Origin of the sequence: Streptomyces broussonetiae (assembly GCF_009796285.1) — a bacterium.
In the GTDB taxonomy this organism is placed as follows: domain Bacteria; phylum Actinomycetota; class Actinomycetes; order Streptomycetales; family Streptomycetaceae; genus Streptomyces; species Streptomyces broussonetiae.
This window is the reverse complement of sequence record NZ_CP047020.1, coordinates 2616616-2672026: the sequence shown is the minus strand read 5'-3', so window position 1 is coordinate 2672026 and position 55411 is coordinate 2616616. Positions and strand designations below refer to the sequence as shown.

The window sequence follows — 55411 nt, the reverse complement described above, 5'->3', positions numbered from 1 at the left end:
CCCGGGAGCAGATCGCCCGCATCGCCCGCAAGACCGGCCGACTCATCGGCGTGCGGCAGGAGTTGACCGAGGCGGACATCGAGCTGGACGAGCGCTACCACGCGGGGACCTACGGCATTCCGGACGAGTCCACCCTGGAGGCGATGCGGCTGGCCGCGCGGACGGAGGGCATGGTCACCGACCCCGTGTACGAGGGGAAGTCGATGGCCGGGATGATCGACCTCGTCCGGCGCGGCGAGATCGGCCGGGACTCCACGGTGCTCTACGCACATCTCGGCGGCCAGCCGGCCCTGAACGCCTACAGTGCGCTGTTCTAGGCGGGCTTGCGCCGACGGCATGCCCGGGGGCAGCGCCATGATGGAGGTGTGCCCAGTCCTCCGTCTCCGAGCCCCCCGTCTCCGAGCCCCCCGACTCCGAGCCCCTCGGTACCCCGGCCGGCCGAGGCTCCGTGCCCGGCCGCGGCCCCCGGGCGCCTCGAGTCGGCCTCCACGCCCCGGACCGCAGTGGCGTGGCTGCCCCCGGCCGGACTGTGGCCCGCCATCCAGCGCATCCGCGTCGAGCACGACCCGCAGATCCGCCGCTGGCCGCCTCATGTGAACCTCGTCTTCGGCTTCGTACCGGAGGAGGACTTCCCGGCGGCGCTCCCCCTGCTGGCCGCAGCGGCCGCCGGCTGCGAGCCCTTCGACATCCGGCTCGGCGGGGTCCGCGCCTTCCGCCACCGGGCCTGCTCCACCGTGTGGCTCGACCCCGCGGCGGCCGGAGCCGCGCCGTGGACTCAGCTCCGTTGTGCGCTGGCGGAACCCTTCCCGTCCTGCACGGACCGCTTCCCGCGCTTCATCCCGCACCTCTCGCTCGGCCGCACGCGTGCCCCGCGCATCCTCGCCGCCCAATGTGCCGCCCGGCTCGGTGTGCTGCATGCGCGCGTGGCCGAGGTCGCGCTGCTGTCCCGCCGCGGTGACGGCCCCATGCAGACGCGCGCCACGATCGGCCTGGGCACCGGCGCGATCCGCCTCGCACCGGAGCCCACGACGGGTGGATACGGGCCACCGGAGGAGGACTGACCGGGCCGGTTCCGTCTCGATAGGATGTGGAGATAATCCCCGGTTTGCGAGGAGTCTCTGGATGTCGCAGGTCAGGCCCATGCGCGCGGATGCTCGGCGGAACTACGAGCGATTGCTGCAGGTGGCGGCCGAGGCCTTCGCCGAGCACGGGGAGAACGCGTCGCTCGACGACATCGCCAAGCGGGCAGGCGTCGGCTCGGGCACGCTGTACCGCCACTTCCCGACGCGGCAGGCACTGCTGGAGGCCGCCTACGTGGACCGTGTCGAGGCGCTGGGGGCGCGGGCCGACGAGCTGGCCGGCCAGCTGCCGCCGGGCGAGGCGCTGATGGCGTGGCTGCAGGAGCTGTGCGTCGGCACGATCCAGGTGCGCGGAATGAAGGCGCTGCTGGGTTCGGCGGTCACGGACGGCAGTACGGCGGCAGGGGCGGCGTGCGGTACGACCGTGCGGGGGGCGGCGGGCCGGTTGATTGAGGCGGCCCAGGCCGAGGGCACCCTGCGGGCCGACCTGGAGCCGATGGAACTGCTGCGGCTGGCCCACGGGGTGGCGACGGCGTCGGAGCTGGCGGACGCGCAGGGCACCCAGATCCGCCGTTATCTGGCCTTGCTGACGGAGGGGCTGCGGCCGCAGCAGCCGTAGTCACCCCGCCGGCGCCCGAGGGGCGCGGGGCCGCATCGACATGCGACCTCGCCGCTGCGGGCGCGGGCAGCCCCCACGCGACCGCAACGGCGGGAGCCCTGCGCCGGCCCGCGTCGGCCTACAGCGCCTTCGCGCCCGGTGCCACCATGTTCCTGACCGTACGGGCCTTGACGAAGTCGCCCATCGCCGTCATGTCCCACTCGCCGGAGAACTGGCGGATGAGCTTGGCCATCATGACGCCCGTCTGGGGCTCGGCGTGGGTCAGGTCGAAGCGGACCAGTTCCTCGTCCGTGGCCGCGTCCACCAGGCGGCAGTACGCCTTGGCGACCTCCGTGAACTTCTGCCCGGAGAAGGAGTTCACCGTGAAGACCAGGCCGGTGACCTCCTGCGGCAGCCGGCCGAGGTCGACCACGATCACCTCGTCGTCGCCTCCGCCCTCACCGGTGAGATTGTCCCCCGAGTGCTTGATCGCGCCGTTCAGGATCGTCAGCTTGCCGAAGTAGCAGCTGTCGATGTGGTTGCGCTGCGGGCCGTAGGCGATGACCGAGGCGTCCAGGTCGATGTCCGCGCCGCGGAACGCCGGCTCCCAGCCGAGGCCCATCTTGACCTGGGAGAGCAGCGGGCGGCCCGCCTTGACCAGGGACACGGTCTGGTTCTTCTGCAGGCTGACCCGGCCCTTGTCCAGGTTGACCTTGCCGGCGCCGGGCACCGGGGCCGGCGGCGCGGGCGGAGCGGCAGGAGCCGGCGGGGCCACGGGGGCGGACACCGGTGGGGCCGGCGCAGGCACGGGCTGCCGGGACGGGGCCGTGGCCGCCGGGGCCGGCTCCTCCACCGTCACGCCGAAGTCCTTCGCGATGCCGGCCAGCCCGTCGGCGTACCCCTGGCCGACCGCGCGGGCCTTCCAGGCGCCGCCGCGGCGGTAGATCTCGACGACGACCAGCGCCGTCTCCGTGCCGAGCTGGGGCGGGGTGAAGGTGGCCAGCACGGCGCCGGCGTCCGCGTCGCGGATCGTGGCCGTCGGCTCGATGCCCTGGAAGGTCTGGCCGGCCGCGTCCGGGCTGGCCGTGACCACGATCTTCTCGATGTCCGGCGGGACGGCGGCGGTGTCGACCGTGACCGAGTCGGGGGCCGAGCCCCCGCCGGACGTGTAGGCCACGCCCGGGCCCGTCGGCTGGTTGTAGAAGATGAAGTCGTCGTCCGAGCGCACCTTGCCGTCGCCCGTGAGCAGCAGGCCCGACACGTCGAGCCGCACGGGCGCGGCCACGTCCACCGTGACGCGGGCGGCCGACAGAGGGATGTTCGAGCCAGGGGTCATAGCTGTCATGCCCGGATGAACGAACGAGACCCCTTTACCGTTCCCTTACCCAACCCCCAATCGGCTCAGGGCCTGACCCCGAGCCGGTTCAGGGCAACACGACGATCTTGCGTCCCACCCCCGCCGCGAACTGCTCCAGCGCCTGCGGGTAGCGCGCCAGCGGGATCCGGTCGCTGATGAAGACCTGCGGATCCAGCACCCCGCCCGCGAACAGCTCGGCCGCCCGCTCGAAACTGTGCAGCACCGCCATGGAGCCGGTGATCGTGATCTCCTGGTTGTAGATGCGGTACGGATCGATGGTCACCCGGGTCGCGTAGTCGGCCACCCCGAACTGCAGGAACGTTCCCGCCTTCGCCACCCGGCCCAGGCCGTCCTGGATCGCGGCCGCGTTGCCCGTCGCGTCCACGACCACGTCCCAGCCCTGCGGGCGGTCCAGCTCGTCGGCGCTCGCCGCCGAGGCGGACACTCCCAGCCGCCGCGCCGTCTCCAGCCGTGCCGGGTTCAGGTCGACGACGTCCACGCTCGCCGCGCCCGTCCGCTTGGCCAGCTCCAGCATCATCAGCCCCATGGTCCCGGAGCCGTAGACCAGCACGTGCGCGCCCAGGCGGGACTGCAGGACGTCGTAACCGCGCACCGCGCACGACAGCGGCTCCACCAGGGCCGCGTCCTCGGTGCGCACGTGCTCGGGCAGCTTCACACAGTTGGCCACGGGGGCGAGGGCGTACTGGGCCGCCCCGCCCGCGGTGGTGACGCCGATCGCGGCCCACCGCTCGCACAGGTTGTTGTGACCGGTACGGCAGTAACGGCATTCGTAGCAGTACAGGGAGGGGTCCACGGCCACCCGGTCGCCGACCGTGACCTCCGTGACCTGGCTGCCGACGCCCACCACCTCGCCCGCGAACTCGTGCCCGGGGACGATCGGCAGCTTGGGCGCGAACTCGCCCTGGAGGATGTGCAGATCGGTGCCGCACAGTCCGCAGGCGGCCACCTCCACGACGACCTCGCGCGGGCCCGGTGTCGGGTCCGGCACCTCGGTGACGACGGCGCGGCCCACGGCCTCGATGACGGCGGCCTTCATTTCACGGCTCCCAACGACAGGCCCTGGACCAGCTTGTCCTGGGCGGCGAACCCCGCGGCGAGCACCGGCAGGGAGATGACGAGCGACGCGGCGCACACCTTGGCCAGGAACAGGCCCTGGCTGGTGATGAAGCCGGTCAGGAAGACCGGGGCGGTCTCGGCGACCACGCCCGTCAGGACCCTGGCGAACAGCAGCTCGTTCCAGCTGAAGATGAAGCAGATCAGGGAGGTCGCGGCGATGCCGGGCAGGGCGATGGGGGCGACCACGCGCGCGAGGATCGTCGGCAGCCGGGCGCCGTCCACCCGCGCCGCCTCGATGATGGCGACCGGGACCTCGGCGAGGAAGGACTGCATCATCCACACCGCGATCGGCAGGTTCATGGCGGTGTAGAGGATGACCAGGAGCCAGATGTTGTCGAGCATCCCGGCGTTCTTGGCGAACAGGTAGATCGGCAGCAGGCCCGCCACGACCGGCAGCATCTTGGTGGACAGGAAGAAGAACAGCACGTCCGTCCACTTCTTCACCGGCCGGATCGACAGCGCGTACGCCGCCGGGAGGGCCAGCAGCAGGACGCACAGGGTGGAGACCACCGACGCCACCGTGGAGTTGATCAGCGCGGGCCACGGGCTCGCCCCGCCGCCGCTGCCGAAGAACTCGCGGTAGCCGTCGAGCGTCAACGACGCCCCGAAGGACGGCGGGTTGGTCGCCGCGTCCGCCTCCGAGTGGAACGACGTCAGGGCCATCCAGGCGATCGGCAGGAAGAACACGATCCCGGCCAGCCAGGCCACGAGGCCCAGTCCGTTCCGGCGCAGTACGGCGGTCATGCGCGGGACACCTCCTCGCGGAACAGGGACGACACCACGCGCAGCGCGAAGGTCGCGATGATGATCGAGCCGATGACGACCAGGACGCCGGCGGCCGAGGCGAGGCCGTTGTCATGGGCCTGGTAGAAGCTCTGGTAGACGGTGTAGGGAAGGTTCGCCGTGCCCAGCCCACCGGACGTGATCGTGAAGACCGCGTCGAAGTTCTGCACGATGTAGATCGAGCCGAGCAGGGCGCCCAGTTCGAGGTAGCGGCGCAGGTGCGGCAGGGTCAGATGCCGGAAGATCTGCCAGTCGTTCGCGCCGTCGACGCGCGCGGCCTCGATCTGCTGCTGGTCCCGGCTCTGCAGCCCGGCGAGCAGGATCAGCATCATGAACGGCGTCCACTGCCACACCAGGGAGGCCTCGACCGCGAGCAGCGGGGTGTTGGAGATCCAGTCCGGCTGTGGGCCGCCCACATAGTGCAACAACCCATTCAGCAGGCCGTATTCAGGGTTGTAGAGCACATGCTTCCAGAGCAGGGCCGCAGCCACCGGAACCACCAGGAAGGGCGCGATGAGCAGGGTGCGGACGATGCCCCGGCCGCGGAACCTCCGGTCCAGCAGCAGGGCGAGCGCCAGTCCGAGGACCAGGCTGGCCAGCACCACCGCCACCGTGAGCAGCACGGTCGTCCACACCGAGTGGCGCAGAGCGGCGTCGGTCAGCACCTGGTGGTAGTTGTCCAGGCCGGTGAAGTGGCGGGCCTTGGGGTAGAGGGCGTTCCAGTCGAAGAAGGAGATCACCAGCGTGGCCACGAACGGCAGCTGGGTCACCGCGATCATGAACACCAGGGCCGGCAGCAGCGGCGCTCGGGTGGCCCAGGCGCGCAGCCGGGCCGAGGGTTGCTTCGTCATATGTGCGGGGGTGGCCGCGAGGGGGGCCGTGGTCGTCGCTGTCATCGTCCCTCGTACTCCTTGGAGATCTTCTCGGCGAGAGCCTGCGACTTCTTGAGGGCCGAGCCGACGGACTGGCGTCCGGCGATGGCCGCGCTGATCTCCTGGGAGACCTTGGTGCCGAGGTCGGTGAACTCGGGGATGTCGACGAACTGGATGCCGGGCGCGGGCCGCGGCTGCACGCCGGGATCGTTCGGACGGGCGCTCTCGATGGCCTCCTTGGTCATCTCCTGGAAGGCGGCGGCCGACTTGCGGTAGTCGGCGTTCGTGTACGTCGAGGCCCGCTTGCCCGCCGGGACGTCCGGCCAGCCGCTGGTCTCGCCGACCAACTGCTCATAGCCCTTGCCGGACGCCCAGGAGACGAACTTCCAGGCCTTGTCGGGGTTGCGGGACGCCTTCTGGATGCCCCAGGCCCAGGTGTAGAGCCAGCCGGAGGACGGCGTCCTGACGACGGGGGCCGGTACGTAGCCGAGCTTGCCCTTGACCGGTGAGTCCTGCGCCTCCAGCAGGCCGGCCGCGCTCGTGGCGTCGTACCACATGGCGACCTTGCTCTGGGTCATGTCGTTGAGGCACTCGGCGAATCCCGACTGGGCAGCGCCGGACTCGCCGTGCGCGCGGACCAGGTCGACATAGAACTTTGTCGCCTTCTCGAACTCCGGTGAGTCCAGACGGGCCTTCCATTTCTTGTCGAACCAGGTGCCGCCGAAGGTGTTCACGACCGTCGTCAGCGGCGCCATCAGCTCGCCCCAGCCGGGCAGCCCGCGCAGGCAGATGCCCTTCATCCCGGGCTTCGCGCCGTCCGCCTGCGCGGCGAGGTCCGCGACCTGCTGCCAGGTGGGGTGGGCGGGCATGGTCAGGCCCTTTGCCGCGAACACGTCCTTGCGGTACATCAGGAACGACGACTCGCCGTAGAAGGGCTGCCCGTAGAGCTTGCCGTCGGCGGCGGTCAGGGACTGGCGCATGGGGGCGAGCACGTCCTGCTCGTCGTACGACGGGTCCTTCGCGGCGTACGAGTTCATCTCGTGCAGCCAGCCGTTGCGGGCGTAGATCGGGATCTCGTAGTTGGACAGGGTGGCCACGTCGTACTGTCCGGCCTGGTTGGCGAAGTCCTGGCTGATCTTGTCGCGGACGTCGTTCTCGGGCAGGACCGTGAAGTTGACCTTGATGCCGGTCTCCTTGGTGAAGTGCGCGGCGGTCAGCTTCTGCAACTCGGTCATCTGCGGGTTGTTCACCATCAGGACGTTGATGGAGTCGCCGCCGGAACCGGACCCGCCCGCACCGACCCAGCAGCCGGAGAGCAGCGGGGCGAGCAGCGTCCCTGCGGCGGCCATGGCGAGCGTGGCTCGCGGCCTCCGTCGGCTCTGGGTTCGCATGGATCGCTCCTGGAGATATCGGGATATTCGGCAGATAAAGGGCGGTTGGAGGTGTGGAACACCCCCTGAGGGTGTGGGTTGGATTTTCAGACCCGGATGACCTGAGGGCCGAGCAGGGAGTAGCGGTTGGCCTCGGCGGCCGGGAGCAGGCTGCTCGTCACGATCGCCTCCAGTGCGCCGACCTCGGCGAACCGGCAGAAGCTGACCGCGCCGAACTTGGTGTGCACGCCCGCGAACACGGTCCGCCGGGCGGCCCGCATCGCCTGCGCCTTGACCTCGCTGACCGCGGGGTCGGGCGTGGTCAGACCCTGTTCCCGGGAGATGCCGTTGGCGCCGATGTAGGCGAGGTCGATGACGAATCCGGCGAGCATCTTCGTCGTCCAGTGGTCGACGGTGGCCAGCGTGCCGGCCCGGACCCGGCCGCCGAGCAGCAGCACCGAGACCTGCTCGGCCTCCGCCAGGGCGCCGGCGACCGGCAGTGAGGCGGTGACGACGGTCAGCGGCCGGTCGGTGGGCAGGGCCTCGGCGATCAGCTGCGGCGTGAAGCCCTCGTCCACGAAGACCGTCTCGGCGTCCCCGAGCAGCGTGGCCGCGGCGGCCGCGATCCTGCGCTTCTCGGGCACATGGCTGGTGGCGCGGAACTCGAGCGTCGTCTCGAAGCCGGCGCTCTCCACCGGATAGGCGCCACCGTGCGTACGGCGGACCAGGCCGTGGTCCTCCAGGGCACGCAGATCGCGCCGGATGGTCTCCCTGGCCACGCCCAGCTCGTCGGCGAGTGTGGAGACGTCGACCGAGCCGGTGGCGCGCGCGGCCCGCACGATCTCACGCTGGCGCTCTTCGGCCGTCCTCGTGCTCATGTCGGCACCCGCTTTCCCGTGCTGCTGCCCGTTCGGGCCCTTGGGGGAAGTTCTACAGCGGGGCATGCGGCACTGACCAGGCCTGTTGCGGGCCCGATACTGCCCGTGTGTGCCCGTTCGTGCAGTGCGGTGTCCGGCGCGGACCTGCGAGGCCGTGCCCGGCAGGGTGGGAGCGGGCGGCCCGGATGCCCGAATGTGGCAGCGGGCGGGCCCGTTCGGTGCCCGCCCGCGCGCGTGAGCGACTGTTTTCCGCCGCCGGGGTCGTCGGGGCGTACCGGTGGAGCGTTCAGTACGGCCAGATCGGCGGGTCGTTCACGAAGTGCCCGCCCAGGTGGCTGTGGGCCGGGTTCCGCGGGTCCAGCTCGCCCTGCTCGGCGATCAGCTTCGCCGCGTACGACTCGGAGTCGTCCTGCGGCTCGTAGCCGAGCGCCCGCGCGGTGGTCAGGTCCCACCACAGCCGGGTGTTGGCGGAGGAGCCGTAGACGACCGTGTGGCCGACCTGCTCGGCGGTCAGGGCCGCGTGGAACAGCCGGGCACCGTCGGCCGGGCTCATCCACACCGAGAGCATGCGCACGCCGGTCGGCTCCGGGAAGCAGGAGCCGATGCGTACGGACACGGTCTCCAGGCCGTGCTTGTCCCAGTACAGCTGGGCGAGGTCCTCGCCGAAGGACTTGGACAGGCCGTAGAAGGTGTCCGGGCGGCGCGGGGTGTCGATCGGGATCAACGCCTCGCCCGCGCGCGGGGCCGGGGTGAAGCCGACGGCGTGGTTGGAGGAGGCGAAGACGATCCGGGGCACGCCCTCCTCGCGGGCGGCCTCGTACAGGTTGTAGGTGCCCTCGATGTTCGCCTTGAGGATCTTCTCGAAGGGGGCTTCCAGGGAGATGCCCGCGAGGTGGAGGACCGCGTCCACGCCGTGCACCGCCTCGCGCAGCGCCGCGGTGTCGGCGAGGTCGGCGGTGATCGCGTCCGGCTCGCCCTCGACGGGGCGCGCGTCGAACAGGCGGAGCGTGTAGCCGTACTCCGGCAGCAGGGACCGCATCAGGGTGCCGAGCCCGCCGGCGGCGCCGGTGAGCAGGACGGTGCGGGGAGCGGGCATCCGCGGTCCTCCTTGTGGCCGATATTCACATACATGGACAAGCTAGAGAGCTTCACCGCGTGCCGTCAAGTGTCGCGTGATCTCTGTCGATCCGCTCTGGAGATGCGTGTTTGCCTGCTTGACCTGCTGTGAGGGAGCCCCTTAGCGTGGTCGTGTTCAGAGATATAGACATTAATCAGAAACGTGCACCGGTGTCTCAAGGGAGAGCTAGTGACGCCTGCCCCTCTCGCCGCCCGGCTCCGTGACTCGAACGGGCCGCTCTTCTTCCCTGTCACCGCCTACGGCCGGGGCGGCGCACCCGACCTCGACGTCTACCGCACCCATGTGCGCCGGGGCGTCGAGGCCGGTGCCGCCGCCGTGTTCGCCTGCTGCGGCACCGGAGAGTTCCACGCGCTGCTGCCGGAGGAGTTCCAGGACTGCGTCCGGGCGGCCGTCCGGGCGACCGAGGGGCGCGTCCCGGTGGTCGCGGGCGCCGGGTACGGCACCGCGCTCGCCGTCCGCTACGCGCGTCTGGCCGAGGAGGCGGGCGCCGACGGCCTGCTCGCCATGCCGCCGTACCTCGTTCAGGCCGGGCAGGAGGGCCTGCTGCGGCACTACCAGGAGGTCGCCGCGGCCACCGCGCTGCCGGTGATCGTCTACCAGCGCGACAACGCCGTCTTCACCCCGCCGACCGTGGTCGAACTCGCCCGCACCGACGGGATCGTCGGCCTCAAGGACGGCCTCGGCGACCTCGACCTCGTGCAGCGGATCGTCAGCGCCGTGCGCACCGAGGTCCCGGGCGACTTCCTGTACTTCAACGGCCTGCCCACCGCCGAGCAGACCCAGCTCGCCTACCAGGCCCTCGGCATCACCCTGTACTCCTCGGCCGTCTTCTGCTTCGCCCCGAAGATCGCCCTCGCCTTCCACGGCGCCCTGACGGCGGGCGACACGGCGACCGTACGGCGCCTCCTGGACGGCTTCTACCGCCCGTTCGTGGAACTGCGGGCCCAGGGCCGCGGCTACGCCGTCTCACTCGTCAAGGCGGGCGTACGGCTGCGCGGTCTGGACGTCGGCGAGGTCCGGCCCCCGCTCCACGAGCCGCCGGAGGACCACGTCAAACAACTCGCCCAGCTGATCGAACGGGGCTACGCGCTGCTGGAGGGGGACGCGTGAAGGCGTCGGCGTTCGTCTACCCCTGGGACGTCAACGGGGATCCCCGGGCGCCCGCGCGTCTGGCCGGGCTCGGGGTCGGGCAGGTGACCCTCGCCTCCGCCTACCACTCCACCCGCACCCTGACCCCCCGCCATCCCCGCCACCGCATCGTCACCGCCGAGTACGCGGCCGTGCTCTACCCGCCGGGCGAGCGCTGGGCGGGCCGTGGTCTCAGGCCGTACCCCGCCGGCCGCTGGGCCCCGGGCGACGCCCACGGCGAGGCCGCGCGGGCCCTTGCGGCGGCGGGTCTCCAGGTGCACACCTGGGTCGTCCTCGCGCACAACTCCCGCCTGGGCGCCGAACATCCGGACACCTCGGTCGTCAACGCCCACGGCGACCGCTACCCCTGGGCGCCCTGCATCGCGCAGCCCGCCACGCGCGCGTACCTCGTCGATCTGGCCGCCGAGGCCGCCGTACGCCCCGGTGCGCGCGGCACCGAGCTGGAGTCCCTCGGCTGGTACGGGCTCCAGCATCTGCACGCCCATGACAAGATCGCCGGCGTCGGCCTCGGGGAGGCCGGGCAGTATCTGATGTCCCTGTGCTTCTGCCCGTCCTGCCGGGCCGGATACCGCGAACAGGGCCTGGATCCGGACGAGTTGGCGGTGTCCGTGCGGGACGCGCTGGAGCCGCTGTGGCGCGGCGCGGCGGACGACGAGGGCTGGCCGACGGTCGGCAAGCTGCTCGGCGAGGAGACGGCGGCCCGCACGCGCGCGTGGCGCGAGGCAACCGCCGGCACCCTCCAGGAGGAGGCCGTCGCCGCCGTACGCGCCGCCGCGCCTGCCGGCTTCCAGGTGCTGGTACACGCCGACCCGGTCTCCTACCGCTGCGGAGCCAACGTCGGCGTCGACCCCGCCCGCGTCCTCGCCGCCGCCGACGGCGTGGTCGTGCCCTGCACCGGCGGCACGGCCCTGCTGGCGCCCTTCGCCGAACACGCCCGTGAGCGGACGGTGCTGGCCGCCAACTTCACCGTCGTCTCCGGGATGGGCGGCAGCCCCGGCACACTCGCGGCGGACGCGGCACGCGCGCGTGCGCAGGGTGCGACGGAACTGCGTCTGTATCACGCCGGGTTGGCGTCCGACCCGGACCTCGCGGCGGTGCGCGCCGCGCTGTCCGCGCTGTCCGCGCACTGAGCCAGCGCACCCGCCGTCAGGAGCAGCGCAAGGCCGTAGAGCGGCAACAACAGTGCGGGGGAGGCCAGTTCGACGAGGCCCGCCCCGATGCCCAGTCCGATGACGTTGGGCGCGAAGACCAGTGTGTTGGCGGTGGCCGTCGCCCGGCCGAGCAGGGGGCCGGGCGTCTCGTGCTGGACGGCGGTGAACGTCGCGACGAGCACGCACGGCAGACCCAGCCCGATCGCAGCGGCGGACGCGAGGGCCACCGCGTCCGAGGGCACCGCCCGCGCGGCGACCGCGAGCGCCGTCAGCGCGATCCCCGCCGCTGCGAACCGGCGCCCGCCGAGCCTTCGCAGCGCGGCCCCCGAGACGAGCCCGGCCGTCACCGAACCGGTGCCCTGGACGGCGTACAGCACCCCCGTGTAGGCGGGGGCGTGGCCGAGGCGGTCCACGACCGCGTACACCGTCGTGCTGCTCAGCGAGGCGAGCAGCATCGTCGTACCGCTCGCCAGGACCAGGGGGCGCAGCCCGGGGTGGCCCCACAGACTCCGCACGCCCTCCACCGTCTGCGTCCGCCAGCCCCTGCCGGACGGCACGGGCCGCTCCTCGTGCACCCGCAGCAGGGCGTACGTCCCGGCGGCGACCACGAACGTGCCCGCGTCCAGACAGGCGACGGCCGGACCGCCGAAGGCCGTGTACAGGCCCGCCCCGGTCAGTGGGGCGACGAGCTTCATGCCCTCCGTGACCGTCATCCGCAGCCCGTTGAAGTCGCCGAGGAGGTCCCCGTCGACGGCAGCGGTGACCAGGGCCGACTCGGCGGCCTCGCCGACCACGCCGACGGTTCCGTACAGGAGCAGGACGGTGAACAGCAGCCACAGCCCGTCGGCCGAGTGGACGGTGAAGAGCGTCAGGAGGGCGGCGGCGAGAGCGAGGTTCATGACGACGAGCAGGGGGCCCCGGCGCACGCGGTCGGCGATCGTGCCCAGCACCGGCCCGGCGAGGGTCGGGGCCCACGCGGCGAGCATGCACAGGGCGGGCAGGCCGTCGGAGCCGGTGAGGTCCCGGACCCACACACCCGACGCCAGGGACAGCGAGGAGGTGCCGAAGGCGGACACCACCAGGCCCGTGAAATACAGCCCCGCGTTGCGGTCGCGCAGCACACGCAGCAGGGTCCAGGAGGTCGTCATGCCTGGTCATCGTGGGGCTAAGGGGGGTGGCCGGGGATCGGTAAGGTGCCGTATTCCGGGGCGGCGGTCCGCTGGCGACAATCCGTCGGAACGTGTCGGTCGTGCCCCTGGGGCGCGGGCGGGCGCACACCTACGGTCGAGCGCATGCGCTACGTCGCCCCGATCGTCATCGGGCTCCTCTACGTCCTGCTCATGTCCCTCGTCCGCGAACCCCACCGGCGCCGCGTCAACGCGCTCATGGTGGCCGGCGCGGGCGCCGCCTATCTGAGCGGCGGCGGCCTCGGCGGCTGGGAGTTCGCCTTCACCGCCCTGTCCACCTACGTCGCCTACAAGGGCCTGGAGTCCTGGGCCTGGATCGGCGTGGGCTGGCTGCTGCACACGGCCTGGGACGTCGTGCACCACCTCAAGGGCCATCCGATCGTCCCGTTCGCCCACGACTCCTCGTTCGGCTGCGCGCTGTGCGATCCGGTGATCGCGGTGTGGTGCCTCGGCGGAGGCCGCTCGCCCTGGAAGCGGATCCGCACACTCACGCACCGGGCCGATGAGTTTCCGGGAGCCGCCCGGTCAGCAGTTCGTACGGGTACCGCACCCCTGAAGGAGTGAATCAGACATGACCATGGTGGACCTCGGACCGCAGGCCAGGATCGTGGCCCGGCTCGCCGAGTCCGTGACCGACGAGCAGCTGACGGGCCCGACCCCCTGTCCGGACCTGGCGCTGCGCAACCTGCTGGGCCACCTGCTCGGGCTGTCCGTGGCCTTCCGCGACGCGGCCCACAAGGACCTCGGCGCCACGACCGACACCAACCCGAACGCCGCCGTCCCGGACATCGGCCCCGGCTGGCGCGAGGAACTGCCCAAGACGCTGGACGAGCTGGCCGACGCCTGGCGCGACCCGGCCGCGTGGACCGGGCACACCAGGGCCGGCGGCGTGGACCTGCCGGCCGCGGTCGCGGGTGCGGTCGTCGCCGACGAACTGGTCATCCACGGGTGGGACGTGGCGCGCGCCACGGGGCAGGAGTACACCCCCGATCCGGCCGTGCTGGGGTCGGCGCTGACGTTCCTGCGTGCCGCCGCGGACGATCCCGACCGGGGGAGCGGCCTGTTCGGGCCCGTGGTTGCGGTGCCGGAGACCGCGACCCTGCTGGACCGGGCGGTGGGGTTGAGCGGGCGGGACCCGGGGTGGCGGCCGGTACCGGGCCGGGCCGTACGGCCTCCGAGGGCCTGATCGTCCGGCCCGCCCGCACACCACGCTGAACGGTGTCGGTGCTCCGGTCCTCGGCTCCTGCGCGAGGGCCGGATCCGTCGCGGGCGATGGCTCGCCCACCGGCCCCGACTTCCTTTGTCAGAAGCATTGACGAAACAGCGGCCCCCTCCTATCTTCAACGCGTCGTACGTCATACGTCATATATGAGACGCGATATGTGAGATCCGAGAGGGCCGTATGACCCCTGCGCCCATCCCGATCCCGTCCCGCACGCAGTTCGTGCTGGACGCCATCAAACACCGCATCCTGACGGGACAGTTGACGCCCGGGCAGGCGCTGGTCGAGACGGAGCTGGCCGCGCAGTTCGGGGTGTCCAAGACCCCGGTGCGCGAGGCGCTCAAGACCCTCGCCGGGACCGGTCTCGTCGTGATGAGCCAGTACAAGGGCGTCACGGTGCGCATGGTCGACGCGGACATGGCGCGTGAGGTCTACGACGTGCGGCTGCTGCTGGAACCGGAGGCGCTGAGAAGGGCCGTGCGCACAGGAGCCCCGCTCGATGCCGCACGCGACGCGCTGACCCGTGCCGACGCCGCCCCCGACGCCGCCGAACGCTCCCTTGCCAACCGGGAGTTCCACCGGGCCCTGTACCTGCCCTGCGGCAACCCGCTGCTCGGCCGGATGCTGGACGAGGTCCGCGACCAGGCCGCCCTCGTCTCCGCCGTCGCCTGGGCCACCGACCCCTCCTGGGACCGGGAGGCCGCCGAGCACCGGGAGATCCTGCGGCTCGCGCTCGACGGTGACGCCGACGGCGCCGCGCACGCCCTGCACGCCCACATCGCCTCCTTCGTCCAGCGTGCTTTCCCCTCGGACCCCGACTCGCATCCAGAGGAAGGTCATCCATGAGCAGCGTGACGTTCGAGACCCAACGAGCCGCCCTGGCCGGCGTGGTGGCCATCCCCGTGACGCCCTTCACCGAGGACGGCTCCGTCGACACCGGCACCCACCGGGCCCTGCTGCGCCGCCTGCTCGACGCCGGGATCAGGACCCTCACCCCGAACGGCAACACCGGTGAGTTCTACGCCCTCACCTGCGAGGAGCGCCGCCTCGTCACCGAGTCGACCCTCGAGGAGGTGGGCGAGCGCGGGGCCGTCCTCGTCGGCGTCGGCCACGATCTGCCCACCGCCGTCGCCGCCGCCCGGCACGCCCGGGACCTCGGCGCCGGGATGGTCATGATCCACCAGCCCGCCCACCCCTACGTCTCGGCGGCCGGCTGGGTCGACTACCACCGCGCCATCGCCGAGTCCGTGCCCGAGCTGGGCGTGGTGCCGTATCTGCGCGACGCCCAGCTGCCCGGCGCCCGGCTGGCCGAACTCGCCGACCACTGCCCGAACGTCATCGGGGTCAAGTACGCCGTCCCGGACGCCACCCGCTTCGCCGCCTTCGCGCGCGACGCCGGCCTCGACCGCTTCGTCTGGGTCGCCGGACTCGCCGAACCGTACGCCCCCTCCTACTTCTCCGCGGGCGCCACCGGCTTCACCTCCGGGCTCGTGAACGTCGCTCCGGCCGTCCCGCTGAACATGATCGAAGCGCTCAGGTCCGGTGACTACCCGGCCGCCATGAAGGTCTGGGAGCAGATCCGCCGCTTCGAGGAACTGCGTGCCGCCCACGGCTCCGCCAACAACGTCACCGTCGTCAAGGAGGCCCTCGCCGCGCTCGGCCTGTGCCGCAGGGACGTCCGCCCGCCGAGCAGGACCCTGCCCGCGGACGAGCGCGCCGAGGTCGCCGCCATCGCCGCCGCATGGTCCATATGAACGCGCCCCGCAGGAGCCCCGAAGAACTCCGCAGCCACCAGTGGTACGGCACCGACGGCCTGCGCTCCTTCAGCCACCGCGCCCGCACCCGCCAGCTCGGCTACCTGCCCGAGGAGCACCTCGGCAAGCCGGTCATCGCCATCCTCAACACCTGGTCCGACATCAACCCCTGCCATGTGCATCTGCGCGACCGCGCCCAGGCCGTCAAGCGCGGGGTGTGGCAGGCGGGCGGCTTCCCGCTGGAGTTCCCGGTCTCCACGCTCAGCGAGACCTTCCAGAAGCCCACCCCCATGCTCTACCGCAACCTCCTCGCCATGGAGACCGAGGAACTGCTGCGCTCCTACCCCGTCGACGGCGCGGTGCTCATGGGCGGCTGCGACAAGTCGACCCCGGCCCTGCTCATGGGCGCCGCCTCCGCCGACCTGCCCGCCGTCTTCGTCCCGGCCGGGCCCATGCTCCCGGGCCACTGGCGCGGCGAGGTCCTCGGTTCCGGCACCGACATGTGGAAGTACTGGGACGACAAGCGGGCCGGCCTCATCGGCGACTGCGAGCTGGCCGAGCTGGAGAGCGGCCTGGCCCGCTCGCCCGGCCACTGCATGACCATGGGCACGGCGTCCACGCTGACGGCCGCCGCCGAAGCACTCGGCGTGACCGTGCCCGGCGCGTCCAGCATCCCCGCGGTGGACTCGGGACACGACCGGATGGCCGCCAGGGCGGGTCTGACCGCCGTCGAACTCGTCCACCGGGACCGGAGGTTGAGCCACCTCCTCACCGCAGAGGCCTTCGAGGACGCCGTCACGACCGTCCTCGGCCTCGGCGGCTCCACCAACGCCGTGATCCATCTGATCGCCATGGCGGGCCGGGTGGGCGTACGGCTCACCCTGGACGACTTCGACCGGATCGCCCGCACCGTGCCCGTCCTCGCCAACGTCCGCCCCGGCGGCCGGACGTACCTCATGGAGGACTTCCACTTCGCCGGCGGCCTGCCCGGCTTCCTCTCCCGGATCCCGGACCTGCTCCACCTGGACCGGCCGACGGTCTCGTACGACACCCTGCGCGAGCAGCTCGACGGTGCCCGGGTGCACCACGACGACGTCATCCGGACCCGCGACAACCCTCTCGCGCGCGAGGGCGGGGTCGCCGTGCTGCGGGGCAACCTCTGCCCGGACGGTGCGGTCATCAAGCACATCGCCGCCGAGCCCCGTCTGCTCAGGCACACCGGCCCGGCCGTCGTCTTCGACGACTACCGCACCATGCAGCGCACCATCAACGACCCCTCGCTGGGCATCACCGCCGACAGCGTGCTGGTGCTGCGGGGCGCCGGTCCCAAGGGTGGCCCGGGCATGCCCGAGTACGGCATGCTCCCGATCCCCGACCACCTGCTCAAGCAAGGCGTACGGGACATGGTGCGGATCTCCGACGCCCGGATGAGCGGCACGAGTTACGGCGCCTGCGTGCTGCACGTGGCCCCGGAGTCGTACGTCGGCGGGCCACTGGCGCTGGTGCGCACCGGCGACCTCATCACGCTGGACGTCGCGGCCCGCAGCCTGCGACTCGAGGTGCCGGACGGGGAGTTGGCGCGTCGCCGTGCGCAGTGGACACCGCCGCCCGTGCGCTACGAGCGCGGATACGGCGCGCTCTACACCGAGCAGATCACCCAGGCGGACACCGGCTGCGACTTCGCGTTCCTCGCGCGGCCGGGCACGGTGCAGGAACCGTACGCGGGCTGAGCCCCGCCGCGTCCACAGCTCCGCATGCCCGAGATCTGGAACACCGGCCGAAAAGCGCTTGCTCAGAACCGAGAACAGTCATGGCCCAAGCCGCAGCCGTGGCGAAACCGCCCGCGCCACCCCGGCGGCGCCGTGCCTCCGCGACCCCGCCCGGGCTGCCGTACCCGCTGATCGCCCCGGTCCTCTCCCCGTGGGCCGTCTCCGGCGTACTGGCCTCCGTGGCCTGGGTGCTGCTCTACAACTCCCGGACGGGCACCACCCGTTACCTCACGCCGCCCTGGGCATCGGCTTCCACGGCACCAGCGGTCAAAGTGCGTATCGATCGGATAACAGCGCTCGCAGAGTGGGGTGTTATGCGCGTAGACAGTCTCTGACCTGGTACATCACTCTCATCCACCAGATCCGGAGAATTCATGCGGAAGTCCCACAGAGTCGTAGCCGTCGGTGCCGCCTGTGCCCTCGCCGGTGCCGCGCTGTACGGCGCGGGCGCGGCCGGTGCCCGGCAGTCGACCGCCAACTCCACCCACGAGCCCTACAACATCGGGCAGTTGGTGAAGGACATCGACACCTACTACGGCACCACCGCCGACAGCAACGGTGTCTACCAGGCGTCCCCGGACAGCCCGTACGCCAAGGACCTGGCCCGGATCGACGCGGATGCCAGGGCCTACATCGACAAGGCCGCGCGCAAGGCGCACCGGCACGGTGCGAAGCCGGCCGTGATGTTCGACATCGACGACACGCTGCTGCTCAGCCTGGACTACGAGAAGCGGTACAACTACACGTACAACTCCACCACGTGGAACGACTACGTGAACCGTGCCGACCGGCCGGCCGTCTTCGGCAGCCCCGAGCTGGTCCGCTACGCCGAGTCCAAGGGCGTCGAGGTCTTCTACAACTCCGGTCTCACCGAGGCCCAGCGCACCGCCGCCGTCGCCAACCTGAAGAAGGTCGGCGCCGATGTGAACCTCGACGCCGACCACATGTTCCTCAAGGACAAGGCCAACCCTCCTGCCTACCTGGGCGGCTGTGCCACGCCGGGCACCTGGACCTGCACGACCGTGCAGTACAAGTCCGGCACCCGCAGGCACATCGAGGACGACCTCGGCTACGAGATCGTCGCCAACTTCGGCGACCAGTACTCGGACCTGGACGGCGGCTACGCGGACCGCACGTACAAGCTGCCGAACCCGACGTACTTCGTGTCGTAACCAGGATCGACGGCAACCCTTTCCGGCCACGGCGGCGACGGGGAGACGGAAACGGGCCGGAGCGGCTCCTCGGCCCGTTTCGCTCCCATCGTCGGGGAAAGGAGCGGCCCGGCGGTTCTGGCGACGGGCTCCGACGCCGTGGGGGCGACCATGAACCGAGGCCGCGGGGCGTCTCGGGTTGCTCGCGCAGCTGACCGCACTCCATCGGGGTGCGGTCAATCGTGCTTCGCGAAGCCGCCCTTCACCGCGTATTCGCCACTGTTCGCGGTGCCCGTGATGGTGTAGCTGTCGCCCTTCGCGTCCCGGCCGCCACGCTCGTGGTTGTACTGCCCCGCGAACACCCACTGGCCCACCGGGACCGTACGCCCCTCCTTGAGGGTCCAGGTGTAGACGAGGAAGCCGTCCCGCTCCTGGACCGTCTGGGTGAAGTCCGTCTCCGGCAGGGAGCGCCAGGCACCCGCCGAGGAGACACCGCCGGTCAGGGCCACCTTCAACTCGACGGTGAGGGAGGTCAGTTGCCTCGAGGTCTTCAGGGTCAGATTGCTCTGTGCCCAGAACTCGTTGCTGTGGGGGTCGACCGAGCCGTCCGACCACAGTGGTCCCTCCTGCTCGCTGTGGGCCAGGGGCGGCCGCACGGAGGCCTCCGGTGTGCGGGACGGGGAGGAACTCGCCGCGCGCGTCGAGTGGGTGGCGCCCGCGCCGGGCGCCGGGTTCGTGGTGTTCGCCGACGGGTGAGCCGTCGTCGCGTTTGGCGACGGGGTGGGTGCCGGGGACACGGCGACCGTCTGCGGCACGGCAGGCTTGTCCTTCACGGCGGAGGCCACCGCGTACCCGCCGACGGCCAGCACCCCGGCGACCGCGGCCGTTGCGGCGACCACCCGCACCCAGCCGAGCGCCGGGGCACGCGTGGCCCTGCGCTCGGGGCCGGACGGCGCGGTCATGCCGCGTTCGACGCGGGCCAGGATGCGCGCGCGGTCGGGTTCGTGGGCCGCGGCCGCCTCGTGCAGCCGGGCGCGCAGCTCGTCGTGCACGTCCTGCCGCCTCATCGGTTCCTTCCTCCGCTCTCGCCGCCCCGGGCCGCCATCGCCGCCCGCATCCGCCGCGGATCGCCCTGGGGGCCGAGCAGTCGCTGCAGCTCGGCCATGCCCTTGGACGTCTGGCTCTTCACCGTACCCACCGACACCCCGAGCGCGAGCGCGGTGTCCTTCTCCGAGAGGTCGAAAGCGTGCCGCAGCACCACACATGCCCGTTTGCGGAACGGCAGTCGGCCCAGCGCCTCCTGTACGTCCACCACGCCGGCCACGTCCGGGTTCTCGGTCCTCTCCTCGCGGTGCGACCAGAACAGCGCGATCCGGCGCCGTTCGCGCACCGCGCTGCGGATCCGGGTGCGGGCGAGGTTGGCGACCACGCCCCGCGCGTACGCCACCGGGTGGTCGGCGGCGCGCACCCGGCCCCAGCGGTGCCACAGGGCCAGCAGCGCGTCCGCCGCGAGGTCGTCGGCGGCGTCCGGCTCGCCGGTCAACAGACGGGCCAGTCGGGCGAGTTCGGCGTAGTGCCGTTCGAAGAAGGCGTGGAACTCCGCGGCGGCGGCGTCGTCGACGACTGTGCCCACGGGTGACCTCTTCTCGGTACGGCGACGGCGAGCGCGTCTGTGAGTGTCATGTAAATGACATGCGAGGGTCCGGGGGAGGCCCGGACGGAGATCGGGAGCGTAGCAGTGGTCAATTGGCGTGCGATGTACGGGGGGTCGGACAACGTATGGTCCACCGAACCCGATTCCGTAACACGCAGAAAACCTGAATCAGGTGGAACGAGGGAACAATCCAGCCAGCGTCCGCACGGCGCCCATCAGGCAAAGAGGAGTGGGACCATGTCCGCACCGCTCGGCGGCATCGACCGGTACTTCAGCATCTCCGCACGTGGATCCACGGTCGGCCGCGAGATACGCGGCGGCTTCGCCACGTTCTTCACCATGGCCTACATCCTTGTCCTGAATCCGATCATCCTGGGCAGCGCCAAGGACAAGTACCAGCACACCCTCGACACCGGCCAACTCGCCACCGCCACCGCGCTGGTGGCCTGTGTGATGACGATCGTCATGGGCGTCGGCGGCAACCTCCCGCTCGCCATCGCCGCCGGCCTGGGCCTGAACGCCGTGGTCGCCTTCCAGCTGGCGCCGCTGATGAGCTGGGCCGACGCAATGGGGCTGGTGGTCCTGGAGGGCCTGGTCATCTGCCTGTTGGTGCTCACCGGGCTCCGGGAGGCGATCATGAACGCGATCCCGCAGCAGCTGAAGCAGGCCATCGGCGTCGGCATCGGTCTGTTCATCGCCTTCATCGGCTTCGTGGACGCCGGTTTCGTCAGCCGTGTTCCGGACGCCGCGAGCACCACCGTACCCGTGCAACTCGGCGCCGTCGGGCGGCTCACCGGCTGGCCCGTGCTGGTCTTCTGTCTCGGTGTGCTGCTGACCATCGGCCTGCTCGCCCGGAAGGTGAAGGGCGCGATCCTGATCAGCATCGTGACGATGACCGTCGTCGCGATCGTCATCAACGCCGTCGCCGACATCAGGAGCTGGGGCCTGACCACCCCCAAGGTCCCGGACAAGATCGTCGCCGCGCCGGACTTCGGACTGATCGGTCACTTCAGCCTGTTCGGCGGCTTCGCCAAGGCCGGCGTGCTCACCGCCGTCCTGCTCGTCTTCACCCTGATCCTGTCGGACTTCTTCGACGCCATGGGCACGATCGTCGGCATCAGCGCGGAGGCCGGGCTGCTGGACGACAGGGGGCAGGTGCCCGGCATCGGCCGCGTGCTGTTCATCGACGGTGCCGCCGCCGTCGCCGGCGGTCTCGGCTCCGCCTCCTCCAACACCGCCTACATCGAGTCGGCGGCCGGCGTGGGCGAGGGCGCCCGCACCGGCTTCGCCAACCTGGTCACCGGAGGCCTGTTCGGCCTCGCGCTCTTCCTCACCCCGCTGCTCACCATCGTCCCGCTCCAGGCGGCGGCGCCCGCGCTGATCGCGGTGGGCTTCCTGATGATGACCCACGTCAAGCACATCGACTGGGACCGGTACGAGATCGGCGTCCCGGCGTTCCTCACCATCGCGACGATGCCGTTCACCTACTCGATCACCGATGGCATCGGGGCCGGCTTCCTGTCCTACGTACTCCTCAAGGCGGTGCTGGGCAGGGCGCGGGAGGTCAACTGGCTGCTGTGGGGGGTCTCGGCGCTCTTCCTCGTGTACTTCGCCATCGATCCGGTCGAGCAGGTTCTCGGGGTGAAGTAGCGCCTCAGCCCTTGAGCGCCGCCTGCATCATCGCCTTGGCGACCGGTGCCGCCAGGCCGTTGCCGCTGACCTCCGACCTCGCCGCGTCCGACTGCTCCACCATCACCGCCACGGCGACCTCCCTGCCCGTGCTGTCGGACTTGCCGAAGGAGGTGAACCAGGCGTACGGCGTCTTGCTGTTGTTCTCGCCGTGCTGGGCGGTACCGGTCTTGCCGCCGACGGTGGCGCCGTCGATCAGGGCGTTCGTGCCCGTGCCGTCCTTGACGACCGTCTCCATGGCCGACTGGAGCTGCTCGGCGGTGGAGGAGCTGACGATCTGCCGGGTGCCGGCGTCGGAGTCGTAGTTCTTCAGCACGTCACCGCTGCTGTCGGTGATCTGCGACACCATATGGGGCGAGACCAGCTTGCCGTTGTTGGCGATGGCCGCCGAGACCATGGCCATCTGCAGCGGGGTCGCGGTCACGTCGAACTGGCCGATGCCGGACAGGGCGGTCTGCGCCTTGTCCATGCCGGAGGGGTACACGCTGGCGTAGGCCCGCACCGGCACGTCCTGCGTGTCGTCGTTGAAGCCGAACTTCTCGGCCATGGCCTTCACCTTGTCCTGGCCGAGCTGGACAGCCATATGGCCGAAGACGTTGTTGCAGGAGTACCGCAGGGCCGCGCGGATCGGGGCGTCCTTGCAGGGCGCCGACTTGTTCTCGTTCTCCAGCGGGCGCGTCGTGCCCGGCATGATGTACGGGTCGGGGCTGTCGGTGGGCTCGTCCACGTTCTTGTACAGCCCGCTCTCCAGCGCGGCCGCCGCCACGACCAGCTTGAACGTCGACCCCGGCGGCAGCGGCTGGCGCAGCGCGCGGTTGGTCAGCGGCTTGTCCTTGTCCGCGCCCAACTGCTTCCAGGCGGTGCCGGCCGTGTTGGCGTCCGTGAGCGAGGAGGGGTCGTACGACGGCGTCGAGGCCACCCCGAGGATCTTGCCGGTCCTGGGGTCGATCGCGACGGCCGCCCCCTTGTTGCCGCCGAGGGCCTTGTAGGCGGCCTTCTGTACGGCCGGGTCGATCGTGGTGATCACGTTGCCCGGGTCGGCGCGCTTGCCGGTGAGGGTGTCCATGACGTTCTTGAGCCGGGTGTCCGTGCCGTTGAGCAGGTCCTGGTAGATGCCCTCGAGCTGGGTGGGGGCGTAGGCCTGCGAGGCGTAGCCCGTCACCGCGGCGTAGAGCCTGCCGTCCGTGTACGTCCGCTTGTACGCGAGGTCGCTTCCCTTCGTCCGGGCCGAACCGGTGATCGCGTTTCCGGCCACGATGATGTTCCCGAGCGGCTGCGAGTACGTCTCGATCGCGCCCCGCCGGTTGTCGTTGTCGTCCGCGAGGGCCTTGCCGTCGTAGAACTGCACCCATGTCGCCCTGACCAGCAGAGCGAGCACGAGCAGCAGCGCGAAGACGGACGCCCGCCTGATCGTCTTGTTCATCCCGACCAGGTAGACGACCGGGAAGGGGCTGATCGTTCCCGTACGCCCGATTTCTCATCGGACGCTCAGGAGGACCAGCCCCATGGGCGTTCCCGCGCAGCTCTCCCGCGCGGGTCTTTCGCGCTGGGTCCCGTGCAGGTCAGAGCCTGCGTGTCGCCAGCGTCAGCCGGTCGCGCGCGTCGAACAGCGCATCCTTGATCATCTGCTCGTGGGCGGGGGTCAGCCGGGCCACCGGCACCGAGCAGCTGATCGCGTCGCGGGCCGGGGTGCGGTACGGGATCGCCACGCCGAAACACCGCAGGCCCAGGGTGTTCTCCTCGCGGTCGACCGCGAAGCCCTGCTCCCGGACCTGGTGCAGCTCCTCGATGAGCCTCTCGCGGTCGGTGATGGTGTGCTCGGTCAGGGCCGGGAGGGTCTCCGGGAGCAGCTTGCGGACTTGCTCGTCGGAGTACGTGGCGAGGATCGCCTTGCCGAGGGACGTGGAGTGCGCGGGCAGCCGGCGCCCGACCCGCGTGAAGGGGCGCAGATAGTGCTGGGACTGGCGGGTGGCCAGGTAGACGACGTTCGTGCCGTCGAGGCGCGCCAGGTGGATCGTCTCCGTGGTGTCGTCCGACAGCCGGTCCAGCGTGGGGCGGGCCGCCGCGACCACCTCGTCGCCGTCGATGTACGACGTGCCGACCAGCAGCGCCCGCACCCCGATGCCGTACCGCGTGCCGGTCGCGTCCGTCTCCACCCAGCCCAGCTCCACGAGCGTGCGCAGCAGCATGTACAGGCTGGACTTGGGGTACCCGACGGCCTCCTGCACGGCCGCGAGGGAGTGCATACCGGGCCGGCCGGCGAAGTACTCGAGCAGCTCAACGGTCCGTACCGCGGACTTGACCTGCGCGCCGCCCGCTGTGTCGCCTGCCGTCATCGCCGTTGACCCCTTCGTTCGACGAGGGCCTGGATATTCAGGACCCGGGATATGTAGTCTCCGAGCAGCGAATTCATCACCAGAGACAGCGTTCAGTATATCGAACGCGGCTGATGGGTGACCCAGTTGAGCACGGTCTTGTTTTGGAAGGGGCCCGCGGTGGCAGCAGCACCAGTCTGGAGTGTCGACCCGCGCACCGGGAAGCAGCGTGAACAGGTTGCGGTCGAGGCCACAGCCCAGGAGGTGGACACGGCGGTCCGGGCCGCCCACGCCGTGCGCGGCGCGCTCGCGAACCGCGCGGTGCGCTCCGCGTTCCTGCGCTCGGCCGCCGCGGGCCTGGACGCGGCCAGGGACGCCCTGGTCGAGACCGCCGACGCCGAGACCGCGCTCGGCCCGGTCCGGCTGACCGGGGAACTCGCCCGCACCAGCTACCAGCTGCGGGCGTTTGCGGACATCGTCGACGAGGGCGCCTTCCTCGACGTCGTCATCGACCACCCCGACGACACCGCCACCCCGCCCGTCCCGGACCTGCGGCGCTACAAGGTGCCGCTCGGTGTCGTGGCCGTCTACTCCGCCTCCAACTTCCCCTTCGCCTTCTCCGTCGCCGGCGGCGACACCGCGAGCGCGCTCGCCGCGGGCTGCCCGGTCGTCGTCAAGGCCCACCCCGACCACCCGGCGCTGTCCGAGCTGGTAGCCAAGGTGCTGCGCCGGGCCGCCGCCGAGCACGGCATCCCCGAGGGCGTCGTCGGCCTCGTGCACGGTTTCGAGGCGGGCGTCGAGCTGATCAAGCACCCTGAGGTCGCCGCCGCGGGCTTCACCGGGTCCGTCCGGGGCGGTCGCGCGCTCTTCGACGCCGCCGCCGCGCGCACGGTGCCCATCCCGTTCCACGGTGAACTCGGCTCGCTGAACCCGGTCCTCGTGACCGAGGCGGCCGTCGCCGAGCGGGCCGAGGCGATCGGCTCCGGGCTGGCCGGGTCCATGACGCTCGGGGTCGGACAGTTCTGTGTGAAGCCCGGCCTGGTGCTCGTGCCGTCCGGAGCCGGCGGCGACCGACTGGTGAAGTCCCTCACCGACGCCGTCAGCGACACCGACGCGGGAGTCCTGCTCGACCACCGGATGCGCGACAACTTCGTCGCCGGGGTCCGGGAGCGGGCCCGTCTGGCGGACGTCGACTCGCCGGTCACACCGGGTGCGGGCGGTGAGCACACGGTCAGCGCCGGGTTCCTCACGGTCCCGGCGCAGCGGCTGACCGAGCAGGGGGCCTACGACCTGCTGCTCGAGGAGTGCTTCGGGCCGGTCACCGTCGTGGCCCGCTACGTCGACGAGGCGGAGGCGGCGGCGGTGCTGTCGCGGCTGCCGGGGAATCTCACCGCGACCGTTCAGCTGTCCGCCGAGGAGGAGGCCGGGCAGGGGCGCGGTGCGGAGCTTCTCGCCGAGCTGACCCCGCTGGCCGGTCGGGTGGTCGTGAACGCGTGGCCGACCGGGGTCGCGGTGGCGCCCGCGCAGCACCACGGGGGGCCGTACCCCGCGACGACCTCCACGTCCACGTCCGTGGGCGGTACGGCCATCGAGCGCTGGCTGCGGCCGGTGGTGTACCAGAACGCGCCCACCGCCCTGCTGCCGGCCGAGCTGAGGGACGACAACCCCCTGGGGCTTCCCCGGCGGTTCGACGGGGTCCTGGAGCGGTAGCCGTACCACCGGAGCCGGCTCGAAAACACCCTGACACAATCGGGCGATGGACTTGGAACTCCCCGAACTGCCCTTCCCGCTGCGCACGTACGGACCCGAAGGGCACTGGTCCTACGAGGACGGCGTGCTGACCGGATGGGCCGGGCCCCGGCAGGACCGGTTCGTCACGCCCACCGGCGAGGCGCTCGATCCCGCCTCCGACGCGCCTCGGCTGCTGGGCGCGCCCGAGGGGGACTTCCAGCTGATCGCCCGGGTGACCGTGGGGTTCCGGGCGGCCTTCGACGCCGGCGTGCTGTACGTGCACGTCGGCGAGCGGGCCTGGGCCAAGCTGTGCCTGGAGTACTCCCCGGACGTGCCCACCGTCTGCACGGTGGTCACCCGGGGACACTCCGACGACGCCAACTCCTTCACCGTGGACGGCAGTTCGGTGTGGCTGCGGGTCAGCAGGACCGGGCGGTCCGTCGCCTTCCACGCCTCCCGGGACGGCGAGCGGTGGACCTTCGTCCGGCTGTTCACCCTGGGCGACGCGAAGGAGACGGCAGCGGCGCTGGTCGGCTTCATGACCCAGTCGCCCATGGGTGAGGGGTGCGTGGTGACGTACGACCGGCTCACCTTCCGGCCCGGCTGGCCCGACGACCTGCGAGACGGAAGCTGAGCCAGAAGGTCGGCACGAACAGGACGGCACTCAGTGCGAGGCTCGCCCGCATCCCGGCGGTGAAGCCGCCGTTCACCAGCGCGCCGAACACCGCGATCCCGAGCCCGCCGGCCACCTGCCGAGCCGCGTTGAGCACCCCGGCCGCCAGGCCCGCCCGTTCCGCCGGTACGGCGTCCATCATCACGGCCGTCAGCGGCGGCACGGTCAGCGCGCAGCCGATGGCCAGCGGGACGAGCAGCACGGCCACCACGGCGGCCGGTGTGCCGGAGCCGACGGACAGCAGGCCCAGCAGGCCGGCGACGGCCACCGCCTGGCCGGCCAGCATCGGCAGGCGCGGGCCGTAGCGGCCGGCGAGCTTGCCGGACACCACGTTGGTCACGGCGATCAGTCCGGTCATCGGCAGGAACAGCAGCCCGGCGTAGAGGGCCGAACGGCCCTGCACCCGCTGGAAGAAGAGCGAGAAGAGGAAGATCACGCCGTAGAAGGCCACGCTGCACGCGGCCCCGGCCGAGACGGCGACCCGCACCGCCCGGTCCCTGAACAGTCCGAGCGGGACCACCGGATGCGCCTGGCGTCCCTCGATCCGGCCGAACAGGACGGCGGCGAGTACCGCCACGGCGAAGGCCGCGACGCCCGTCGTGCCGCCCTCGATCACGGCGAAGGTGAGCGCGGTCAGCGTGATCACGGCGGTGAGCTGGCCCGGGAGGTCCAGGGGCGCCGGCCGGCGCGCCGAGCGCGGGGCGCGCACCAGCAGGAGCAGGGCGGCCACGCCGAGCGGCAGATTGATGAAGAAGATGCCCCGCCAGTCCCAGACGGTGGTCAGCGCGCCGCCCGCCACCGGGCCCAGCGCCACCGCGATCGAGCCGCCGGCGGCCCACAGCGCCACCGCCTTCGCGCGGTGCGCCGGATCGGGGTAGGCCTGCCGTACCAGGGACAGCGACGCGGGCAGCACGACGGCCGCCGCGACACCCTGCACCACGCGCGCGCCGATCAGCACCGGGAGCGTCGGCGCCAGACCGCAGGCCGCCGAGGCGAGCGTGAACACGGCGATGCCAAGGGCGTACGCCCGGCTCGCCCCGGCCCGGTCCGCGAAGGCGCCCGTGGAGAGCATCAGGGCGGCGAAGGCCAGCGTGTAGGCGTCGACCACCCACTGCAGGCCGGACATGCCGCCGCCGAGCGCGGAGCCGATCGCCGGGAGGGCCACGGTGACCACGGACGCGTCGAGGGTGATCAACGCAAAGCCCAGCACGGCTGCGGTCAGGGTGAGGGCGGGGGCGGGGTTGTTCGGCAACCGGCTTGTGGCGGAGCCGGGTTGGGATGTGTCGAGGGTCTGCTTGGTTGGCATGCCTTCATGGTGCGGATCTTCGTCCGCGTACAGTAGTGGCCTGAATGCCATGCATCCGGAGGTTCTGGCCATGCTGCGTGTCGCGGTCGTCGCGTCCCCGCCCGTCTCGATGTTCAACCTCGCCATCCCCGAGCTGCTGTTCAACAAGGTCGAGATCGACGGACGGCCCGGCTACGAGGTGGTGATCTGCGCGCCCGACCCCGGGTCCGTGCCCACCACCGGCACCCTCGGCCTGCACATTCCGCACGGCCTCGAGGCGATGCGGCAGGCGGACACCGTGATCGTCGCGGGCACCGGCGAGCCCTACGCGCCCGATCCGCGGGTGCTTCAGGTGCTGCGCGAGGTCGCCGACGACGGCGTGCGCATCGCCTCCCTGTGCACCGGTGCGTTCTCGCTCGCCGAGGCCGGACTGCTCAGCGGGCGCAGGGTCACCACCTACTGGGCGCACGCCGACGAGCTGCGTCGCCGGCACCCCGACATCGAGGTCCAGGGCGACGTCCTCTACGCCCAGGACGGCCAGTTCCTCACCTCCTCCGGCTACGCGGCCGGCATCGACCTGTGCCTGCACCTCATCCGCACCGACTACGGCGCCGCCGTCGCCAACACCGTCGCCCGCCTCGCCCTGGTCGCCCCGGTCCGCCCCGGCGGCCAGACCCAGTTCACCCAGACCCCGCTGCCGCCCGAGCGCGGCACCGTCTGTGCCGACACCCGCGGCTGGGCCATGCGCAACCTCGACAAGCCGCTCACCCTCGCCGACCTCGCCCGCCACGCGGGCGTCTCGGTGCGCACCCTCACCCGGCGCTTCCACGCCGAGAACGGCGTCAGCCCGCTGCAGTGGCTGCTGCACCAGCGCATCGAGCGCGCCAAGGAACTGCTGGAGACCACCACCCTGCCCATGGACCAGCTGGCCACCGCCTGCGGCCTCGGCACCGCCGACTCGCTCCGCGCCCACCTGGTGCGCCGCACCGGCCTCACCCCGAGCGCCTACCGGGCCCAGTTCAGCCGCCTTGGAACCGGGCGGCAGGCGGTCACGTCCTCCGTTGCATGATCCATGAACGTGCCGGCGGCGCCCTGGTGATCCGCACCGCCCTGCCCGCCGAGGCCGAGGTCATCGCCGATCTGCACTTCCGGGCCCGCTCGACGTATTACCCGGACGGTGTCCCGCGGGCCGACGTCGACTGGGCCGAGGCCTGGCGCGGCTCCGTCGAGCGCCCCGACGGCCATGTGCTGTGCGCGGTCGAGCAGGGCCGGATCGCCGGCATCGCCTCCTTCCGTACCCCGGACGGCGCACCGGCCGACACGGTCAAGCTGTTCCAGTTCCACGTCGACCCCGGCCGCTGGCGCTCCGGCATCGGTACGTCCCTGCACGCGGCCTGCGTGGAGCAGTGGCGCGCCGACAGGCGACGCACGGCCGTGCTGGACGTGCACGTGGACAATGCGCGCGCCCAGGGTTTCTACGCCCGCCAGGGCTGGATCCCGGACCCGGAGAATCCGCCCGCCGACGGTGACCATCACCTGTTCCTCCGCTTTCGGGTGCCCGGGGAATGAACAGAGCTGCTTGAACGTTCACGTACCGGCGCGGGGAGAGCCTTCGCGCCGGTACGACCCGGAGAAGAGCCGAGAGCATGCGCGTCGAGATCTGGACGGACATCGCCTGTCCCTGGTGCTACGTGGGAAAGGCGCGGTTCGACAAGGCGCTCGCCGCCTTCCCGCACCGCGACGAGGTCGAGGTGGTGCACCGCTCCTTCGAACTGGACCCGGGCCGCGCCAAGGGCGATGCCCAGCCGGTGATCACCATGCTCACCAGGAAGTACGGCATGAGCGAGGCCCAGGCCGAGGCCGGCGAGGACAACCTGGGCGCCCAGGCCGCCGCCGAGGGCCTGGACTACCGCACCCGGGGCCGTGACCACGGCAACACCTTCGACATGCACCGCCTGCTGCACTTCGCCAAGGAGCAGGGCAGGCAGGACGAGCTGATCCAGATCCTGTACCGGGCGAACTTCGCCGAGGAGCGGTCCGTCTTCACCGAGGGCGACGAGCGGCTGGTCGAGCTGGCCGTGCAGGCCGGCCTCGACGCCGAGGCCGCCCGCGCGGTGCTCGCCGACCCGTCCCGCTACGCCGCCGACGTCCGCGCCGACGAGCGCGAGGCCGCCCAGCTCGGTGCGAACGGTGTGCCGTTCTTCGTCCTCGACCGCACGTACGGCGTCTCCGGCGCCCAGCCCGCCGAGGTCTTCACCCAGGCGCTGACCCAGGCCTGGGGCGGGCGCTCCCCGCTCAAGCTCGTCCAGCAGGGGGACCAGGGGGACGGGGCGGCCTGCGGACCGGAGGGGTGCGCGGTGCCGCAGCGGGGCTGAAACCGCAGGTCGGCGCGGACGTATAAGCCCTGCTGAGAGGATCCATGTCTTTTTGCGCAATGGACGGGTGACTTCACCGGGCCGCACAGTGGACCCATGGAGACCATGGAGACGTTCGAGAGCCTCGTCCGCGCCGAGTTCGCCCCCAGGAGCATCTTTCTGAACACCGCGAGCAGCGGCCTGCTCCCGGCCCGCACGGTCACCGCGCTGCACGAGGCGGTGGCCCTGCGGGCCGAGGGCAGGCCGCTGCTTCCGCTCTACGAGGACGTCGAGACCTGCCGGGCTGCCTACGCCCGGCTCGTCGGTGTTCCGGTCACCAGGGTCGCGGCGGGCGCCTCGGTCGCCGCCCACACCGGTGTGATCGCCGCCTCGCTGCCCCCGGGTGCCGAAGTCCTCACCGCCGAGGACGACTTCACCTCCGTACTGAACCCGTTCCATGTGCGCGGCGACCTCAAGGTGCGGGCGGTCCCGCTGGAGCGGATCGCCGAGTCCGTGCGCCACGGCACGGCGCTGGTCGCGGTCAGCGCGGCCCAGTCCGCCGACGGGCGGATCGCCGACCTCGCCGCCCTGCGCGAGGCCGCCCGCGCGCACGGCGCCCGTACCTACGTCGACTTCTCCCAGGCCGTGGGCTGGTTGCCGGTGGACGCGGACGACCACGACTTCACCGCCACCGTCTCCTTCAAGTGGCTGCTCGGCCCGCACGGCGCCGCCTTCCTCACCGTGCCCGAGGACTTCGGCGGCCTCACCCCCCTGCTGTCGGGCTGGGTCGCCGGCGAGGACCCCTGGGACAGCTGTTACGGCCCCGTCGCCGAACTCGCCCACTCCGCCCGGCGGTTCGACCTCACCCACGCCCTGTTCACCTACGCCGGGCTGCGCCGCTCCCTCGAACTGCTCGAGGAGCTGGGCCCGGACGCCGTACGCGCCCACGACCTGGCGCTCGCCGACCGGTTCCGGGCCGGACTCGCGGACCTCGGCCATGCGCCGGTGCCCGCCCCCGGCTCGGCGATCGTCTCCGTTGCCGGACTCGGCGGCCGGCAGCCGGAGCTGAGCCGCGCCGGCATCGAGGTCTCCGACCGCGCGGGCCTTCTCCGCGCGGCCTTCCACCTCTACAACACGCCCGCGGAGGTCGACCGTCTGCTGGACGTGCTCGCCGACTGACGACAAGGCCGGGCCGGAGCCCCCCGTCCCACACGCGGAGGCCCCGGCCCGGTGTTCTCAAGGGGCTACTTCACCGGAGTGAAGTCCCGGGCCCCGATGAACTCCGGCCTGCGGACCGGTGCCGCGAACGGCTCGACGGCCGCGTTCTCCACGCTGTTGAACACGATGAAGACGTTGCTGCGCGGGAACGGCGTGATGTTGTCGCCGGAGCCGTGCATGCAGTTGCAGTCGAACCAGGTCGCCGAACCGGCCTTGCCCGTGAAGAGCTTGATGCCGTACGCGCCCGCCATCTTGGTCAGCGCCTCGTCCGAGGGCGTGCCCGCGTCCTGCATCTGCAGCGACTTCTTGTAGTTGTCCTTGGGCGTGGCGCCGGCGCAGGCCAGGAACGTCCGGTGCGAGCCCGGCATGATCATCAGGCCGCCGTTGGTGTCGTGGTTCTCGGTCAGTGCGATCGAGACGGACACCGTGCGCATGTTCGGCAGGCCGTCCTCGGCGTGCCAGGTCTCGAAGTCCGAGTGCCAGTAGAAGCCGCTCGCGCCGAAACCGGGCTTGACGTTGATCCGGGACTGGTGGACGTAGACGTCCGAGCCGAGGATCTGCCGCGCCCGGCCGACCACCCGCTCGTCGCGCACCAGGTTCGCGAACACCTTGCTGATCCGGTGCACCTCGAAGACCGAGCGGATCTCCTTTGAGGCCGGCTCGACGATCGAGCGCTCGTCGGCCCGGATCGCCGGGTCGGCGATCAGCCGCTCCAGTTCCTGCCGGTAGACCTCGACCTCGTCGGGCGTGATCAGCTGGTCGATCGCGAGGAAGCCGTCACGCTCGTACGACTGCAGGTCGCCGGTCGGGATCGGGCCGGGCGTGTCCGGGGAGCCCCAGACGACCGGGTCCTGCCGGGGGATGCCGACCTCGGTGGTGCCGCGGCTGGGGTACAGGTCGGTGACGAAGCCAGTGGGCGCAGTGGTCATCGTGTGTCACACCTCCTCGGGCTCGGTGAGCAGCGGGTAGACGCCGTTCTCGTCGTGGTCCTCCCGTCCGGTCACGGGCGGGTTGAACACGCAGATGCAGTGGAAGTCCTCCTTGACCCGCAGCGTGTGCCGCTCGTGGCCGTCGAGGAGGTACATGGTGCCGGGCGTGATGGTGTACGCCCGGCCGGTCTCGTGGTCGGTGAGTTCGGCCGCACCCTTGGTGCAGACGACGGCCTCGACGTGGTTCGCGTACCACATCGACGTCTCCGTCCCGGCGTACAGGATGGTCTCGTGCAGGGAGAAGCCGACCCGCTCCCTGGCGAGGACGATCCGCTTGCTCTCCCAGGTGCCGGACTCCGCCTTGACGTGCCGGTCGGTGCCTTCGATGTCCTTGAACGATCGGACGATCACGGTGTTGTCTTTCCTCCTTGCTGACTTGCTGATCAGACGGTTTCGCGGACGGCGCGGGCGAGGGTGCGCAGCCCCTCGTCCAGCTCGTCCGGCGTGATGGTGAGGGCCGGCAGCAGCTTGACCACCTCGCCCTGAGGGCCGGACGTCTCGATGAGCAGTCCGAGTTCGAAGGCCCGCCGGGCGATCCGCGACGCCCGGTCCTTGGCGTGGAACTCCAGGCCCCACACCAGTCCGCGCCCGCGGTACTCCTTCACATCGGCGAGGTTCTCCTCGGTGATCGAGATCAGCGCCTGCTCGACCTGCTCGCCCCGGGCGCGGGTCTGCTTCTCCATCGCCGAGCCGTCGGTCCAGTACGTCTCCAGCGCCGCGGTGGCGGTGACGAACGCGGGGTTGTTGCCGCGGAAGGTGCCGTTGTGCTCGCCCGGCTCCCACACGTCCAGCTCGGGCTTGAACAGGCACAGCGACATGGGCAGCCCGTAACCGCTGATCGACTTGGAGACGGTGACGATGTCGGGCGCGATGCCCGCCTCCTCGAAGGAGAAGAAGGCGCCGGTACGGCCGCAGCCCATCTGGATGTCGTCGACGATCAGGAGCATGTCCTGCCGCTCGCACAACTCCTTGAGCGCGCGCAGCCATTCGGGCCGGGCCACGTTGATACCGCCCTCGCCCTGCACGGTCTCCACGATCACCGCGGCGGGCTTGTTGAGCCCGGAGCCCTGGTCCTCCAGCAGCCGCTCGAACCACAGGAAGTCCGGGACCGTGCCGTCGAAGTAGTTGTCGAACGGCATCGGGGTGCCGTGCACCAGCGGGATGCCGGCTCCGGCCCGCTTGAAGGCGTTGCCGGTGACGGCGAGGGAGCCCAGGGACATCCCGTGGAAGGCGTTCGTGAACGACACGATCGCTTCCCGGCCCTTCACCTTCCGGGCCAGCTTGAGCGCCGACTCCACGGCGTTGGTGCCGGTCGGGCCCGGGAACATGACCTTGTACGGCAGATCGCGCGGGCGCAGCACCAGATCCTGGAAGGCCTGCAGGAACGACCTCTTGGCCGTGGTCGACATGTCCAGGCCGTGGGTGACCCCGTCGCGATCCAGATAGTCGATCAACGCACGTTTGAGTACCGGGTTGTTGTGGCCGTAGTTGAGTGAGCCGGCCCCGGCGAAGAAGTCGAGGTAGGCATGACCGTCCTCGTCGTACATCCGGCTGCCCTGCGCGCGGTCGAAGACCGTGGGCCAGCCGCGGCAGTAGCTGCGCACCTCGGACTCGAGGGTCTCGAAGACGCTGAGGTCGGGCTGGGTGATGGTCACGGTGAATCGCTCCTCAGTGGGCGGTGAACTCGGTCAGCGGGCCGATGCGGTAGAGGACTTCGGGGTCGTGGCTGCCGTCCGGGAACAGCTCGGCGGGGAACAGCACCTCGCGTTCGAGGTGCGCCCCGTGCCGGGCGGCGAACGAGGTGAACAGCCGCTCGGAAGCGGTGTTGCCGGGCGTGATGGTCGTCTCCACCTCGGTGACGCCGCGCTCGGCGACCAGTCGTGCGGTCAGCCCGTCCAGCAGTGCGGCGGCGATGCCGAGACCCCGGTGGGCGGAGTCGACGGCCACCTGCCAGACCAGCAGGGTGTGCGGGCGGTCGGGCCGCACGTAGCCGGTGACGAATCCGACCGGCTCCCCGTCCGCACCACGCGCCACCGCCGAGGTCCCGGCGAAGTCGCGGCACCACAGCAGATAGCTGTACGAGGAGTTCAGGTCGAGGGTTTTCGAGTCCTTGGCGAGACGCCAGAGCGTGGCTCCGTCGTTCACCGCCGGATGGTCGATCAGAAGGTCTGCGGGTGCGGCAGTCATGCGGCACGAATTTAGCGAGGCGAATTAGGAAATGCACGGCCGCCGTTACTGGCTCGCGCATGCAGGTTGGCTAAATGTCGAGATTGCACCAGGGCAAATATGGGCAAATCAACCCACCTGTGGAGTGCGTCACAGCCAGGAAACCGTCAGATACTCGTAAGAAACACGCTCGAAAACTGCCCCGTTTAGCTCTGCAAAAAGCGGGCAGAAGAAGACGGGAAGCTGTCGTCCGGGAAATAGGAGGGAATTGTGAAAGTAAATTGAATTCAGGCGCCGGTGGTTTCGCCGATCCGTTCACGCAGAATGTCGGCGTGTCCGTTGTGCCGGGCGTACTCCTCGACGAGGTGGATGAGCACCCGGCGCACACCGACCTCGACGCCTGCCGGCGGCTTGTCGGCCATGCGCCCGGTGTCGTCCGGCTCCCGCCCGGCGAGCAGCTCCCGGCCGCGCGCGATCTGCGCCCGCCACACGTCCAGCGCTTCCTGAAGCCCGCGCTCGGGATCGAGGCCGTACCCCGTCTCGTCCGCGAACGGCGGCGGCACCTCCAGGCCGGCCGGCACCCGCTGGAACCAGTTCCGTTCGACCTCGGCGAGATGCTGGACGAGCCCGAGCAGCGCCGGCGACGACGGCTCCGCCGGGGCGAGCCGCACCTGCGCGTCGTCCAGCCCCCGGCACTTGAGTTCCAGCGTGGCCCGGTGGAAGTCCAGCCGGCTCTCCAGCATGGGGAGTTCGGGTCCGGTCAGGAGGGGGACGGGCCGTCGGGCAGGGCCGAAGGGGTCCGCGGAGCAGTCATGGCCGCAGCATGGCACGCGGGTACGACAACGGCCCGCGGGTGGTGCCCGGGCCGCGTCCGGTTCCGCCGGGTACGTCACCGTCCTCCGGCCGCCGCGGGTGTTTCTCCGTAACGCTGCGCAGGACGGGGAACGCGCCCTACTGTGCTGGCGGGACAGCGGTCCGCCGGTGGGATCAGGGATCCCGGGCAGGGGGGACGGCGATGCCGGAGCAGGCGTGGACGGCGCTGGCCGAGACCGGCGCAGCCGCCGTGGTGCGGGCGGTGGGGACGGATACGTGGCCCGGGCTGCGGGCGGCGGTGGCACGCTGGTCCGCCCGGGGTGACGAACAGCGCGAGCGGGCGGAGCGCGAACGGCTGGACCGGACCGCCGGCGAACTGCGATCCGTGGCGGCGGCACAGGTGCAGTCCGTCCGCAGCCGTCTGCAGGCGGCCTGGCAGGCCCGTGTCGAGGCACTGCTGGAGGGCCTGGAACCGGTCGAGCGGGTCCGCGCCGCCGAGGAGTTGCGCGCCGTACTGGCCGAGCACGACCGCGCGGTCCCGGCAGCGGCCGGACAGGACGGCCTGGCTGCGGGCGGCACCGTGGACGTCCGCGCCGAGGACCGGCCGCGCAGGCACGCACACGGGACGCCCCTGCGTGCGGGTGGCGACCCGGCGCCGAACGGGCCGGCGGCCCCGAGCCCGCCCCGCCCCACGGCAGAGCCGAGCGTGCCCGGGAACCGCCCCACCTCGCCTTCCCTGCCCGGCATCGATCAAGGACATGTCCTCGTCGCCACCGGCGGGGTCGTGGCGCACTACGGCACCGGCGCAAGCAACACCGCCGGTGCCGCGCTGAGTGCAGTCGCGCAGGACTGGGAGCCCGTGGCCGACGTCGACCTCCTCGGCCTGGGCGTGCACCGTGCCCGCACCGCGGACGGTGACGGTTCGGGGCTACCCCCCTACGTCCTGCGCGATGTGGACGGCCGGGTGCGGGCCGAGCTGCGGGCGGCTGCCGAGTCGGGCGGGTTCGTGCTGCTCACCGGCGACTCGACCGCCGGCAAGACCCGCACGGCCCTCGAAGCGGTGCGGGCGGTGCTCCCGGGACACCTCCTCCTCGCCCCGCCCTGGGGCGCCGATCTGCGACCGCTGGGCCGGGCGCCCGGAGAGCCGGTGTACGACCGGCACGTCCTGTGGCTCGACGATCTGGAGCACTACCTCCGAGCCGGGGGCCTCGAGCCGTCCCTGCTGACGTCGCTGATCAGGGCCCGCCTGGTGGTCCTGGCGACGCTGCGCGACGAGCGCTACGACAGCCTGCGGGAGGCTGCCGACGACGTCTCGGGCGCCGGTGGCCACGGCCGAATGGAGGCCGAGACCGGGCTGCGCGTGCTGAACATGGTGGAACCGGTCGTCGTACGACGGCTGTGGAGCGATGCCGAACTGGCCCGGGTGGCGCAGGCCGACGACAGCCGCCTGCACGAGGCCCATGCCCGTCATGGCACCCATGGCATCGCCGAATACCTGGCAGCCGGACCGGAACTCCTGGCCGAGTGGCGCAGGGCGGGGCGATCCACCGCCGGGCGCGGCCATCCGCGAGGCGCCGCACTCGTCGCGGCCGCCGTGGACCTGGCCCGCGTGGGCATGATCGGTGATCTGCCGGTCGCCCTGCTGCACGAGGTGCACCACCACCATCTCAAGGCCCTGGGCGGCGCGGCGCTGCGCCCGGAGTCCTTCGCCGACGCCGTCGCCTGGGCTTCCCAGGTCCGCTACGGCGTCGCCAGTCTGCTGATGGAAGGTGAGGAGGAAGGCACCAAAAGACCCTTCGACTACCTCGTCGACTCGGTGGCCCGCGACCCCGCGGCGCCGAACGTGCCGGAACCGGTGTGGCTGACCGCCCTGAAGTACGCGGACGAAGCGACGCGTCCGCTCATCGCCCAGGCCGCCTCGTTCGGCGAGCGGTGGGCGATCGCCGAGTTGGCGTGGCGCCCCCTCGCCGAGTCCGGCGACGAGGAAGCGGTGATCAACTACACGTCCTCACAACTGTTCCAGCACCGGGATCCGGCCGAGATCGAAGCGCTGCTGCGTCCCGTGGCCGAGGCCGGACACCCGGTCGCCCAGGTCAATCTCGCCGCCGTCCTGAAGATACGGGGCGCGGACGAGGAGGCCGTGCGGTGGTGGTCGGACGCGGCAGAGGCCGGGCTGGCCCTGGCCGCCTTCAACCTCTTCACGCACTACCGGAACACAGGCGACGACGAACGGGCCGAGACCTTCCTGCGCAACGCCGCGGAGGGCGGCTACCCCCGGGCCATGGCCACGCTGGCGACGCTCCTGCACGTGCGCGGCGACGAGGCCGAGGCGGAGCCGTGGTGGCAGGCGGCGGCCACGGCCGGGGACACCGAGGCGATGTACGTGCACGGTCACCTGCTCCGGCTGCGCGGTGACGACCGGGCCGAGCCGTGGCTGCGCCGTGCCGCCGAACGAGGCCACGACCGGGCCGCGGAGATACTGGGCCGTGCGGCTGACGAGCGCGGTGATCTCGTCCGGGCCGAGGCGTGGTGGCGTGCCGCCGCCGAGGCCGGCAACGCCGAGGCCGCCAACGAGCTCGGTGTCCTCCTCAGCAGACGGGGCGAGCGGGCCGAGGGCGCCACCTGGTACGCAAGGGGAGCTGAGAGCGGCCATGACGTAGCCATGTTCAACCTCGCCGTGTGGCTGTCCGACCAGGGCGATGTCGAGGGAGCCGAGGAGTGGTACCGGCGCGCGGGCGAAGCCGGCAACGCCCAGGGCCTGACCAACCTCGGAGCACTGCTGCGGGCCGCGGACGACACGGCAGGAGCGGAGGCCGCGTGGCGACGGGCCGCGCAGGCGGGCGACACGACCGGCTGTCTCAACCTGATCGACCTTCTGATCTGTGCCGGGCGCTCCGCCGAGGCCCGGCCGCTGCTGCTCCACCTGCTCGACGACGCCGACGACATGGAAGAGATCACGACGTTCGTCCTCGCGGCCCTGCGCTGGGGCAGACCGCAGGTGACCGAGGCCATCCTGCGCTGGGCCGCCGAGAGCGGCCGCATCGACGCAGCCCACAACCTCGGATCGCACTACTACGCGCAGGGAATGCCGCAGGAGGCGGAACGCTGGTGGCGTGTCTCCGCTCCCGAGTTTCCCGTCTCCGCCCACAACCTCGGCCTCCTGCTCTCCGAACGCGGAGAAGCCGAGGAAGCGGCCACCTGGTGGCGCAAGGCCGCCGAGCAGGGGCACCGGCAGGCGACCCTGCTCCTCGCCGACCAGTACATCGGATCCGGCCGGCCGCAGGAGGCGGAGGGACTGCTGCGACAGCTGGCCGACGAGATCCCCGAAGCCGCCTTCACGCTCGGCCTGCTGCTCTTCGACAAGCCCGACGGCAGCACCGAGGCCACGTACTGGTGGCAACGGGCGCAGGAGCAGGCCGACGCGGACACCGCCTTCGGCTGGGCCTCCTGCCTCGCCGAGCGCGGCGACGAGGAGAAGACGGAGCTGTGGTGCCGCAAGGCGGCCGAGGCCGGGCACCCGCGGGCGGCCTTCAACCTCGGTGCCCTGCTGGCCGGGCGTGGGGAACTGGCGGGGGCCGAGACCTGGCTGGCCGAGGCCCTGCACAGAGGCCATGAGGAAGCGGCCCAACCGCTGGCCGCAGTAAGGGAGTTCCTGGCCACCCGGCACAGCACCTGAGTACTACCGGTCCTGCGCCCAGGACTCGGCGACGGCCCGTCGCGCGGCCTCCAGGTCCACGTCCAGGCCCTGCTCGGCCAGTGCCCCGCCCAGCGCCGCGAGGGAGCCCTGGACCGCTCCCGGCGTGGCGTCCGCGCCGTAGTGGTTGACCCGGATCATCTCCTTGGCCAGCGCACCCCCGCCCGCCGCCAGCGGCAGCGCCGGATCGCTCGCCAGGGCCCGGGCCACCAGCTCCGAGGCCACCACGCCCGCCGGTACCCGCAGCGTCGTGGCCACCGGTGCCGCGTCGTTCTCCTCGTACACGTACGGCTCCAGCCCGCCGCCCAGCGCCACCGCACCCGCCCGTGTGGCCAGCGCCGCGCCGCGGTGCCGGGCCATCACGGTGTCCAGCCCCGCCGACTCGATCCGCTCCAGGCACGCCTCCAGCGCCAGCATCTCCAGCTGGGCCGGGGCGTGCGGGAGGGCCTTGCGGCCCGCGTCGGTCCAGCGCTCCTTCCAGTCCAGCAGGGACAGGTAGGAGCGGCGCGGCGCGTTCGGGTTGGCGGCCATCCGGGCCCAGGCCCGCTCGCTCACCGAGATCGCCGACACGCCCGCCGGGCCGCCCATCGCCTTCTGCGCCCCGATCACACACAGGTCCACACCCCATGCGTCCGGCAGCACCGGCTCCGCGGCCACGGAGGCGACCGCGTCGAGGTAGAACAGCGCGCCGTGCGCCCGCACCACCTCGCCGATCCCCGCGACCGGATTGGTGTTGCCGGTCGCCGCCTCGGCGTGGACGAGGGACACGAAGTCGATCTCGGGACGCTCGGCAAGCGCCTCCCGGATCTGCTCGGCCGTCACCGCCGTGTGGAAGGGAACGGAGACGTCGTGCACGGTCGCGCCACAGGCGCGCAGCCAGTTGCCGAAGGTCTGGCCGTACGGGCCCGTGATCACGTTCAGGGCCACCGTGCCCGGACCGGCCGCCGCGCGGATCGCGCCCTCCAGCGGCAGCAGCGCCTCACCCTGGGTGATCAGCACGTCCTGCCGGGTGCCGAGCAGCCGGGCCACCCCGTCCTCGATGGCGGCGAAGCGCTCGGCACTCAGCGGGGGCAGGTCGAGGAAGGGATGGGTCACGGCGCTCTCTCTTCGTCCAAGGGGTTCATGGGGTGGTGGTGCGGTGGTGGTGCAGTGGTCGTTCGGTGGTCGTTCGGTGGTCGTTTGTGAGGTCGACTCCACCGATCTTAAAGTCGCACGCCCTCGTAACCATGGGTTTGATTTGAGAGACTCAAACTCTTCCTTATAATCAGAACTCAAAGTTCCCCCACAGAGAAGATCACCCCCCATGAAAACGTTCCTCGGGCGCCGGTCCCGCCTCCTGGCTGCCACCACCGCGACCGCCGGACTGGCGCTCGTGATCGCCGGCTGCTCCTCGAACGGCAGCGGGGGGAGCGGGGCCACCGTCAAGGGCGTCCACATCGCCAAGGCCGGTCAGCTGACCACCTGCACCCACCTGCCGTACCCGCCGTTCCAGTCGGAGATCAACGGCAAGGTGCAGGGCTTCGACGTCTCGCTGATCGACCTCGTCGCCAAGAACCTCGGCGTCAAGCAGCAGATCCTCGACACGCCGTTCGAGAACTTCAAGACCGGCGCCTTCCTGAACTCCGGCGAGTGCGACGTGGCCGCCGCGGGCATGACGATCACGCCCGAGCGCAAGAAGAACGTCGACTTCTCCGACCCGTACTTCGAGGCCACACAGGCCGTCCTGGTCGACAAGAGCAGCGGTGTCAACTCCCTCGCCGACGTCAAGGCCAAGGGCAAGAAGCTCGGCACGCAGGCGCAGACCACCGGCGAGGACTACGCCAAGGGCAAGGGCTTCGACCCGATCTCCTTCGAGTCCTCCGACGCCCTCCTCAACGGACTGCGCACCGGCCAGGTCCAGGCCGTGATCATCGACTACCCGGTCGTCCAGGGCTGGCTGAAGGACAGGGCCACCGCCGCAAAGTACAAGGTCGTCGACAACCTCAAGACCGGCGAGCAGTACGGCTTCACGGTGAAGAAGGGCAACAAGCCCCTGCTCGACGCCATCAACAAGGCCCTCAAGGACGCCAAGGCCGACGGCACCTACAAGAAGATCTACGAGCAGTGGATCGGCCCGTACAACGCCTCCGTGGCCTCTCCCGCCGCCTCATGACCGACACGGACACGCAACTCAAGCCAAGAAAAAAGGGACTGACGAGGCGTCAGCGGCGTCGGCTGTCCCGAGGTGTGCAGTACGTCGTCTTCGTCGCCGCCGTGATCGCGTTCGCGGTCTCGGCGGACTGGGGCCGGCTGCAGAACCAGTTCGCCCAGGGCGGCATCGCCCGGCAGATGTTCCCGGACGTCATCACGCTGGCGCTGAAGAACACCGTGCTCTACACGCTGTCCGGTTTCGTGGTCGGACTCGTCCTCGGCATGGTCATCGCGCTGATGCGGCTGTCCTCCGTGGGGCCGTACCGCTGGCTGGCGGGCATCTACATCGAGATCTTCCGCGGACTGCCCGCGCTGCTGATCTTCATCTTCGTCGGTGTGGCCGTCCCGCTCGCCTTCCCCGGCACGGAGATCCCCGGTGGCACCTACGGCAAGGTCGCCCTCGCGCTCGGCCTGGTCTCGGCCGCCTACATGGCCGAGACCATCCGCGCCGGCATCCAGGCCGTGCCCAAGGGGCAGATGGAGGCGGCCCGTTCGCTCGGCTTCTCGCCCGCGAAGGCCATGATCTCCATCATCGTCCCGCAGGCCTTCCGGATCATCCTGCCGCCGCTCACCAACGAACTCGTCCTGCTCTTCAAGGACTCCTCGCTGGTGCTGTTCCTCGGCGTCACCCTGGAGGAGCGGGAACTGTCCAAGTTCGGCCGTGACCTCGCCAGTACGACCGCCAACTCCACACCGATCCTGGTCGCGGGTCTGTGCTACCTGCTGGTGACCATCCCGCTCAGCTATGTCGTGCGCCGTATGGAATCCAAGCAGCAGGAGGCGATCCGGTGAGCCGCCCGGAGATTCAGGTACGGGACCTGCACAAGTCCTTCGGTGACAACCAGGTGCTCAAGGGCATCGACCTGGAGATCAACCACGGCGAGGTCGTCTGTGTCATCGGACCCTCCGGCTCCGGCAAGTCCACGCTGCTGCGCTGCGTGAACCTGCTCGAGGAGCCCACCAAGGGCCAGGTCTTCGTCGGCGGCACCGAGATCACCGACCCGGACGTCGACATCGACGCCGTACGCCGCCGTATCGGCATGGTCTTCCAGCAGTTCAACCTCTTCCCGCACCTCAGCGTCACCGAGAACCTCACGCTGCCGCAGCGCAGGGTCCTCGGGCGGAACAGGGCGGAGGCCGCCCGGATCGCCGCCGAGAACCTGGCCCGCGTCGGCCTCGCCGAGAAGGCGGACGCCTACCCCTCCTCGCTCTCCGGCGGCCAGCAGCAGCGGGTCGCCATCGCCCGCGCCCTCGCCATGGGCCCCGAGGTGATGCTCTTCGACGAGCCGACCTCCGCGCTCGACCCCGAGCTGGTCGGGGACGTCCTCGCGGTGATGCGCAGGCTCGCCGAGGAGGGCATGACCATGATGGTCGTCACCCACGAGATGACCTTCGCCCGTGAGGTCGCCGACCGGGTCGTCTTCATGGACGGCGGTGTGATCGTCGAGGACGGCAGACCCGAGCAGGTCATCGGCAACCCGCAGCACGAGCGCACCCGCCACTTCCTGTCCCGGCTGCTCGACCCGGCGATGGCCGAGGTGGAGGAGGAGACCTCCGACCAGGTGGGCGGCTGAGGGCAGTGGCTCATTAAGGTGCAGTACATGAGCGATGGCGCCGTGCTGCACGTGAAGGGGCGGGTCCTCGTCGGACCCGAGGACGTCCGCGACGAGCTGTGGGTGGTCGGGGGAAGGGTCTCCTACGACCGCCCCGCCGGCGCCCGGGACGTCACCACCGTCGAGGGCTGGGCGCTGCCCGGCCTGGTCGACGCGCACTGCCATGTGGGCCTCGACGCGCACGGCCCGGTCGACGCGGACACCGCCGAGAAGCAGGCGCGCATCGACCGGGAGGCGGGCGCCCTGCTGCTCAGGGATGCCGGCTCGCCCTCCGACACCCGCTGGATCGACGACCGCGCCGACCTGCCGAAGATCATCCGGGCCGGCCGGCACATCGCCCGCACCCGCCGCTACATCCGCAACTACGCGTGGGAGATCGAACCGGAGGACCTGGTCGCCTACGTCGCCCAGGAAGTCCGGCGCGGCGACGGCTGGGTCAAACTCGTCGGCGACTGGATCGACCGCGACCTCGGCGACCTGTCCGCCTGCTGGCCGCGCGACGCGGTCCAGGCCGCCATCGCCGAGGCGCACCGGCTCGGCGCCCGGGTCACCGCGCACTGTTTCGCGACGGATTCGCTGCGCGACCTGGTCGAGGCCGGCATCGACTGCATCGAGCACGCCACGGGCCTCACCGACGACCTGATCCCGCTCTTCGCCGAGCGGGGCGTCGCCATCGTCCCCACCCTCGTCAACATCGCCACCTTCCCGCAGCTCGCGGACGGCGGCGAGAGCAAGTTCCCGCGCTGGTCCGCGCACATGCGCCGGCTGCACGAACGCCGCTACGACACCGTGCGCGGCGCCTACGACGCCGGGATCCCGGTCTACGTCGGCACGGACGCCGGCGGCTCACTGGCCCACGGACTGGTCGGCGCCGAGGTCGCCGAGCTGGTCACCGCCGGCATCCCGCCCGTGACCGCCCTGTCCGCGACCACCTGGGGCGCCCGCGCCTGGCTCGGCCGGCCCGGGCTGGATGAGGGCGCACCGGCCGACCTGGTGGTGTACGAGGACGATCCGCGCGCGGACGTACGGGTGCTGGCGGCGCCGCGCAGGGTGGTGCTGAACGGCAAGGTCGTGGAGTAGGGGAGGCAGGGGGAACGCATGTGCTTCACGATTCGAAGAGGCGTGCTGAAACTGCCCGATTGAGTGAAGTAACCGGGGAATGCCGACCGTTCACCCGTAGTGCGTACAAGGTTGACGGGTCCCAAGCATGTTTCTTCTGGGGGTCCCACCACCTTGAACAGCAACAATTTCCGCATGCCCGCACGCCGTCTGGCCGCCGTGGCGACGGTCACCGCCCTCACCGCGGCGCCCGCGGTCCTGGGCGCGGGCGCCGCGCACGCGACCGGTGACCACGGTCGCGCCTCCGCCGTCGTCCTGCGCACCGGGCTCGACGTGTCCCTGCTCAACAAGACCGTCGATGTCCCGCTCGCGCTCTCCCTCAACGAGGTCCAGGCACCGCAGAGCGCCGACAGAACCGCGCTGTCCGCCCGGCTCGACGGCGTGGCCGGCGGCAAGCCGTTCAGCGTCCTCGGCGCGGACGTCGCCTCGGCGAAAGCCACGGTGACCGCGCAGCGCGCGGAGGGCTCGGTCCGGCTCGCCCACGCCCGGCTGCACGTCCCCGGCCTGCCCCTGCTGTCCCTGATCCAGGCCGACGCGGTCACCGCCAAGGCCACCTGTGAGGCCGGCAGGGCGCCCGTCGCCTCCGCGGACGTCCTCGGTGCGGTCACCGTCCTCGGCAAGCGCGTCACGCTCACCGCCGGCGGCACGACCGAGGTGAAGGTGCCCGGCGTCGGCGAGGTCCGCCTCGACCTCGCCCAACGGCGCACCACGACCCGTACGGCCGCCGCCACCGCCCTCGAACTCAAGGTCTCCGTCAATCCGTTGAAGCTCAACGTGGCCGACGTCGAGGGCACGGTCACGCTCGCCGGGGCGACCTGCGAGTCCCCGATGGCCCCGCCCGCCGCCGACCCGGTGCAGAGCCACGACCCGGCCGCCGGTGTGAAGGCCCAGGGAGCCGAGGCCGGGCTCGCGGAGACCGGCGGCAGCCCGGCCACCCCGTACATCGCGGGCGGCGCGCTGGCCCTGGTGCTCGTCGGCGGAGGGGCGGTGGCGGTGGCCCGGCGCCGCAAGAGCTGACGTCGCGCCCCGGGGCCGCTCCCGCCCGGCCGTCTCACCGGGGCGGGAGCGGCCCCCTTCCCGACCGGCCGTCTCACCGGGCCCGGGCGAGGTGGGGTCCGGGGCGGGGCCCCGGCTACGGAAGGGCAGCCGACAGCGCCTTCAGGAACCCGTTCACCGTGGCCCGGTCCCGCACGGCGATGCGTACCCACTCCTCGCCGAGCCCCGGAAACGTGTCACCCCGGCGCACGGCGTAGCCGAGGTCGCGCAACCGGTGTCGTACCCGGGCCGCCCCTGCCATTCTGACCAGCACGAACGGCCCCTCCGCCGGACCGGCCACGCGTACCCCCCGGTCGGCGAAGTCGGCCAGCCCCGCCACCAGATGGGCCCGGTCCGCGGCGATGCGATGTGCCGCGTGCCCCGCCTCGGCCAGTGCCCGTGGCGCCACGCACGCCTGCGCGGCGGCCAGCGCCGGTGTGGAGACGGGCCACAGCGGCTGGGCCCGGGCCAGCTCGGCGACGATCTCCGCAGGGGCCAGCGCGTAGCCGATCCGCAGCCCGGCCAGCCCCCAGGTCTTGGTCAGGCTGCGCAGGACGACCAGCCCGGGCACGTCGGTCCTGCCCGCCAGTGCCTCCCGCTCACCGGGCACCGCGTCCATGAACGCCTCGTCCACCACCAACGTCCGCCCGGGACGCGCAAGCCGGACGATGTCCCGCGCCGGATGCAGTACCGACGTGGGGTTGGTCGGGTTCCCGATCACCACCAGATCGGCGTCCTCGGGCACCGCCGCCGGATCCAGCCGGAATCCGTCCGCCGCCCGCAGCAGCACCCGGTCCACGGTGTGCCCCGCGTCCCGGAGCGCGGCCTCCGGCTCGGTGAACTGCGGATGCACGACCACCGGCCGGTGCACCTTCAGGGCCCGTGCCAGCAGCACGAACGCCTCCGCCGCCCCGGCCGTCAGCAGCACCCGCTCCACCGGCAGCCCGTGCCGCGCCGCCACCGCCGCCCGCGCGGCCCGCCCGTCCGGGTAGGCCGCGAGGGAGCCCAGCGACGCGGCGATCCGCTCCCGCAGCCAGATCGGGGGAGTGTCCGCGCGCACGTTGACGGCGAGGTCCACCAGGGCCGAGCCGTCGTCACGGACCTCGGCGTCGCCGTGATGGCGCAGATCGTGCCCGGTGTCCTCAGTGTGCATGGCTGTGCGTGTGCCCCCCGTGATGGTGGTGCCCGTGCCCGTGGTGGTGCCCGTCGTCGTCCGGGTGGAAGTGCGGCTGCTGCGGCAGTCCCACCTTGTCCTCGAAGCCCGGCAGCGCGATCCGGTACACGCACGAGTCGCAGTTCATCCGCAGATCGCCCTTGACCGCCTCCTCGTACCGCTCCATCACCAGGTCCAGCAGCTCCGGCTCGGGCCCGATGACATCGGCGCAGCGCACCTCGACCTCACGGTGCGCGGCCGCCCAGCCCTCGGTCTGCCGGCGCACCCGGTCCGGCAGGATCCCGGTGAACAGGAAGTAGGGCAGGACGACGATCCGCTTCGCCCCCAGCTTCACGCACCGGTCCAGCCCGCTCGGCACGTCCGGCGCCGCCAGCGACACGAACGCCGTCTCCACACCGGCGTACCCGCGGCCCTCCCACAGCAGCCGCGCCGCCTTGTGCACCTCGGCGTTGGCGTCCGGGTCGGTGGACCCGCGCCCGACCAGCAGCACGGTCACGTCCGCCCGGTCCTCGGGCGTACGGGCACCGCCTCCGAGGGCCTCGTCCAGCCGCCGCTCCAGCACGCCCAGCAGCGCCGGGTGCGGGCCCAGTGGACGGCCGTAGGTGTACGAGATCCCCGGGTGCCGTTCCTTCTCGCGGGCCAGGGCGGCCGGGATGTCGCCCTTGGCGTGCCCGGCGGAGACCAGCATCAGCGGCACCGCCGCGAACCGTCGTACGCCCTGCTCCACCAACTCGGCGACGGCCTCGCCGAGCGGCGGCGGGGACAACTCGATGAAGCCGCCGGCGACGGGGAGTTCGGGGTGGCGGCGGCCCAGCTCCCGTACGAAGTCCCGGAACGCCTCGGCTCCGGCTTCGTCCCGGGTGCCGTGACCGGCGATGAGCAGGGCGGGCGGCGGGGTGGTCACTGGTTCTCCTCGGATGAAGTGGGGTGGTACAGCAGGGCGTTGAGCGCGGCGGCGGCGACCGCCGACCCGCCCTTCTCGGACACGTTGCTCACGGCGGGCAGCCCGCTCGCGCGCAACGCGGCCTTGGACTCGGCCGCCCCGACGAAGCCGACGGGCAGCCCGATGACGAGCGCGGGGGAGGCGTCCAGGGTGAGCAGCTCCTCCAGAGCGGTCGGCGCACAGCCGATCACCCACAGGGCCCCGGGGCCGACCTCCTCGTACGCCAGCCGGATCGCGTGGGCCGAGCGGGTCAGACCCGGGCCCGACGTGGCGTCCTTGAGCCGGCAGACGGTCTTCCGCCGGGTGATGCCGGCCGCGACCATCTCCACGTCCACGACGACCGGCGCCCCGGCGTGCAGCGCGGCGTGCGCCTTCACCAGGTCGTCCTCGTCGGTCACGAGGTCGCTCGCGTACTCCAGGTCGGCGGCGGAGTGGATGACCCGCTCCACCACCGCCCGGGTCAGCGGAGGGAAGTGCGAGGTGTCCAGGCGGGCGCGCAGCCGCCGGAAGGACTCCTGCTCGATCGGGTGGACGACACGGTTCACTTGGCCTCCTCCTGCGAGCCCTCTCGCGGGTTCTCCTGCCAGCGGTAGCCGCGCGGGGTCACCATGCGCCCCGCGACGGTGCGGGTCGCGGTGTTGCCCACCGTCACGACCGTCATCATGTCGACCGTCGCCGGGTCGAGCGCACCGAGGGCGGTCACCCGGCTCGACTCGTCCGGCCGGGACGCGCTCCGCACGACACCGACGGGTGTCGTCGGCTCCCGGTGCCCGGCGAGGATCTCGAGCGCCTTGGGCAGCTGCCAGTCGCGGCCCCGCGAACGCGGGTTGTAGAAGGTGACGACGAGGTCCGCCTCGGCAGCCGCCCGCACCCGCCGCTCGATGACCTCCCACGGCGTGTGCAGGTCGGACAGGCTGATGGAGACATGGTCGTGGCCGAGCGGCGCGCCCAGGAGCGCCCCGGCGGCGAGTGCGGCCGTCACCCCGGGCACCCCGACCACGTCGATGTCGTCCGAGGCCTCGGCGAGCGCCGGGGAGGCCATGGCATACACGCCCGCGTCCCCGCTGCCGATCAGCGCCACCGCATGCCCCTTGCGGGCCTCGGCGACCGCGGTGCGGGCCCGTTCCTCCTCGGCGCCGAGCCCGGACTCCAGCACCCGGGTGCCCGGCCGCAGCAGGTCGCGGATCTGGTCGACGTACTGGTCGAGACCCACCAGCACGGAGGCGCGCCGGAGTTCGGCCGTGGCGCGCGGCGTGAGCAGGTCCCGGGCGCCGGGCCCGAGCCCGACCACCGCGAGGCGCCCGCGCCCCGGACGCCGTACGACGGCACAGGTCGCCATGGCGGGCCGGCCGTCGGTCCGTACGGCCTTCCGCTTGGGCACGACGAGTTCACCGCCCCGGACCAGCGCGGCGGCCTCCGCCACCGACGGCGTGCCGACGGCCGCGAGGGGCGCGTCGGACGGGTTCGGCACCTCGACGGCGGCCAGGTCCTCCGCGGAGTACGTCACCAGGGGGACCCCGAGCCGCTCGGCCGCGGCCACGACGCCCGGCTCGTCCGACTTGGCGTCCACGGTGGCCAGTTCGGCGACCGACTTGGCCGAGAGCCCCGCCTCCTGCAGCGCGTCCTCGATCACCCCGAGGACCTCCGCCACCGGTGCCCCCTTGGACGCGCCGACGCCGACCACCAGCGACGGCGGCCGCAGCAGCACCTCGCGCTCGCCCGGTTCGACGGCCCGGTCCGTCAGCCGGATGGTGTACGGCCCCTGCGGGGAGGTGGGAAGCGGGGGCAGCGGCCAGACCGACTCGGCCTCCAGCGCAACCGGTTCGCCGTCCAGCAGCGCCCGCGAGACCATCGCCACGGACCCCTCGTACGGCAGCCCCAGCATGTCCAGACCCGGCAGGCCCACGGAGTCCGTCGCCGTCGTCACCACGGGCTGCGCACCCAGCAACGCGCCGACCTGGCGGGCGAGTTCGTTCGCGCCGCCGCCGTGCCCGCCGAGCAGCGACACCGCGTACCGGCCGCCCTCGTCCACGCACACCACGCCCGGGTCGGCCGTCTTGTCGCCGAGCAGCGGGGCGAGCAGCCGTACGGTCGCGCCCGTCGCGAGGAAGCACACCAGCTGCTCGCACTCCGCGAACGCGGCGCGCACCGCCTCCCCGACAGGACCGTCGTACACCCGCGTGAGGTCCGGCCACGCCGCGGCCAGCCGGTCCCGCGCCACCGCGCCCGCCGCGGTGGCGGAAATGAGGCCGATCACTCGTCAACTCCCTTGTCGATTACCTGGGTTCGTACACCCCAGAGCAGAAACACCGGATTGGTCGCCGCCAGCCGGGTCACATCGCCCGGCAGCGGCACCAGTCGCGAGGACTGGAGCAGCACCCCGTCGCAGCCGAACCCGGCGGCCGTGAGCGCCTCGCGCGCCGCCGGTACCCGGTCGAGCGCGGCCATGGCGACGACGACGGTCCGCCGCGCCCGCCGCGCGCAGGCGCCGATGACGGCGGGCAGATCGCCACCGCCGCCGCCGACGAACACCGCGTCGGGGTCGTCGAGCCCCTCGAGGACCTCCGGCGCCGAGCCGTGCACCACCGCCACGTCGACGCCGTGGGCGCGGGCGTTGGACCGGACGCGCTCCACACCGTCCGCCGCCTTCTCCACGGCGACGACGGCCGCGCCGAGCCGCGCGCACTCCACCGCCACCGAGCCCGAGCCGGCGCCCACGTCCCACACCAGGTCGCCCAGGCGCGGACCCAGCCGGGCCAGCGCCAGCGCCCGCACCTCGAACTTGCTGATCATCGAGTCCCGGTGTGCGAACTCACCCTCGTCCAGCGCCCATCGGGCGGGCTGCTCCGGCACGGCGGCGACCGTGCGCAGCGCGCCGAGCGCCCGCCTCTCGTCCAGGCACAGCACCACGCTCACCGCCGTACCCCAGTCCCGCACCGCCGCCTCGGCGGGCGTCACCCGCTCCACACGCTCGCGCGCCGGATCGCCGAGCGCGCTCGCCACGACCAGCACCCGGTCGCCGCTCAGGGCCGCCCCCAGCTCGGCGGGTCCGGCGCCCGGGCCGGTGAGGACGGCCACCTTGGGCCGTGCCCGGCACACGTTCACGGCCGTGCGCAGGTCCCGGCCGTGCGCGCTGACCACGACCGCGTCGTCCCAGGGCAGCCCGATCCGCGCGAACGCCGTCGCCACGGACGACACCCCCGGCCGCACATCCAGCCGCCCGGGCCCGAACCGCTCGGCCAGCGCCCGCACGATCCCGAAGAAGCCGGGGTCCCCGGAGGCCAGCACGAGCACCGGCAGCTCCTTGCCGACGTACTCGGCGATCGTGTCCAGGGCGGGCGCCAGCGGCCCGAGAACGACCCGCTCGGCGCCCTCGGGCAGGCGTGCGGCGTCCAGGTGCCGCCGCCCGCCGACGACGAGCGCGGCCCCCTCGGCGACGTCCTCGGGGACCGGCGTGCCCGTCCCCGTGCCGACGACCGTGATCAACTCTTCGCCCGCTGCTCGCGCAGGGCCCGCCGGGCCTCCGGGTCGGCCTTGCGATAGCCGTGGAAGTGCCCCGGGTGGTACAGGTGCGAGCGGGTGCCGTGCGCGTCCAGGGCCGGGCCGACCAGGAAGAGCGTGTGCTTCCAGAGCTTGTGCTCCTTGACCGTCTCCTCCAGCGTGTCGATCGTGCACCGCACGACCAGCTCCTCCGGCCAGGTGGCCTGGTAGGCGACGACCACGGGGGTGTCGGTCGGATAGCCGCCCTCCAGCAGCTCGCGCACCAGCTGGCCGCTGCGGGCGGCGGAGAGGAAGAGCGCCATCGTCGTACCGTGCCGGGCGAACTCGCGCACCTCCTCGCCGGGCGGCATCGGCGTCTTGCCGCCGCCCAGCCGGGTGAGGATCACGGACTGCGCGACCTCGGGGATGGTCAGCTCACGCCGTGCGAGTGCGGCCACGGCCGAGAACGCCGACACACCCGGGACGACCTCGGTCGCGATCCCGATCTGCGCACACCGGTCCAGCTGCTCCTGCGTGCCGCCCCACAGCGCCGGATCGCCGGAGTGGATGCGGGCGACCCTCAGGCCCTCGGTGTGTGCGCGCCGGTAGACGGCGACGACGTCCTCAAGGGACAGGGCCGCCGAGTCCAGGATCTCGGCCTCCTCGCGCGCGTGCTCGAGGATCTCCGCCTGGACCAGGCTCGCCGCCCAGATCACCACGTCCGCGTCCGCGATCGCGCGCGCGGCCCGGAACGTCAGCAGATCGGCGGCGCCCGGGCCGGCACCGACGAACGTCACCTTGCCGGTGGGGGCGTCGCCGCCGGCACTGGCAGTGGCATCGATGGTGACATCGGCCATGGGGAAGGTCCTCTCGTACGGAAAACACACAGCAGAAGCAGTGAAATGTCAGAGTGTGGGGCGATATGTGAGGCGCCGGATGTGCGCGAAGGCCCCTCGATCGGATAGCAAAGGCCTATGGCGGTCTTCGTCGCGCTCGGCGCGTTCCTGATGACGCTGGCCGGCGGCTGGACGGCACAGCGTGTGACCGACCGGCGGCACCTGGTCCTGGGCCTGGCCGGCGGTCTGATGCTCGGCGTGGTCGGCCTGGACCTGCTGCCGGAGGCGCTGCACGCCGCCGACCGCGAGGTCTTCGGCGTACCCGCCGCCCTGCTGCTCTTCGTGGCAGGCTTCCTCCTGGCCCATCTGGTGGAACGCACGCTGGCCGCGCGCCAGGCCGCCCACGGCGGCGACGAGGGACTGGGCCACCGGGCGCCCGAGGTCGGCCTGACGGCGGCCGCGGCCATGGTGGGCCACAGCGTCATGGACGGCGTGGCGATCGGCGCGGCCTTCCAGGTGGGCGGCGGCATGGGCGCGTCCGTCGCGCTCGCCGTGATCGCCCACGACTTCGCCGACGGCTTCAACACCTTCACCATCACGAGCCTGTACGGCAACGCCCGCCGCCGGGCCGTGGCGATGCTGGTGGCCGATGCCTGCGCACCGCTGGTGGGCGCGCTGTCGACGGCCTTCGTCCACATCCCCGAACCGGTGCTCGGCGGCTATCTGGGCCTCTTCGGCGGTGTGCTGCTCTACCTCGCCGCCGCCGAGATCCTGCCCGAGGCCCACCACGAGCACCCCGCACGCTCCACCCTGCTGTGCACGGTGGCCGGTGCGGCCTTCATCTGGCTCGTGGTCGGCATCTCCGGCGGCTGACCCGACCGGACGGTTCACAGTTTCCCGCCCCGCCCGCCGTCGCGGCGCGGCGGCGCGATCAGCGTCGACAGGTACGGCAACGGCGTCCCGTCCAGCTCGGCTGCCGGCCGCACCGACTCCTCCGCCAGCCCCAGCGCCGACCCCCACACGGCGTCCCCGAGCCGCCCGGTCCGCGCGAGCGCCTCGGCGACCTCGGCGGCCTGCCGCCCGAACTTGTACGCCACCACGGTGCCCGGCCCGGCCAGCGCGTCCTTGAGCACCGCCGAACCCGCCGTCACCGGCACCAGCGTCAGCGGCTCGGTGCCCTCGGTCAGCACCGCACCGGAGCGCGCCGCCAGATCCTGCATCGCGGTGATCCCGGGCACGGTCTCGACGACGACGTCCGGCACCAGCTCGGTGATCGTCTGCGCGAGATACGTGAACGTCGAGTACACGTTGGGATCGCCGATGGTGGCGAAGGCGACGGACGCATGCCGCCTCAGCAGCTCGGCGACCCGCCCGCCCGCCGCGTCCCAGGCCGCCTCCCGGCGCGCCCGGTCGGTCCGCTCGTTGAGCGCGAACACCACCCGGACGACCTTCTCCTCGGGCACGTAGTGCAACACGGTCGCCTCGGCCCGTCCCCGCTCACCGGTGTCCATCACCGGTACGACGACGACCTCGGCGGCGCGCAGCGCGTTGACCCCCTTGACGGTCACCAGTTCCGGATCGCCGGGACCGACCCCGATTCCGATCAGCCTGCTGCTCATGACGTCCGGCACCTCTCCACGAACCGACGGGCGACACCGGGCCGGGACGCCCAGTGCGTATGCACATAACTCGCGTGCACGCCCTGCTGTACGAAACCTTCCACCCGTCGCACCGGCGTCCGCACACCCCAGGCGGGAGCGGCACCGGCGCCGGGCTCCACGACCGTGCGGTGGAACTCGTGCCCCCGCATCCGCGTCCCGGCGACGGCCAGCACACTGTCCCCGACGGCCACGGCATCCCGATAGCCCAGAGTGAGCCGTTGCGTCATCCGCGCGGCGGCGTCCAGCACGCCGCACATGGGGCTGCCGTCCAACTCCCGGCACAGATAGAGCAGTCCGGCGCACTCGGCCGCCACCGGGGCACCGCCGAGGGCCAGTTCGGCGACGGCCCTGCGCAGCGGTTCGTTGGCGGACAGCTCACCGGCGTACATCTCGGGGAAACCGCCCCCGATGACCAACCCGGCCGTATTGTCCGGCAGTTGCTCGTCGCGCAGCGGATCGAAGGGGACGACCTCGGCGCCTGCGGCGGTGAGCAGTTCGGTGTGCTCGGCGTAGGAGAAGGTGAAGGCGGCACCACCGGCAACGGCAACCACCGCACGCATGCCCGTCGCGGTCACGGGCGGATCCCAGGGGGCGTCCGACAGCACTCCCGCGCTGCGAGCCAGTGCGGCCAGGGCTTCGAGATCGCACCCCTGCTCGACCTGGGCGGCCATCGCCGCCACCGCGTCCACGGCGTCGGTGCGTCGCTCGGCGACCGGGACCAGCCCGAGATGCCGCGACGGAGTGTCCACCTGGGGAACCCTGCGCAGCACTCCCAGCACAGGCACCCCGGCCGCATCCAACGCCTCCCGGAGCAGCTCCTCGTGCCGGTCGGACCCGACCTTGTTGAGGATCACGCCCCCGAGCCGCACCTGCGGATCCCAGGAGGCGAAGCCATGCACCAGCGCCGCCACCGAACGCGACTGCGAGGACGCGTCGACCACCAGCACCACCGGCGCCCGCAGCAGCTTGGCCACCTGGGCGGTGGAGGCCAGCTCGCCCTCCCCCGCCGCCCCGTCGTACAGCCCCATCACGCCCTCGACCACGGCGAGGTCACACCCGCGCACCCCGTGCAGGAACAGCGGAGCGATCAGCTCCGGCCCGCACAGGTACGCGTCCAGATTGCGCCCCGGCCGCCCGGTCGCGAGCGCGTGGTACCCGGGGTCGATGTAGTCCGGCCCGACCTTGTGCGGGGACACGGCCAGTCCCCGCGCGGCGAACGCGGCCATCAGCCCCGTGGCCACGGTGGTCTTGCCGCTGCCCGACGAGGGCGCGGCGACGACCAGCCGTGGCACCGACGACATCACCACTCGATGCCCTTCTGGCCCTTCTGGCCGACGTCCATGGGGTGCTTCACCTTGGACATGTCGGTCACCAGATCCGCGAAGTCCACCAGCTTCTGCGGCGCGTTCCGCCCGGTGATCACCACATGCTGGGTGCCCGGCCGGTTCCGCAGCACCTCCACGACCTCATCGGTGTCCACCCATCCCCAGTGCATGGGGTACGCGAACTCGTCCAGCACGTACAGCCGGTAGGTCTCGGCGGTCAGGTCCCGCTTGACCTGCTCCCAGCCCTCCCGGGCCTTCTCCTCGTTGCTGGCGTTGTCCCCCTGAAGGTCCCGCTGGACCCACGACCAGCCCTCGCCCATCTTGTGCCAGGCGACGCTGCCGCCCTCGCCGGAGGCGCCGAGCACGCGCAGCGCGTTCTCCTCGCCGACCTTCCACTTCGCCGACTTGACGAACTGGAACACCCCGATGGGCCACCCCTGGTTCCAGGCGCGCAGCGCGAGCCCGAACGCGGCGGTGGACTTGCCCTTGCCGACGCCGGTGTGCACGACGACCAGCGGACGGTTACGGCGCTGACGTGTCGTCAGTCCGTCGTCCGGTACGACACTTGGCTGTCCCTGTGGCATTACGCGGCCCTCCTCGGTGCCCTCTGCGTCCCCTGCACATCCCTGACCAGCCCGGCGATCGAGTCGGCCCGCAGCTCGTCCAGCGTGACGGCCGCGGCGCCCAGCTCGCCCGCGAGCTGCCCGGCGAGCCCCAGCCGCACCGGACCCGACTCGCAGTCCACGACCACGCAGGCGACCTGGTCGGCCGCGAACAGCCGCGCCGCCCGCCCGGCCAGCGCGACCGGCTCCGGACCGCCGGTGGCCCGCCCGTCGGTCACCACCACGACCAGCGCCCG

General features: G+C 71.9%; 55 protein-coding genes (2 of these 55 running past the window's edge). 26 read left to right on the top strand and 29 right to left on the bottom strand.

What is annotated here, in order from left to right; translation table 11 throughout:
• From GQF42_RS12350 to GQF42_RS12340, 3 genes are all read left to right on the top strand, one after another.
• Nucleotides 1-317, top strand: partial view of a 1-aminocyclopropane-1-carboxylate deaminase gene (locus GQF42_RS12350; RefSeq protein WP_407699489.1) — the 3' portion only. 712 nt of this gene lie to the left of the window's left edge; only the last 317 of its 1029 coding nucleotides appear in the window; its start codon lies beyond the left edge, outside the window; its stop codon occupies nt 315-317.
• A gap of 186 nt (nt 318-503) precedes the next feature.
• Nucleotides 504-1061 (top strand): 2'-5' RNA ligase family protein, encoded by a 558-nt coding sequence (locus GQF42_RS12345; RefSeq protein WP_233273331.1) that lies wholly within the window; start codon nt 504-506, stop codon nt 1059-1061.
• A 61-nt stretch (nt 1062-1122) separates the two neighbouring features.
• Nucleotides 1123-1698: a TetR/AcrR family transcriptional regulator gene (locus GQF42_RS12340; RefSeq protein ID WP_158919682.1), complete on the top strand. Its 576-nt coding sequence runs from the start codon at nt 1123-1125 to the stop codon at nt 1696-1698.
• Between the two features lie 118 nt (nt 1699-1816).
• Here the strand turns inward: GQF42_RS12340 and GQF42_RS12335 are convergent, their stop codons facing one another.
• The 7 genes from GQF42_RS12335 to GQF42_RS12305 all read right to left on the bottom strand — a co-directional run bounded on the left by GQF42_RS12335 (nt 1817) and on the right by GQF42_RS12305 (nt 9170).
• Nucleotides 1817-3013: a TerD family protein gene (locus tag GQF42_RS12335; RefSeq protein ID WP_158930062.1), complete on the bottom strand. Its 1197-nt coding sequence runs from the start codon at nt 3011-3013 to the stop codon at nt 1817-1819.
• 88 nt (nt 3014-3101) lie between these two features.
• Nucleotides 3102-4091, bottom strand: coding sequence for a zinc-dependent alcohol dehydrogenase family protein (locus GQF42_RS12330; RefSeq protein WP_158919681.1), 990 nt, complete (start codon nt 4089-4091; stop codon nt 3102-3104).
• Complete coding sequence (locus tag GQF42_RS12325; protein WP_158919680.1) at nt 4088-4915, bottom strand: carbohydrate ABC transporter permease; 828 nt, start codon at nt 4913-4915, stop codon at nt 4088-4090. Before GQF42_RS12325 ends, GQF42_RS12330 begins: the two co-directional genes overlap by 4 nt.
• Nucleotides 4912-5850, bottom strand: coding sequence for a carbohydrate ABC transporter permease (locus GQF42_RS12320; protein WP_158919679.1), 939 nt, complete (start codon nt 5848-5850; stop codon nt 4912-4914). The genes GQF42_RS12325 and GQF42_RS12320 overlap by 4 nt, the downstream gene beginning before the upstream one ends.
• On the bottom strand, nt 5847-7217 hold the full coding sequence (locus tag GQF42_RS12315) for an ABC transporter substrate-binding protein (protein WP_158919678.1): 1371 nt from the start codon (nt 7215-7217) through the stop codon (nt 5847-5849). Before GQF42_RS12315 ends, GQF42_RS12320 begins: the two co-directional genes overlap by 4 nt.
• Nucleotides 7218-7303: 86 nt before the next feature.
• Nucleotides 7304-8074: a DeoR/GlpR family DNA-binding transcription regulator gene (locus tag GQF42_RS12310; protein ID WP_158919677.1), complete on the bottom strand. Its 771-nt coding sequence runs from the start codon at nt 8072-8074 to the stop codon at nt 7304-7306.
• 286 nt (nt 8075-8360) lie between these two features.
• Complete coding sequence (locus GQF42_RS12305; RefSeq protein ID WP_158919676.1) at nt 8361-9170, bottom strand: NAD-dependent epimerase/dehydratase family protein; 810 nt, start codon at nt 9168-9170, stop codon at nt 8361-8363.
• Nucleotides 9171-9380: 210 nt separating this feature from the next.
• On the opposite strand from GQF42_RS12305, the gene GQF42_RS12300 reads away from it, so the two are divergent.
• Both GQF42_RS12300 and GQF42_RS12295 read left to right on the top strand, forming a co-directional pair.
• Complete coding sequence (locus GQF42_RS12300) at nt 9381-10322, top strand: 5-dehydro-4-deoxyglucarate dehydratase (RefSeq protein ID WP_158919675.1); 942 nt, start codon at nt 9381-9383, stop codon at nt 10320-10322.
• Complete coding sequence (locus GQF42_RS12295) at nt 10319-11491, top strand: hypothetical protein (protein ID WP_158919674.1); 1173 nt, start codon at nt 10319-10321, stop codon at nt 11489-11491. The genes GQF42_RS12300 and GQF42_RS12295 overlap by 4 nt, the downstream gene beginning before the upstream one ends.
• On the opposite strand, the gene GQF42_RS12290 is transcribed toward GQF42_RS12295, so the two are convergent.
• Nucleotides 11419-12660, bottom strand: a complete 1242-nt coding sequence (locus GQF42_RS12290; RefSeq protein WP_158919673.1) for an MFS transporter — start codon at nt 12658-12660, stop codon at nt 11419-11421. The genes GQF42_RS12295 and GQF42_RS12290 overlap by 73 nt on opposite strands.
• Before the next feature lie 144 nt (nt 12661-12804).
• Here GQF42_RS12290 and GQF42_RS12285 point away from each other — a divergent pair, with 144 nt between their 5' ends.
• From GQF42_RS12285 to GQF42_RS12255, 7 genes are all read left to right on the top strand, one after another.
• Entirely contained in the window at nt 12805-13263 is a 459-nt protein-coding gene (locus tag GQF42_RS12285) for a DUF6010 family protein (protein ID WP_158919672.1), read from the top strand.
• Between the two features lie 7 nt (nt 13264-13270).
• On the top strand, nt 13271-13885 hold the full coding sequence (locus tag GQF42_RS12280) for a TIGR03086 family metal-binding protein (RefSeq protein WP_158919671.1): 615 nt from the start codon (nt 13271-13273) through the stop codon (nt 13883-13885).
• A 216-nt stretch (nt 13886-14101) separates the two neighbouring features.
• Entirely contained in the window at nt 14102-14767 is a 666-nt protein-coding gene (locus tag GQF42_RS12275) for a GntR family transcriptional regulator (RefSeq protein WP_158919670.1), read from the top strand.
• A complete protein-coding gene (locus tag GQF42_RS12270; RefSeq protein ID WP_158919669.1) occupies nt 14764-15675 on the top strand; it encodes a dihydrodipicolinate synthase family protein in 912 nt (303 codons plus the stop codon). Before GQF42_RS12275 ends, GQF42_RS12270 begins: the two co-directional genes overlap by 4 nt.
• Complete coding sequence (araD, locus tag GQF42_RS12265) at nt 15672-17405, top strand: L-arabinonate dehydratase (RefSeq protein ID WP_158930060.1); 1734 nt, start codon at nt 15672-15674, stop codon at nt 17403-17405. Before GQF42_RS12270 ends, araD begins: the two co-directional genes overlap by 4 nt.
• An 80-nt stretch (nt 17406-17485) precedes the next feature.
• Complete coding sequence (locus GQF42_RS12260; protein WP_158919668.1) at nt 17486-17779, top strand: hypothetical protein; 294 nt, start codon at nt 17486-17488, stop codon at nt 17777-17779.
• A 39-nt stretch (nt 17780-17818) separates the two neighbouring features.
• Nucleotides 17819-18616 (top strand): HAD family acid phosphatase, encoded by a 798-nt coding sequence (locus GQF42_RS12255; RefSeq protein ID WP_158919667.1) that lies wholly within the window; start codon nt 17819-17821, stop codon nt 18614-18616.
• 215 nt (nt 18617-18831) lie between these two features.
• On the opposite strand, the gene GQF42_RS12250 is transcribed toward GQF42_RS12255, so the two are convergent.
• A complete protein-coding gene (locus GQF42_RS12250; protein ID WP_158919666.1) occupies nt 18832-19662 on the bottom strand; it encodes a hypothetical protein in 831 nt (276 codons plus the stop codon).
• A complete protein-coding gene (locus GQF42_RS12245) occupies nt 19659-20228 on the bottom strand; it encodes a SigE family RNA polymerase sigma factor (RefSeq protein WP_158919665.1) in 570 nt (189 codons plus the stop codon). The genes GQF42_RS12250 and GQF42_RS12245 overlap by 4 nt, the downstream gene beginning before the upstream one ends.
• A 258-nt stretch (nt 20229-20486) precedes the next feature.
• On the opposite strand from GQF42_RS12245, the gene GQF42_RS12240 reads away from it, so the two are divergent.
• Nucleotides 20487-21899: an NCS2 family permease gene (locus tag GQF42_RS12240; protein WP_158919664.1), complete on the top strand. Its 1413-nt coding sequence runs from the start codon at nt 20487-20489 to the stop codon at nt 21897-21899.
• 4 nt (nt 21900-21903) lie between these two features.
• On the opposite strand, the gene GQF42_RS12235 is transcribed toward GQF42_RS12240, so the two are convergent.
• Nucleotides 21904-23361 carry a peptidoglycan D,D-transpeptidase FtsI family protein gene (locus GQF42_RS12235; protein ID WP_158919663.1) on the bottom strand — a complete coding sequence of 486 codons (1458 nt, stop codon included), beginning with the start codon at nt 23359-23361 and terminating at the stop codon, nt 21904-21906.
• A gap of 139 nt (nt 23362-23500) precedes the next feature.
• Nucleotides 23501-24274, bottom strand: a complete 774-nt coding sequence (locus GQF42_RS12230) for an IclR family transcriptional regulator (protein ID WP_158919662.1) — start codon at nt 24272-24274, stop codon at nt 23501-23503.
• A gap of 159 nt (nt 24275-24433) precedes the next feature.
• Here GQF42_RS12230 and GQF42_RS12225 point away from each other — a divergent pair, with 159 nt between their 5' ends.
• Nucleotides 24434-25963: an aldehyde dehydrogenase (NADP(+)) gene (locus tag GQF42_RS12225; protein ID WP_158919661.1), complete on the top strand. Its 1530-nt coding sequence runs from the start codon at nt 24434-24436 to the stop codon at nt 25961-25963.
• A 46-nt stretch (nt 25964-26009) separates the two neighbouring features.
• Entirely contained in the window at nt 26010-26618 is a 609-nt protein-coding gene (locus GQF42_RS12220) for a DUF1349 domain-containing protein (RefSeq protein WP_158919660.1), read from the top strand.
• On the opposite strand, the gene GQF42_RS12215 is transcribed toward GQF42_RS12220, so the two are convergent.
• Entirely contained in the window at nt 26572-27963 is a 1392-nt protein-coding gene (locus GQF42_RS12215; RefSeq protein ID WP_158919659.1) for an MFS transporter, read from the bottom strand. The genes GQF42_RS12220 and GQF42_RS12215 overlap by 47 nt on opposite strands.
• 49 nt (nt 27964-28012) lie before the next feature.
• Between GQF42_RS12215 and GQF42_RS12210 the strand changes: the two genes are divergently transcribed.
• The 4 genes from GQF42_RS12210 to GQF42_RS12195 all read left to right on the top strand — a co-directional run bounded on the left by GQF42_RS12210 (nt 28013) and on the right by GQF42_RS12195 (nt 31475).
• A complete protein-coding gene (locus GQF42_RS12210) occupies nt 28013-29011 on the top strand; it encodes a GlxA family transcriptional regulator (RefSeq protein WP_233273330.1) in 999 nt (332 codons plus the stop codon).
• A complete protein-coding gene (locus GQF42_RS12205; RefSeq protein WP_199272654.1) occupies nt 29008-29511 on the top strand; it encodes a GNAT family N-acetyltransferase in 504 nt (167 codons plus the stop codon). Before GQF42_RS12210 ends, GQF42_RS12205 begins: the two co-directional genes overlap by 4 nt.
• A 77-nt stretch (nt 29512-29588) precedes the next feature.
• Nucleotides 29589-30317, top strand: a complete 729-nt coding sequence (locus tag GQF42_RS12200) for a DsbA family oxidoreductase (RefSeq protein WP_158919658.1) — start codon at nt 29589-29591, stop codon at nt 30315-30317.
• A 96-nt stretch (nt 30318-30413) separates the two neighbouring features.
• Nucleotides 30414-31475, top strand: coding sequence for an aminotransferase class V-fold PLP-dependent enzyme (locus tag GQF42_RS12195; protein ID WP_158919657.1), 1062 nt, complete (start codon nt 30414-30416; stop codon nt 31473-31475).
• A 65-nt stretch (nt 31476-31540) separates the two neighbouring features.
• Here the strand turns inward: GQF42_RS12195 and thpD are convergent, their stop codons facing one another.
• The 5 genes from thpD to GQF42_RS12170 form a co-directional block, all read right to left on the bottom strand.
• A complete protein-coding gene (gene thpD / locus GQF42_RS12190; RefSeq protein ID WP_158919656.1) occupies nt 31541-32443 on the bottom strand; it encodes an ectoine hydroxylase in 903 nt (300 codons plus the stop codon).
• Between the two features lie 6 nt (nt 32444-32449).
• A complete protein-coding gene (locus GQF42_RS12185; protein ID WP_158919655.1) occupies nt 32450-32854 on the bottom strand; it encodes an ectoine synthase in 405 nt (134 codons plus the stop codon).
• Nucleotides 32855-32886: 32 nt separating this feature from the next.
• Nucleotides 32887-34158 (bottom strand): diaminobutyrate--2-oxoglutarate transaminase, encoded by a 1272-nt coding sequence (gene ectB, locus GQF42_RS12180; RefSeq protein ID WP_158919654.1) that lies wholly within the window; start codon nt 34156-34158, stop codon nt 32887-32889.
• Between the two features lie 13 nt (nt 34159-34171).
• On the bottom strand, nt 34172-34690 hold the full coding sequence (gene ectA, locus GQF42_RS12175) for a diaminobutyrate acetyltransferase (protein WP_158919653.1): 519 nt from the start codon (nt 34688-34690) through the stop codon (nt 34172-34174).
• Nucleotides 34691-34956: 266 nt separating this feature from the next.
• Entirely contained in the window at nt 34957-35412 is a 456-nt protein-coding gene (locus tag GQF42_RS12170; RefSeq protein ID WP_158919652.1) for a DinB family protein, read from the bottom strand.
• A 272-nt stretch (nt 35413-35684) separates the two neighbouring features.
• Here GQF42_RS12170 and GQF42_RS12165 point away from each other — a divergent pair, with 272 nt between their 5' ends.
• Nucleotides 35685-39158, top strand: a complete 3474-nt coding sequence (locus GQF42_RS12165; RefSeq protein WP_158919651.1) for a tetratricopeptide repeat protein — start codon at nt 35685-35687, stop codon at nt 39156-39158.
• Nucleotides 39159-39161: 3 nt separating this feature from the next.
• Here the strand turns inward: GQF42_RS12165 and GQF42_RS12160 are convergent, their stop codons facing one another.
• Nucleotides 39162-40271, bottom strand: a complete 1110-nt coding sequence (locus GQF42_RS12160) for a pyridoxal-phosphate-dependent aminotransferase family protein (protein ID WP_158919650.1) — start codon at nt 40269-40271, stop codon at nt 39162-39164.
• 208 nt (nt 40272-40479) lie between these two features.
• On the opposite strand from GQF42_RS12160, the gene GQF42_RS12155 reads away from it, so the two are divergent.
• From GQF42_RS12155 to GQF42_RS12135, 5 genes are all read left to right on the top strand, one after another.
• The gene (locus tag GQF42_RS12155) at nt 40480-41328 is read left to right on the top strand and encodes a transporter substrate-binding domain-containing protein (protein WP_158919649.1); all 849 of its coding nucleotides are present in this window, start codon (nt 40480-40482) and stop codon (nt 41326-41328) included.
• Nucleotides 41325-42158 (top strand): amino acid ABC transporter permease, encoded by an 834-nt coding sequence (locus tag GQF42_RS12150; RefSeq protein ID WP_158919648.1) that lies wholly within the window; start codon nt 41325-41327, stop codon nt 42156-42158. Before GQF42_RS12155 ends, GQF42_RS12150 begins: the two co-directional genes overlap by 4 nt.
• Nucleotides 42155-42940 carry an amino acid ABC transporter ATP-binding protein gene (locus GQF42_RS12145; RefSeq protein ID WP_158919647.1) on the top strand — a complete coding sequence of 262 codons (786 nt, stop codon included), beginning with the start codon at nt 42155-42157 and terminating at the stop codon, nt 42938-42940. Before GQF42_RS12150 ends, GQF42_RS12145 begins: the two co-directional genes overlap by 4 nt.
• 27 nt (nt 42941-42967) lie before the next feature.
• Nucleotides 42968-44059 carry an amidohydrolase family protein gene (locus GQF42_RS12140; RefSeq protein WP_158919646.1) on the top strand — a complete coding sequence of 364 codons (1092 nt, stop codon included), beginning with the start codon at nt 42968-42970 and terminating at the stop codon, nt 44057-44059.
• 153 nt (nt 44060-44212) lie between these two features.
• Nucleotides 44213-45115, top strand: coding sequence for an SCO1860 family LAETG-anchored protein (locus GQF42_RS12135; RefSeq protein WP_158919645.1), 903 nt, complete (start codon nt 44213-44215; stop codon nt 45113-45115).
• Nucleotides 45116-45230: 115 nt separating this feature from the next.
• Here GQF42_RS12135 and cobC read toward each other — a convergent pair whose 3' ends face one another.
• The 6 genes from cobC to cobM are packed head-to-tail and all read right to left on the bottom strand — an operon-like array spanning nt 45231 to nt 51587.
• Nucleotides 45231-46286, bottom strand: a complete 1056-nt coding sequence (gene cobC / locus GQF42_RS12130; protein WP_158919644.1) for an Rv2231c family pyridoxal phosphate-dependent protein CobC — start codon at nt 46284-46286, stop codon at nt 45231-45233.
• A complete protein-coding gene (locus tag GQF42_RS12125; protein WP_158919643.1) occupies nt 46276-47211 on the bottom strand; it encodes a sirohydrochlorin chelatase in 936 nt (311 codons plus the stop codon). Before GQF42_RS12125 ends, cobC begins: the two co-directional genes overlap by 11 nt.
• The gene (locus tag GQF42_RS12120; protein ID WP_158919642.1) at nt 47208-47795 is read right to left on the bottom strand and encodes a precorrin-8X methylmutase; all 588 of its coding nucleotides are present in this window, start codon (nt 47793-47795) and stop codon (nt 47208-47210) included. The genes GQF42_RS12125 and GQF42_RS12120 overlap by 4 nt, the downstream gene beginning before the upstream one ends.
• Nucleotides 47792-49507: a precorrin-3B C(17)-methyltransferase gene (gene cobJ / locus GQF42_RS12115; RefSeq protein ID WP_158919641.1), complete on the bottom strand. Its 1716-nt coding sequence runs from the start codon at nt 49505-49507 to the stop codon at nt 47792-47794. The genes GQF42_RS12120 and cobJ overlap by 4 nt, the downstream gene beginning before the upstream one ends.
• Nucleotides 49504-50736 carry a precorrin-6y C5,15-methyltransferase (decarboxylating) subunit CbiE gene (cbiE, locus tag GQF42_RS12110; protein WP_158919640.1) on the bottom strand — a complete coding sequence of 411 codons (1233 nt, stop codon included), beginning with the start codon at nt 50734-50736 and terminating at the stop codon, nt 49504-49506. Before cbiE ends, cobJ begins: the two co-directional genes overlap by 4 nt.
• The gene (cobM, locus tag GQF42_RS12105; RefSeq protein ID WP_158919639.1) at nt 50733-51587 is read right to left on the bottom strand and encodes a precorrin-4 C(11)-methyltransferase; all 855 of its coding nucleotides are present in this window, start codon (nt 51585-51587) and stop codon (nt 50733-50735) included. The genes cbiE and cobM overlap by 4 nt, the downstream gene beginning before the upstream one ends.
• Nucleotides 51588-51704: 117 nt before the next feature.
• On the opposite strand from cobM, the gene GQF42_RS12100 reads away from it, so the two are divergent.
• Nucleotides 51705-52439 carry a ZIP family metal transporter gene (locus GQF42_RS12100; RefSeq protein ID WP_158919638.1) on the top strand — a complete coding sequence of 245 codons (735 nt, stop codon included), beginning with the start codon at nt 51705-51707 and terminating at the stop codon, nt 52437-52439.
• 14 nt (nt 52440-52453) lie between these two features.
• Here the strand turns inward: GQF42_RS12100 and cobI are convergent, their stop codons facing one another.
• The 4 genes in view from cobI to GQF42_RS12080 are tightly spaced (each overlapping or abutting the next) and all read right to left on the bottom strand, a layout consistent with a single transcriptional unit that may run on beyond the window.
• Complete coding sequence (gene cobI, locus GQF42_RS12095) at nt 52454-53185, bottom strand: precorrin-2 C(20)-methyltransferase (RefSeq protein ID WP_158919637.1); 732 nt, start codon at nt 53183-53185, stop codon at nt 52454-52456.
• Nucleotides 53182-54528, bottom strand: a complete 1347-nt coding sequence (locus tag GQF42_RS12090) for a cobyrinate a,c-diamide synthase (RefSeq protein ID WP_199272653.1) — start codon at nt 54526-54528, stop codon at nt 53182-53184. Before GQF42_RS12090 ends, cobI begins: the two co-directional genes overlap by 4 nt.
• The gene (gene cobO, locus GQF42_RS12085) at nt 54528-55136 is read right to left on the bottom strand and encodes a cob(I)yrinic acid a,c-diamide adenosyltransferase (protein WP_158919636.1); all 609 of its coding nucleotides are present in this window, start codon (nt 55134-55136) and stop codon (nt 54528-54530) included. Before cobO ends, GQF42_RS12090 begins: the two co-directional genes overlap by 1 nt.
• On the bottom strand, nt 55136-55411 hold the end of the coding sequence (locus tag GQF42_RS12080; protein ID WP_158919635.1) for a putative cobaltochelatase. The gene runs 1734 nt beyond the window's last position; 276 of the gene's 2010 nt are visible here — the last part of the coding sequence; the start codon falls outside the window, past its right edge; it ends in the stop codon at nt 55136-55138. The genes cobO and GQF42_RS12080 overlap by 1 nt, the downstream gene beginning before the upstream one ends.

What these genes read in the sequence shown, in the direction of transcription:
- GQF42_RS12155 (WP_158919649.1), top strand. Translation starts at nt 40,480, where the DNA reads ATGAAAACGTTCCTCGGGCGCCGGTCCCGCCTCCTGGCTGCCACCACC.
- GQF42_RS12195 (WP_158919657.1), top strand. Translation starts at nt 30,414, where the DNA reads ATGGAGACCATGGAGACGTTCGAGAGCCTCGTCCGCGCCGAGTTCGCC.
- GQF42_RS12320 (WP_158919679.1), bottom strand. Translation starts at nt 5,850, where the DNA reads ATGACAGCGACGACCACGGCCCCCCTCGCGGCCACCCCCGCACATATG.
- GQF42_RS12340 (WP_158919682.1), top strand. Translation starts at nt 1,123, where the DNA reads ATGTCGCAGGTCAGGCCCATGCGCGCGGATGCTCGGCGGAACTACGAG.
- cobM (WP_158919639.1), bottom strand. Translation starts at nt 51,587, where the DNA reads ATGGCCGATGTCACCATCGATGCCACTGCCAGTGCCGGCGGCGACGCC.
- GQF42_RS12240 (WP_158919664.1), top strand. Translation starts at nt 20,487, where the DNA reads ATGTCCGCACCGCTCGGCGGCATCGACCGGTACTTCAGCATCTCCGCA.
- GQF42_RS12270 (WP_158919669.1), top strand. Translation starts at nt 14,764, where the DNA reads ATGAGCAGCGTGACGTTCGAGACCCAACGAGCCGCCCTGGCCGGCGTG.
- GQF42_RS12290 (WP_158919673.1), bottom strand. Translation starts at nt 12,660, where the DNA reads ATGACGACCTCCTGGACCCTGCTGCGTGTGCTGCGCGACCGCAACGCG.
- GQF42_RS12230 (WP_158919662.1), bottom strand. Translation starts at nt 24,274, where the DNA reads ATGACGGCAGGCGACACAGCGGGCGGCGCGCAGGTCAAGTCCGCGGTA.
- GQF42_RS12165 (WP_158919651.1), top strand. Translation starts at nt 35,685, where the DNA reads ATGCCGGAGCAGGCGTGGACGGCGCTGGCCGAGACCGGCGCAGCCGCC.
- GQF42_RS12090 (WP_199272653.1), bottom strand. Translation starts at nt 54,528, where the DNA reads ATGTCGTCGGTGCCACGGCTGGTCGTCGCCGCGCCCTCGTCGGGCAGC.
- GQF42_RS12330 (WP_158919681.1), bottom strand. Translation starts at nt 4,091, where the DNA reads ATGAAGGCCGCCGTCATCGAGGCCGTGGGCCGCGCCGTCGTCACCGAG.
- araD (WP_158930060.1), top strand. Translation starts at nt 15,672, where the DNA reads ATGAACGCGCCCCGCAGGAGCCCCGAAGAACTCCGCAGCCACCAGTGG.
- GQF42_RS12100 (WP_158919638.1), top strand. Translation starts at nt 51,705, where the DNA reads ATGGCGGTCTTCGTCGCGCTCGGCGCGTTCCTGATGACGCTGGCCGGC.
- GQF42_RS12235 (WP_158919663.1), bottom strand. Translation starts at nt 23,361, where the DNA reads ATGAACAAGACGATCAGGCGGGCGTCCGTCTTCGCGCTGCTGCTCGTG.
- GQF42_RS12205 (WP_199272654.1), top strand. Translation starts at nt 29,008, where the DNA reads ATGATCCATGAACGTGCCGGCGGCGCCCTGGTGATCCGCACCGCCCTG.
- GQF42_RS12335 (WP_158930062.1), bottom strand. Translation starts at nt 3,013, where the DNA reads ATGACCCCTGGCTCGAACATCCCTCTGTCGGCCGCCCGCGTCACGGTG.
- cobC (WP_158919644.1), bottom strand. Translation starts at nt 46,286, where the DNA reads ATGCACACTGAGGACACCGGGCACGATCTGCGCCATCACGGCGACGCC.
- cobI (WP_158919637.1), bottom strand. Translation starts at nt 53,185, where the DNA reads ATGAGCAGCAGGCTGATCGGAATCGGGGTCGGTCCCGGCGATCCGGAA.
- GQF42_RS12280 (WP_158919671.1), top strand. Translation starts at nt 13,271, where the DNA reads ATGACCATGGTGGACCTCGGACCGCAGGCCAGGATCGTGGCCCGGCTC.
- GQF42_RS12170 (WP_158919652.1), bottom strand. Translation starts at nt 35,412, where the DNA reads ATGCTGGAGAGCCGGCTGGACTTCCACCGGGCCACGCTGGAACTCAAG.
- GQF42_RS12150 (WP_158919648.1), top strand. Translation starts at nt 41,325, where the DNA reads ATGACCGACACGGACACGCAACTCAAGCCAAGAAAAAAGGGACTGACG.
- GQF42_RS12275 (WP_158919670.1), top strand. Translation starts at nt 14,102, where the DNA reads ATGACCCCTGCGCCCATCCCGATCCCGTCCCGCACGCAGTTCGTGCTG.
- GQF42_RS12200 (WP_158919658.1), top strand. Translation starts at nt 29,589, where the DNA reads ATGCGCGTCGAGATCTGGACGGACATCGCCTGTCCCTGGTGCTACGTG.
- GQF42_RS12220 (WP_158919660.1), top strand. Translation starts at nt 26,010, where the DNA reads ATGGACTTGGAACTCCCCGAACTGCCCTTCCCGCTGCGCACGTACGGA.
- thpD (WP_158919656.1), bottom strand. Translation starts at nt 32,443, where the DNA reads ATGACCACTGCGCCCACTGGCTTCGTCACCGACCTGTACCCCAGCCGC.
- GQF42_RS12325 (WP_158919680.1), bottom strand. Translation starts at nt 4,915, where the DNA reads ATGACCGCCGTACTGCGCCGGAACGGACTGGGCCTCGTGGCCTGGCTG.
- cobO (WP_158919636.1), bottom strand. Translation starts at nt 55,136, where the DNA reads ATGCCACAGGGACAGCCAAGTGTCGTACCGGACGACGGACTGACGACA.
- GQF42_RS12305 (WP_158919676.1), bottom strand. Translation starts at nt 9,170, where the DNA reads ATGCCCGCTCCCCGCACCGTCCTGCTCACCGGCGCCGCCGGCGGGCTC.
- GQF42_RS12315 (WP_158919678.1), bottom strand. Translation starts at nt 7,217, where the DNA reads ATGCGAACCCAGAGCCGACGGAGGCCGCGAGCCACGCTCGCCATGGCC.
- GQF42_RS12140 (WP_158919646.1), top strand. Translation starts at nt 42,968, where the DNA reads ATGAGCGATGGCGCCGTGCTGCACGTGAAGGGGCGGGTCCTCGTCGGA.
- GQF42_RS12310 (WP_158919677.1), bottom strand. Translation starts at nt 8,074, where the DNA reads ATGAGCACGAGGACGGCCGAAGAGCGCCAGCGTGAGATCGTGCGGGCC.
- GQF42_RS12250 (WP_158919666.1), bottom strand. Translation starts at nt 19,662, where the DNA reads ATGAGGCGGCAGGACGTGCACGACGAGCTGCGCGCCCGGCTGCACGAG.
- GQF42_RS12210 (WP_233273330.1), top strand. Translation starts at nt 28,013, where the DNA reads ATGCATCCGGAGGTTCTGGCCATGCTGCGTGTCGCGGTCGTCGCGTCC.
- ectA (WP_158919653.1), bottom strand. Translation starts at nt 34,690, where the DNA reads ATGACTGCCGCACCCGCAGACCTTCTGATCGACCATCCGGCGGTGAAC.
- GQF42_RS12285 (WP_158919672.1), top strand. Translation starts at nt 12,805, where the DNA reads ATGCGCTACGTCGCCCCGATCGTCATCGGGCTCCTCTACGTCCTGCTC.
- GQF42_RS12260 (WP_158919668.1), top strand. Translation starts at nt 17,486, where the DNA reads ATGGCCCAAGCCGCAGCCGTGGCGAAACCGCCCGCGCCACCCCGGCGG.
- GQF42_RS12215 (WP_158919659.1), bottom strand. Translation starts at nt 27,963, where the DNA reads ATGCCAACCAAGCAGACCCTCGACACATCCCAACCCGGCTCCGCCACA.
- GQF42_RS12255 (WP_158919667.1), top strand. Translation starts at nt 17,819, where the DNA reads ATGCGGAAGTCCCACAGAGTCGTAGCCGTCGGTGCCGCCTGTGCCCTC.